The organism is Candidatus Pantoea deserta (genome assembly GCF_003813865.1).
Taxonomy (GTDB): Bacteria; Pseudomonadota; Gammaproteobacteria; order Enterobacterales; family Enterobacteriaceae; genus Pantoea; species Pantoea deserta.
Genome location: NZ_RMVG01000007.1, coordinates 171,551 through 221,699, shown reverse-complemented (window position 1 = coordinate 221,699; position 50,149 = coordinate 171,551). Strand labels below are relative to the sequence as shown.

The window sequence follows — 50,149 nt, the reverse complement described above, 5'->3', positions numbered from 1 at the left end:
AAGCCTGCTGCTGCGAGGTGGCGTATATTACGCTTTCCTCCTTCGGAGTCAACCTCTTTTTTCAGAAGTTTTCTCCGGCGACTCAGCTGCCTGAGTCTCCTGAACACTGCGCTCCGTAAGCCGTTGTGCCGTGTCAGTGGAGGCGCATTATAGGGAGTTCTTCTCAGGTGACAAGGGCTAATTTAAAAAAAATTATCGTTCGCCTCAAATTTCAGCAATTCGCTGTTAATCACGCCGATTTGACGGGTAATTGAGCAAATTCCTGCGCGAATCGCGCTACCTGCTGCCAGTCTGTGTACTCCACCTCTTTCGAACTATCGGTTTCGCCCCCGGTCATGCGCATAATCAGTTGAATCATTATCCGATCGAACCAGCGATAGCGCGGGTAGCGCAACGCGCCAGCAAACACAGCGCAGCAATCGGGCTGCCACGGCGACTGCTGTAGGAACTTGCGCGTATAGGCATTGGTCTGAGGGGAGCGCTTTTCCGGTTTGCGCGCCGTCAGGTTCACGCAAAAGAAAGCGCTGGCGCGCTGTTGCAGCGCAACCAGGTGCGTTTTCACGAACTTCGCCACCGCAGGATGAAAATTGCCATAGCGGATAGACGCGCCGATCAGCACGCGATCGTATTGCGCCCAGTCAACCGATCCGGCTTCCAGAATATCGATAACGTCACAGGCCTGCTGCGCCTGTATCTCACGGGCAATGTAAGAGGCGATGTCACGGGCTTGCCCGTCGCGGCTGGAAAAGAGAATCAACGCTTTCATCATTACGTCCTGTTTTACTTATTCACGCCAGAAGGTCGGCGTAAAAAGAACTAATAAGGTAAACACTTCAAGCCGCCCAAACAGCATGGTGGTGATCAATATCCATTTCGCCACATCGTTCATGGAAGTGAAGTTGTCGGCTACCACGCCCAACCCCGGCCCCAGGTTATTCAGCGTGGCGGCAACCGCGGCGAAAGCAGAGAAGTCATCAACGCCAGTGGCGATGATCGCCAGCATACTGACCAGAAACACCAGCGCATAGGCGGAAAAGAAGCCCCACACCGCCTCCAGAATACGTTCCGGCAATGCGCGATTGCCCAGCTTAATAGTGTAAACCGCATTGGGATGCACCAGGCGCTTTAGCTCACGCGATCCCTGCTTACACAGCAGCAGAATACGAATAACCTTTAGTCCCCCGCCGGTAGAACCGGCCATACCGCCGATAAAGGCGGAGCAGAGCAGCAGCACAGGTAAGAATAGCGGCCAGCGCGCGATACTGTCGGTGGTAAAGCCGGCGGTGGTCGCCATCGAAACCACCTGAAAAAACGCCTGATTAAGCGTTTGCCAGCCGCTGGAATAGACGTTGTGAAACCAGAGCACAAGCGTACAGATCACCACCAGCGTCAGCTGCACCCCGATAAAGGTGCGAAACTCCGGATCGCGCCAGTACACGCGCAGGTTGCGATTGCTGAGCAGCGAAAAGTGCAGGCCGTAGTTACAGCCAGAGATCAGCAGGAAGATAGCGATAATGGTATTGATGGTGCCGCTGTTGAAATAGCCAATGCTGGCGTCATGCGTGGAGAAACCGCCGATAGCGATGGTCGAGAAGCTGTGCCCTATCGCATCGAACAGCGGCATACCCGCCAGCCACAGCGCGACTGCGCAGGCGACCGTCAGCAATACATAGATCAGCCAGAGGGTTTTAGCCGTTTCGGCAATACGCGGCCGCATCTTGTTGTCCTTCAGCGGACCGGGCATTTCCGCACGGTAGAGCTGCATTCCCCCTACGCCCAGAATCGGCAGAATCGCCACCGCCAGCACAATGATCCCCATACCGCCCAGCCATTGCAGCATCTGACGATAAAACAGAATAGCTTTTGGCATGGTATCCAGCCCCACCAGCGTGGTGGCGCCGGTTGTCGTCAGACCGGAAAAGGACTCAAAGAAAGCGTCGGTCACCGAGAGATGCGGCTGTTCAGCAAAGACGAAAGGCATTGCCCCCACGCTGCCCAGTACGGTCCAGAACAGCACCACAATTAAAAAGCCTTCGCGCGGCTTCAGCTCGGAGCGCTGTTTACGATTGGGCCACCACAGCAGCGAGCCAATCGCCAGCGCCATTAAAAAGGTCTGACTAAACGCGCGTCCGGCGCCATCGCGATAGATCAGCGCCACCAGTCCAGGCAGGATCATCGTGACGGAGAACAGGATGACCAGCAGACCGACAATGCGAGTAATGGCACGAAAATGCATTCAGCCGTTCCTTAGAAAAGAGTGTCAGAGGGTTAACGGGTCGAGGCTCAGCGCGCCCCGGCTAAAATCAGACAGCGTCTGTTTAAACGCGTCAATATGCGCGTAGGGCAGCGCCAGCGTCAGCGCGATGCGATCGAGATAAACACTCTTCTCAATGCGACCGTCGAACCGGGCCAGCAGGCGCTCAATATCGCTGAGCTGAGCATAATCGCACTTCAGCGCGAACTGTTTCATCGGCACTTTCCGCGTGCGCGCCAGCTGCTTCAGCGCCTGCTGCACTCCCCCGCCGTAGGCTTTCACCAGCCCGCCGGTCCCCAGCATAATGCCGCCGTAATAGCGCACCACCACCGCCGTAATCTCGCCGATGCCGGCGCCCATTAGCTGCGCCAGCATCGGTTTCCCGGCGGTTCCGGAGGGTTCGCCGTCATCGGAAAAGCCCAGCTGCTGTGAATCCTGCGGCGCGCCCGCCACCCAGGCCCAGCAGTGATGGCGCGCATCGGGATGCTGCTCTTTGACCTGCTGCACAAAGGCGCGCGCCGCCTCCACGCCGTCAGTATGGGCCAGCAGCGTGATAAAGCGGCTTTTCTTAATGGTTTCCTCGCTGATGCTGACGGCATCAGCGGGTATATCGAACGCGTCCATCAGGCAAGTTGCAGATCGCGCGTCATATTCTCAATGCGGTTGGCATGAATCACCACATTGTCTTCGATACGAATACCGCCATAAGGCTTCAGCGCATCAATGGCCTGCCAGTTCAGATACTGACTGAACGGACCGTCGCGCAGCGGCGCCAGCAGCGATTCGATAATATAAAAGCCTGGCTCAATGGTCAGCACCATGCCGGGTTCCAGCACGCGCGTGCAGCGCAGATAAGGATACTGCGCCGGAGCCGCCAGATGCGTTCCGGCGTCATCCTGCATAAAGCCTGCGACATCATGCACCTGCAAACCGAGCGGATGGCCGAGGCCGTGCGGCATAAAGGGTCCGGTAATATTCTCCGCTACCAGCGCCTCTTCGCTCAGCCCTTTTACCAGATCGAACTTCAACAGCAGCTTCGCGATGCGCTGATGCATTTGCAGATGGTAGTCGGTGTAGCGCACGCCCGCTTTGAGCGTCGCAATCAGCGCCAGCTCTTCGCTGTTCATCGCGGACACCATACTGGCGTAGAGCGAATTTTTTTGCGCCGCATAGCTGCGCGTCAGATCGGCGGCATAGCCGAGATATTCCGCGCCGGCGTCAATCAGGAAGCTGTGGCGCTTCGGCGGCGGCTGGTGATCGAGGCGCGTATAGTGCAGCACGGCGGCGTGCTCATTCAGCGCGATAATATTGCCGTAAGGCACATCCGTATCCCGATGACCGGTCGCGGTCAGATAGGCCAGATTAATATCGAACTCGCTCAGACCAGAGAAAAATGCCTCTTTCGCGGCGCGATGCCCGGCCACGGCCAGCTTTTGCGCCTCGCGCATACAGGCCAGCTCATAATCGGTTTTGATGCTGCGATGATAGTGAAGGAAGTCGATAACGGCTTTTGGATTGGTATTATCGGCGCTGATGCCCAACTGCGCGGCGCGCGACGTCACCGGCCCGATATAGGCCACTTTTTCGCGCTGGGCGGGCAGCAGCTGACCAATTTCATCGGCGTTTTTCAGGCCGATGACCTCGACAGCCTCGGTCCAGAAACTGTTCGGCAGCGGCTCGACGTTATGCCAGTAATCTACCGGCGAGTAGAACCACAGCTTCGGCTTATTCACGCCGTCGATCCAGAGCCAGCAGTTCGGCACCTGAGTGACCGGCACCCAGGCTTTAAACTGGGGATTCACCTTAAAGGGATAGTCATGATCGTCGAGAAAAACCGTCAGTAGTTCGCCGGAATGAATCAACAGCGCATCCAGCTTATTGCGCGCCAGCACCTGCTGCGCCCGCTGTTGCAGCGTAGCGATATGCGTCTGATACAGCGTTTTCAGTGAATCCATTGCTCGCTCTCCCAAGTCGCGAAAATCGCCGCAGTGTAGCACAGCCGCGGCCTGAGCGCCGCGTTGCCGACGCTGTGATCCTGTTAGCAAATAAGCAAACATTGGTTTGCAAAAAATTAACATGGCTCGCACACTCCTGAACATCTGGTATGACCAGATCAACTTTCGCGATCAGGAGACGCACATGCTCTACCAAGGCGAGACCCTTTCCCTGCGCTGGCTTGAAGACGGCATCGCTGAGCTGCTGTTCGACGCGCCCGGCTCAGTCAATAAACTGGATACCAAAACCGTCGCCAGCCTCGGCGAAGCCATTGGCGTGCTGGAGCAACAAACAGCGCTGCGCGGCGTGCTGCTGGCTTCGGCGAAACCGGCCTTTATCGTCGGCGCCGATATAACCGAATTTCTTTCGCTGTTCGACGCGCCGACGGAAAAGCTCAGCCAGTGGCTGGCCTTCGCTAACAGCATCTTTAACCGACTGGAAGATCTGCCCGTGCCGACTATCGCCGCCATCGACGGCTATGCGCTGGGCGGCGGCTGCGAATGCGTGCTGGCGACCGACCTGCGCGTGGCCACGCCTGGCGCACGCATCGGTCTGCCGGAAACGCGCCTCGGCATTATGCCGGGCTTCGGCGGCAGCGTGCGCCTGCCTCGCCTGCTGGGAGCCGACAGCGCGCTGGAGATTATCGCTGCCGGTAAAGATATCGACGGCTTCAGCGCGCTGAAGCTTGGGCTGGTCGATGCGGTGGTCGACAGCGATAAACTGCATCAGGCCGCCGTGACCATGTTGAAAGCGGCTATTCAGCAGGGAGACTGGCCGGCCCGTCGCGCGCCGAAGCTCGCGCCGCTGCGCCTGAGTCCTGTTGAAGCGGCGATGAGCTTTACTATCGCCAAAAGCGTGGTGCTGCAAACCGCCGGCAAACATTATCCTGCGCCGCTGACCGCCGTAAACACCATTGAGGCGGCGGCCTCGCTGGGGCGCGACGATGCGCTGAAGCTGGAAAACGCCGCATTCGTTCCGCTGGCGCAGAGCGATGAGGCGCGCGCGCTGGTCGGCATCTTCCTTAACGATCAGTACGTCAAAGGGCTGGCGAAAAAGCACGCCAGCGCCAGCAGCACGCCTGAGCAAGCGGCGGTGCTGGGCGCAGGAATTATGGGCGGCGGCATCAGCTATCAGTCCGCGTGGAAAGGCGTGCCGGTGAAAATGAAAGATATTCAGCCGCAGGCCTTAGCGTTGGGGATGAGCGAAGCGAGCAAGCTGCTGAACAAACAGCTGGAGCGCGGCAAAATCGACGGCGGCAAACTGGCCAGCACCATTGCCATGATCCAGCCGACGCTGGACTATGCCGGTTTTGAGCGGGCCGATATTGTGGTCGAGGCGGTGGTAGAAAATCCGCAGGTTAAAGCGAAAGTGCTGGCCGAAACCGAGCAGCATTTACGCGAGGACGCCGTGCTCGCCTCCAATACCTCCACTATTCCCATCAGCCAGCTGGCGCAGGCGCTACAGCGCCCTGAGAATTTTTGCGGCATGCACTTCTTTAATCCGGTGCCGCGTATGCCGCTGGTAGAAGTGGTGCGCGGCGCGAAGAGCAGCGATGCCACCATTGGTAAAGTCGTGGCCTGGGCAAGCAAAATGGGTAAAACGCCGATCGTGGTGAATGACTGCCCTGGGTTCTTTGTTAATCGCGTGCTCTTCCCCTACTTTGCCGCGTTTAGCCTGCTGCTGCGCGACGGCGCGGATTTCCGCCAGATCGATAAAGTGATGGAAAAGCAGTTTGGCTGGCCGATGGGTCCGGCGTGGCTGCTGGACGTGGTAGGCATCGATACCGCTCACCATGCGCAGCGCGTGATGGCGGACGGCTTTCCGACGCGAATGAAGAAAGATTACCGCGACGCTATCGACGTCCTGTTTGAATCCGGACGCTACGGCCAGAAGAACGGCAAGGGATTCTACCTCTGGGAGCAGGATCGCAAAGGCAAAGCGAAGAAGGTGAATGACGTTGAAGTAGATACGCTGCTGAATCACGTCTGCGAAACAAAACGCGTCTTCAGCGACGAAGAGATCCTCAATCGTATGATGATCCCGATGCTGAATGAGGTTGTGCGCTGCCTCGAAGAAAAAATTGTGGCCTCTCCCGCTGAAGCCGATATGGCGCTGGTCTACGGTCTCGGCTTCCCGCCGTTCCGCGGCGGCGCGCTGCGCTACCTCGACACGCTGGGCAACGGCAACGTCGTCGACCAGGCGCGACGCTACACCCCTCTCGGCCCGCTGTACGAACTCCCTGCTCTGCTGCTGCACAAAGCGCACCGGCATGAAAGCTGGTATCCAGCGGCCCAACCTATTGACGAAGCTGCGCTGCAAAGCGCCTGAGGGAGAGAAAATGGAAAATGTCGTGATTGTCGATGCGATCCGTACCCCAATGGGTCGTTCAAAAGGCGGTGCCTTTCGCCATGTAAGGGCGGAAGATCTCTCCGCGCATCTGATGCGCGAGCTGTTAAGCCGCCATCCGGCGCTGGACGCAGCGAAGCTGGACGATGTGGTCTGGGGCTGCGTGCAGCAGACGCTGGAGCAGGGTTTTAATATTGCGCGCAACGCCGCCCTGCTGGCCGAGATACCGCATCGCGTACCGGCCACCACCGTGAATCGTCTGTGCGGCTCGTCGATGCAGGCGCTGCACGATGCGGCGCGCGCCATCATGGTCGGCGATGCCCATGCCTGTCTGGTCGGCGGCGTGGAACATATGGGCCATGTGCCGATGAACCACGGCGTGGATTTTCATCCAGGCCTGAGCCGTACCGTCGCCAAAGCGGCGGGTATGATGGGCCTGACCGCCGAGATGCTGGCCCGGATGCACCATATCAGCCGCGAGCAGCAGGACGCCTTTGCCCTGCGCTCGCACCAGCGCGCCTGGGCCGCGACGCAGCGCGGCGATTTCCGCCAGGAAATCGTACCGACCTACGGACACGACGCCGATGGCACCCTGAAACGCTATGACTATGACGAAGTAATTCGCGAAGAGACCAGTCTTGAAGGGCTGGCGGCGCTGAAGCCCGCTTTCGATCCGGTAAGCGGCACGGTGACGGCGGGCAGTTCATCGGCGCTCTCTGATGGCGCAGCCGCAATGCTGGTGATGAGCGAAAGCCGCGCGCGCGAACTGGGCCTGACCGCACGCGCGCGAATCAGAAGCATGGCGGTCATCGGCTGCGATCCGTCAATCATGGGCTACGGTCCGGTGCCGGCCAGCAGGCTGGCGCTGAAGCGCGCGGGCTTGAGTATTGAGGATATTGAGGTTGTCGAGCTGAATGAGGCGTTTGCCGCGCAGACGCTGCCGTGCATCAAAGATCTCGGCCTGCTGGATCGGCTGGACGACAAGGTGAACCTGAACGGCGGCGCGATAGCGCTTGGACATCCGCTCGGCTGCTCCGGCGCGCGTATCAGCACCACGCTGCTGAACCTTATGGAACGACGCGATGCCCGCTTTGGCCTTGCCAGCATGTGTATCGGCCTGGGCCAGGGCATCGCAACCGTATTCGAACGTCTGTAATACGTTGGATCACGTTGGAAGTTTTTTCCCGCCTGTCAGGGGCGGGTTTTTTCTGCCTGCTGCGCCTTAAATAAAGGCGAACGCGTCACCAAACATCTGCGTCTCTTTCGCCCCGCGCTCGGCGCAGAAGCGATCGCGCGCGATTTTCGCCATCTCAAAGCGTCCAGCGATATAGATGTCATGCTCCGCCAGCGTCGCGAAATCCTGCATCACAGCGGTGAGCACCGTGCCGGAACGTCCCTGCCAGCCCTCTTCCGGCTGCTCCACGACCGGGATCACCTTCAGATTCGGATGCTTTACCGCCAGCGCGTTCAGCTCATCCAGATCGTAGAGATGCTGTAATTCACGGCCGCCCCAGTAAATGGCGATGTCGCGATCCGGCTGCTGCGCCAGCGCGGTCAGCAGAATTGAGCGCGCATAGGAGAAGCCCGTGCCGCCCGCGATCAGCACGATGGGGCGCGTGCTCTCTTCGCGCAGCCAGGCGTCGCCGTGCGGCATATCCACCGTAATCTGGCGATCGTCGCGGATGCGATCCATCACCGCCATGGCGTAGAGATTAAGGTCGGACGCGCCGATATGCAGCTCGATAATCTCTTTTTCCATCGGGGTCGACGCCAGCGAGAACGGGCGCTTGTCGCGCTCGTCCATTACTACCATCAGATACTGCCCGGCGCGAAAGGTAAAATCCGCTTCGGGGATCAGGCGAACGCGATATACGGTATCCGTAATCGCTTCAACCGAGGTTACTTTACAGCTTAAGGTTGTCATGCGTTCCCTCTGTCGGGTCGTCATTAGGGTTATGCGCGCCGTCAGCGCTGCGGCGGCTGAGTAAATATGCCTAAGTCATCCCAAATCGCGTCGATGCGCGCCGTCACGGCGGGATCCTTAACGATCGGACGTCCCCATTCGCGCTGGGTTTCGCCCGGCCATTTATTGGTGGCGTCCAGTCCCATTTTGGAACCCAGTCCGGACACCGGCGATGCAAAGTCCAGGTAATCGATAGGCGTGTTCTCTACCAGTACCGTATCGCGCGCGGGGTCCATACGCGTAGTAATGGCCCAGATCACATCGTTCCAGTCGCGCGCGTTAACATCGTCGTCACACACAATAACAAATTTGGTGTACATGAACTGCCGCAGAAATGACCAGACGCCAAACATTACGCGTTTGGCATGGCCTGCGTACTGTTTTTTCATCGTCACCACCGCCAGCCGGTATGAGCAGCCTTCCGGCGGCAGATAGAAGTCCACGATTTCCGGAAACTGCTTAATCAAAATCGGCACCAGCACTTCATTCAGCGCCACGCCCAGCACCGCCGGTTCATCCGGCGGCCGGCCGGTATAGGTGGAGTGGTAAATGGCGTTCTTTCGCTGCGTTACGTGCGTCACGGTGAAAACCGGGAAGTTATCTATTTCATTGTAGTAGCCCGTATGATCGCCATAGGGACCTTCCGGCGCCATGTCGCCCGGCTCAATATAGCCTTCCAGCACAATTTCCGCGCTGGCGGGCACTTCCAGATCGTTGGAGAGGCACTTCACCACTTCGGTTTTATTGCCGCGCAGCAGACCGGCAAACGCATACTCCGACAGCGTGTCCGGCACCGGCGTGACCGCGCCGAGAATAGTGGCCGGATCGGCGCCGAGCGCCACCGAAACCGGGAAGCGCTCGCCGGGATGGGTCTGGCACCACTCCTGAAAATCGAGCGCCCCGCCGCGATGGGAGAGCCAGCGCATGATCAGACGGTTCTTGCCGATCACCTGCTGACGGTAGATGCCCAGATTCTGCCGCTCTTTGTGCGGACCGCGCGTGACGGTAAGGCCCCATGTGATCAGCGGCGCGGCATCGTCTGGCCAGCACTTCATCACCGGAATGCGCGACAGATCGACCTCGTCGCCGCTAAACACCACTTCCTGACAGGGCGCGTGGCGCAGCCGTTTCGTCGGCATGTTCAATACCTGCCTGAACTGCGGCATTTTGTCGAACAGATCGCGGAAGCCTTTCGGCGGCTCCGGCTCTTTTAAAAACGCCAGCAGCTTGCCCACTTCACGCAGGGCGCTGACCTCTTCCTGGCCCATGCCCATCGCCACGCGTTTCGGCGTGCCGAACAGGTTGCACAGCACCGGCATGTCATAGCCTTTCGGATTTTCAAACAGCAGCGCCGGTCCGCCAGCGCGCAGCGTGCGGTCGGCGATCTCGGTCATTTCCAGCTCAGGATCGATAGACTGGCTAATACGCTTCAACTCGCCGCGCTGTTCCAGCAGCGTGAGGAAGTCTCGTAAATCGTGATATTTCATGCGGCTTTCGCTTCCAGCCAAAGTGAATCGGCCATTATAGGGCCGATTGTTAAGGCGTGTTGGGTTTTATGCGGCAATCTTAATCGCAGCGAAAGGGAACCAGCGGCTGCAACGCCGCAGTATCGCGACAGGCCTGAATCGGCCGACCGTGGCGGAAGAGCTTAAAATCTTCGCCGCGCACGCTGAAATAACAGAGCTGATTTTCATGCACATGCAGGAAGCTGCCTTCGCGCAGCGCAATAACCGACTCATCAGGGTTAACGGCGCAAAACTCCGCCAGCCGTTCATCGCGCGTTTCGCCCATATGCCCGCTGGCGTGCGCGTCAAGATAGTGAGGATTGATCTGGACCGGAAACAGGCCCAGCGCAGGCAATACGACGCTGCTGCGCACCGGCATATCATTGGTGGTGCGAATTGACGGCGTTGCCACGTTGCAGCCTGCGCTCCAGCCGATATAGGGCACATTGCGCTCACGCACCGCGCGCTGAATCGCCACGATCAATCCGCTCTCATGCAGCATCTGATTAAGCAGCCAGGTATTGCCGCCGCTGACCAGAATCAGCTCGGCCTGTTCAATGGCCGCCACCGGCGTGGCAAAATCCTGCACGCAGCGAACCTCTATACCCAGCGACGTGCTCAGTTCATCGGCGCGCTGCTGGTGGTCGCCGCGAATGATCGCATAAGGCACCAGCACCGCCGACCGAATGCCGCGCTGGGCGATCATCGCATGCAGCTGCGGCTGCGCATACCCCAGCAGAGGCGCGTCGTCGGCCAGCTTACCGTTACTTAATAAAAACAGTTCCATCAGCAGATCCTTTTGGCAAAGGTTACGAGCAACGAGTCTGTACCAGTGTCTTACTGCTCGTCAATTCCGCTCGACATCATGAAGGAGACCGCTAAACCGCAGCTGTTTGCCTGCATCGGCATCTTTCCACGCTGCGATGCGCTATAACTCTGGCAGCAGGTTTGCTATTCTTAGCGTCCATTCGATGGGAGCGGTTATGGAATCCTGGTACTTACTCTATTGCAAACGTGGACAGCTGTTGCGCGCGAAAGAGCATCTTGAGCGGCAAGAGGTACACTGCCTCAGCCCGATGATCGCTCTGGAAAAAGTGGTGCGCGGCAAACGGACCACGGTGAGTGAGCCTCTGTTTCCTAATTACCTGTTTATCGAATTTGATCCGGAAGCGATTCACACCACTACCATCAGCAGCACCCGCGGCGTCAGCCACTTTGTGCGCTTTGGCACTCTGCCAGCGACCGTGCCTTCGGCGGTCATCGAAGCGCTGCAAACCGACGCGCCGCAAACGCTGATTGACCCCGAAACGCCGCAGATCGGCGATGAGGTCATCATCACCGAAGGGACGTTTGAAGGTCTGCGCGCCATTTTCGCGGAGCCTGACGGCGAAACCCGATCTATGCTGCTGCTCAACCTGCTAAACAAGCAGGTCATGCGCAGCGTCGATAACAAGCAGTTCCGTAAGCTTTAAGCCAGCCGGAACAGCGTGCGCGCGTTGCGGTCAACCTGTGCTGCCAGCGTATCCCGATCCTCTCCACGCCATAGCGCTACCTGCTGCACAATATGCGGCAAAAAGCAGGGTTCATTACGGCGTGACGTCGGGCGCGGGTGCATATCGCGCGGCAGCAGCCAGGGCGCGTCAGTCTCCAGCAGCAAACGCTCCGCCGGGATCAGCGGCAGCATTTCGCGCAGCGCTAAGCCGCGGCGCTCGTCGCACACCCAGCCGGTAATGCCTATCGACAGTCCCATCGCCAGACAGGACTCCAGCTCCTCACGGGTGCCGGTAAAGCAGTGCATCACGGCGCCCGGCAGCTTCGGCAGCCAGGGCGCCAGCACGGCCGCAAAGCGATCGTGCGCTTCGCGACAGTGAAGAAACACCGGCATATTCAGTTCAGCGGCCAGCGCCAGCTGCGCGTCAAAGGCATATTCCTGTTGATCGTGAGCAGAGAGGTTGCGGTTGAAATCGAGTCCGCACTCGCCAATCGCCACCACCTGCGGCCGTTCCGCCAGTCGACGCAGCGTGCTGGCCGTTTCATTCGACCACTCGCTGGCATGATGCGGATGCACGCCCGCGGTAGACCAGCAAAAATCGGGCTGGCGCTCTGCCAGCCGCTGCGCCTGCTGGCTTTCCAGCGCGTTGGTCCCGGTGATTAATAGGCCGGTGACGCCCGCTTCGCGCGCACGCTTTACCACCTTGTCGCGGTCGGCGGCGAATTGTGTGCTGGTCAGGTTTACACCGATATCAAACATAGTTTTTCCCATGGCTCATTAAACAAAAACCGCCCAGATGGGCGGTTCGGTGACTGTGTCTACCCGCCAGATGCGGGAAGTGTCGCGTTCGCGGTTCAGGAATCGGTATGGTGTTCCTCATCCTGCGCCCGACGCCCCTTCCCGACGTAGTAACGGGAAAAGAATACGCCGACTTCAAACAGGCAGTACATCGGAATAGCGAGCAAAGTTTGCGAGAAAACGTCAGGCGGTGTGAGCAGCATCCCAACAACGAACGCGCCGACCAGAATGTAGGGACGTTTCTTTTTCAGATCTTCCGGCGTGGTGATGCCGGTCCAGCACAGCAGAACAATCGCCACCGGCACCTCAAAGGCGACGCCGAACGCCATAAATAGCGTCATAACGAAGTCGAGGTAGTTGGTAATATCGGTGGCGATGGTGACGCCCTGCGGCGCGGTTTTGGCAAAAAAGCCGAACGCCAGCGGGAAGACCACAAAATAGGCAAAGGCCACGCCGACGTAAAACAGCAGCGTACTGGAGAACAGCAGCGGCATCACCAGCTTACGTTCGTGGCGGTAGAGCGCCGGGGCAACGAAGGCCCACACCTGATATAAAATCACCGGCACGGCAAGGAAAACCGAGACGATAATGGTGAGCTTAATCGGGGTAAAAAACGGCGAGGCGACGTCGGTGGCGATCATGCTCGCGCCAGCCGGCATCTGACTGATCAGCGGCGAAGCGACCATGTGATAGATGTCGTTGGCAAAATAGATCAGCGCCATGAAAATCGCAAACACGGCGCCGATGCAGTAGAGCAGGCGCTTACGCAGCTCAATCAGATGGCTGATGAGCGGTTGGGTATCTTCAACGGCCATGGTTATCGTTCATCACTTGCAGAAGAGGATGTTGCCGGACTGCGCGAAGCGGCCGGTTCAGACTTCACCACCGGCGCTTGCGGGTTCACATCGGATTTAGCGCGTTCAGCGTTATCGCCTTCAACACCCGCTGCGGGCGTCTGCGCAGGCGCGCTGGCCTGCGTATCGGCCATCGCCGGCGTCACGGGTTCTGGCGCCCGCGGCTGCGGCGCATGAATAGTGTTGGCTTCGTCTTCGGCTTTTTCAACGTCAATGCTCTGCTGAACCGAACGCTTCATGGAGTCGGCGGTTTTACGCAGCTCTTCCATTGACTCTTTCAGCTCTGGCGACATGGTGCCGCGACTCGCCTCTTCCACTTTTTTCAGACTGTCCTGCAACTCTTGCAGTTTCAGTTCCTGCGCCAGCTCATGCTGTACGTTGGCGGCCAGCGAGCGCATCGCTCGAATCCAGCCCACTACGGTTTTTACCGCAACCGGTAGTCGTTGCGGGCCGAGTACGATCAGCCCGATAACGAACACCAGTACCAGTTCACTAAAACCAATGTCGAACACGGTTTACACCTGCTTGTCGTTTTTGACGTCTTCTTTGTTAGCCGAAGTTTGCTGTTTGTCCGCCAGCGTTTTGGCATTGAAATCAGCGTCCTGCTGGTTTGGTTGATCCTTTTTCTCGTCTTCATCGCTCATGGCCTTTTTAAAGCCCTTGATAGAAGAACCGAGATCGGAACCCAGGTTTTTTAACTTATTGGTGCCAAACAGGAGTACAACGATGACGGCAATAATTAATAATTGCCAGATACTGATACCGCCCATGAGATAGTGCCTCTGATGTTGCGAGATATTGAGAAGAGTAATGTCAGCCAAAAGCCCTGGAAACGCCGGGCTTAAGGCTGCGACATTACCGCGATTCAGGCGTGGCTGACAATTAGTTTGTCTTACGCCAGCCGATTAGCCAGGTGACGAGACCCGCCGCCATCAGCACGGCCGGGAAGAAATCCCAGTCCGGTCGGCTCAGCAAGACGGCCGTCCCGCTTAGCAGCAGCGTCGCGCCGACGCCGAACAGGTAGCGCGCTTTATGATGCCGCGTGCGCTGGGCCTGCATATCGGTGGTCAGCTTATCGACACTGTGCTGTAAAAGTTTATGGTGCCGCATGCTTTCATAAAACAGCTCCGGCAGCTCCGGCAGTTTTTCCGCCCAGAACGGCGCTTTGTCTTTTACCGCGCGCAGTAGCGCAGGCAGACCAATCTGATCTTTGATCCACTCTTCCAGGAACGGCTTCGCGGTTTTCCACAGGTCGAGCTGCGGATAGAGCTGCCGACCAATCCCCTCAATATAGAGTAGCGTTTTTTGCAGCAAGACCAGCTGCGGTTGCACTTCCATATTAAACCGGCGCGCGGTGCTGAACAGGTTAAGCAGCACATGACCGAAGGAGATCTCCGCCAGCGGTTTTTCAAAGATAGGTTCGCAGACGGTACGGATAGCAAACTCGAAATCTTCGACGTTGGTATCCGGCGGCACCCAGCCCGAATCCACATGCAGCTCCGCAACCTTGCGGTAGTCGCGGTTAAAGAAGGCGATAAAGTTTTCCGCCAGATAGCGCTTATCTTCTTTGTTCAGCGAACCGACGATGCCGCAGTCGATGCCGATGTACTGCGGATCTTCCGGATGGTCATAGCTGACAAAAATATTGCCTGGATGCATATCGGCGTGGAAGAAGCTGTCGCGGAATACCTGAGTAAAGAACACCTGCACGCCGCGCTCGGCCAGCAGCTTCATGTTGACGCCATGCTGCTCCAGCGTCGCCACGTCCGAGATCGGAATGCCGTAGATGCGCTCCATCACCAGCATGGTCTCGCTACAGTAGTCTGAATAGACTTCCGGCACGTAGAGCATATGGCTGTCTTCGAAATTGCGCCGCAGCTGGATGGCGTTGGCCGCTTCGCGCAGCAGATTCAGCTCGTCAATCAGCGTTTTTTCATAGTCGCGCACCACTTCCATCGGGCGCAGACGGCGGCCGTCCGGCAGCAGACGCGGCACCCAGCGCGCCAGGCGATAGATCAGCTTCATGTCCGCTTTAATCACCGGCAGGATGTCCGGTCGGATAACCTTAATCACCACTTTTTTGCCGGTGGCTTTCAGCGTGGCGGTGTGCACCTGCGCGATCGACGCCGACGCCAGCGGCTTAATATCGAAATCCTCAAACCAGCTTTCGATCGGACCGCCGATAGACTTTTCGATCTGCGCTTTGGCTTTCACCCCGTCAAAAGGCGCGACGCGATCCTGCAAGATCGCCAGCTGATCGGCAATCAGCGGGGGAAACAGATCGCGGCGCGTGGAGAGCATCTGGCCAAATTTAATCCAGACCGGACCTAGCTGCTCCATCGCCAGACGCATACGTACGCCGATTTCTTCGTCTTTGTGGCGGTTAGGGATCCAGAAAATACCGCGACGCCAGAGGCGCAGTGGAAGGGTAAGGCGCATGCGGGGGATCAGTTCATCAAGGCCGTAGGTTAAAAACACCTTGATGATGAAATACAAACGGCGAATCTCTCCAAACGTCATTTCGCCTCCAGCTGCGCTAAACGCGCATCGAGCGCATTAAGCGAACGTTCCATCGCGTCGACCTCCTCAGAAAACCACGCAAGTTCCAGCGCGCCAGGCGCGACGCGCCACTCTTCGGTTAATGCCTGCCCCAGATAATCCTGCCGGCGCGTTACCTCGCTGCGAAACAGCCGCAGCGCGCGCTGCGCCGCCTGGCTGACGCCCTGCGCGGCGATGTCGCCAATCCAGGGCGCAAGGTATTCAGCCGGATCCAGTTCGGCCAGGTCGATCAGCGCCGAGAAGCGCTGCACCACCTGCAAATCGCCTTCTACCTGTAGCTCGCCGCTGCGTATCAGGGCGGTAAGCTGCTGGCGGTCACGCAGCTTCGGCAGGGTTTTTAGCTGCGTAATGACCGTACAGTCGCTGCTGTCCTGCCAGTCACTCAGCACATCCAGCTGCTGCTCGCTGAACACCAGCACCAGCGGATGCGAAAGCTCATCGAGGCGCAGCGTAAGAACCTGCCCTGCCAGACGCTGGCGCGCGGCTTTCAGGCTGCGATCGCGATAGAGCACGCGGTTTAGCGCGGTCTCAAGACCGGCAGTAATCAGGGGCGTTAAGCGCATTGCCATATCCGGTTAAAACTTAAATCCACGATGCAGCGCGACGATGCCGCCGGTCATGTTGTAGTAGGTGGTATTTTCGAAGCCGGCATCGTTCATCATCGCCTTCAGCGTCTCCTGATCGGGATGCATACGGATCGACTCCGCCAGGTAGCGATAGCTTTCGGCATCCTGGGCCACCAGCTGTCCCACGCGCGGCAGGATATGAAACGAATAGGCGTCATAAGCTTTGCTGAGCGGATCGAGCACGGGCTTAGAGAACTCCAGCACCAGCAGACGTCCGCCTGGCTTGAGCACGCGGAACATCGACGCCAGCGCCTTCTCTTTGTCGGTCACGTTACGCAGGCCGAAAGAGATAGTAATGCAGTCGAAATAGTTATCCGGGAAGGGCAGCGCTTCGGCGTTGGCCTGCACGTAGCTGACATTGCCGACTACGCCCAGATTACGCAGCTTATCGCGGCCCATCTTCAGCATGGAACTGTTGATGTCCGCCAGTACTACCTGGCCGTTCTCGCCCACCAGACGGGAAAATTTCGCCGTCAGATCGCCCGTGCCACCCGCCAGATCCAGCACGCGCTGTCCGCGACGCACGCCGCTGCTGTCGATGGTAAAACGCTTCCAGATGCGATGGATGCCAAATGACATCAGATCGTTCATCAGGTCATATTTCGCCGCTACGGAGTGAAACACGTCCGCAACTTTGTCAGCTTTTTCGCTTTTGGCGACCGTCTGAAAGCCAAAATGGGTCGTTTCCTGCTGTGATTCATCTGCCATCGGTTTTACCTGTTCCACAAACAATTCTTTCCGAAGTGTATCAGAGTCAGGGTAGTCAGGCACGCAACGACCCGTTTATTCATGGAGCCGTCTCACGCGCGCGTCCTGCGACCCGGAGAGATCGTCAGGCAGCGGCTCTTCGTCCCAGGCCTTTTCCGGCATCGCCTGCTCGACCAGCTGCGGATTAATTGAGCGTTTAACTTCGACGCCCAGGGATTTAAATGCCTCGCTCTGCGCAATCAGATTGCCGCGCCCTTCCGCCAGTTTCTTCATCGCCTCGCGATAGCTGTTATGGGCTTTGTCGAGACTATGACCGATGCCGCTCATATCATCGACGAACAGCCGCATCTTGTCGTACAGACGCGCCGCGCGCTCGGCAATATGCTGAGCGTTGCGGCTCTGATGCTCGTAACGCCAGAGATTATTAATGGTGCGCAGCGCCACCAGCAGCGTGGTGGGGCTAACCAGCATAATGTTTTGCTGTAGCGCCTCGCTGATCAGCTCTGGCTGGCGATCGATCGCCAGCAAGAACGCGGGTTCGACCGGGATAAACATCAATACGTAATCCAGCGAGCGCAAACCTGCCAGCTGTTGATAATCTTTACGCCCCAGCAGGCGAATATGGCTGCGCACCGCGGCGACATGCTCCTGAAGAGCCTGTTCGCGCGTCACCTCATCTTCCGCATTAAAGTATCGCTCATAGGCCACCAGCGTCATCTTGGCGTCGACCACGACATCTTTACCCTGCGGCAAACGAACGATCACATCGGGCTGCATCCTGCCCTGCTGCTCTGACTGTAGGCTGACCTGCGTCTGATACTCATAGCCTTCGCGCAGGCCAGAGGCTTCCAGCACGCGGCTCAGCACGACTTCGCCCCAGTTCCCCTGAATCTTATTGTCGCCTTTCAGCGCTTTGGTCAGGTTGATCGCCTCCTGCGCCATCTGGGCATTCAGCTGCTGTAGCTGGCGGATTTCATGCGCCAGCGTGTGCCGTTCACGCGCTTCCTGACCAAAGCTGTCGTGCACCTGGCGACGAAAGCCGTCCAGCTGCTCGCGCAGCGGGCCAATCAGGCTGTTCAGGCTCTGACGATTCTGCTCATCGACGCGGCGGCCGCTGTTTTCGAAGATGCGGTTGGCGAGATTTTCAAACTGCGCGCTGAGGCGCTGCTCGCTGTTGGTGAGCAGACGCTGCTTCTCTTCGGCGGCGAAGCGCGTCTCTTCAAGACGGATGGTTACTTCGCGCAGTTCCGCCTCCTGCGCGCTGTTAACTTCAAGCTGATTGCGCAGTTCGCGGTTGAGCTGCTCGCACTCGCCGCGCCAGTAGTCAAGCTGTTGCAGCCGCTCCTGCGCGCCGCTCAGCGCGCCATGCAGCTGGCGCAGCTCCTCTTCCCGCTGTTGCAGTCGCTGCTGGAGCTGGTCGAGTTGCTGTTGCTGACGCTGCTGCGCCTCCTGCTGTAAACGACGCTCGGTGGTAAAGCTGGCTGCCTGATGGCTGGCGCGAAGCTGCGCCAGCATCCAGCCGATGCCCAGCCCGGCGAGCGCCAGACAGGCGCTGATAATAATCTGCTGATCCATAATTCCCTCGCGACGCGCGTTGCTCGGGAAAAGGTAAAGTCGGCCTGTATGAATGTCCAGACTATTTTCGCCCGGAACGCGCTGTTACAGGGCTTTGACCGTCAGCTCGCCCGCTTTCCAGGCGTCGGTGAGAAAGAACGGCATCGGCATGATCCACTCCTCGCCTTTTACCTGCGCCGCATAGACAAAGGCGCGGCCGTTATACGTCAGCTCGACCGGCTGGGACGCTCCTTCGCTCACCGTGGCTTTGCCTGCCATGCTGGCGAAGCCGGCGTTGCTGCCGACGTGAAAGTTATCCATTTTCCAGCGCACCGGCGCATGTGGCGGCCAGGGCTGCGCCTGATGAAAATGAAATATCTCATCGTGGCTGAGCAGACTTTCCCGCACCGTCGGCCAGAGCGTCGCCTTGAGAAAATACTGGTCGGTAAAGCGCGAATTGCCGCGGTAGTGGGCAACAAAGTCGCGCATCGCCTGCGCCATATTACTGAATACGCCGTTACAGCCGCCCCACATCCCCGCCAGCAGCAGTTCGGTATGGGTAAAGTAGTCGCGCATATGGTGGAACCAGTAGGGCGAGGCCAGCCAGGCTTCAACCGCAGCCGCTTCGCGCTCCGACAGCAGCGAATCCGCATCGCGGATAATAAAGCGCTTAACCTGGGGATCGTCCATCACCAGAAAGCGCCACAGCGTCGGAAACAGCGTTTTTTCCTGCGACATGTCGATCAGCTGTACGTGCGGCTGCCTCAGCCGTTGCCAGACGTGCTGCGGCACGCTTTCGTCAAGATAGATGCGGCAGGTCCAGCCAGGATAGAGCGCCTGGGCAACCTCAACATTTTTAATCAGGGTTTCGCAGTAGCGCGGATGGCCGCCATACAGGCTAAACGCGATGATATTCTGCTCAGGCCTGCTGCGATCGATGGGGTCCGGCTGCGCCGCCGGGAAGGCGTAGCGCTCTCCCTGACGGAAGCGCGCGTCGGAGCCGTTCAGCGATTCGAGACCATATTTCGCCAGTTCATCCTGCTTGCCCATCCAGCCGCACAGCTCCGCCAGACCATCTAGCCAGGTTTCCGATGCCGTGGCCCGCAGCGCAGGCGGCGCCTGATAAATTTTCTGATAGACCTTATAGGACCTGGGGTACTGCCCCAGCCGCAGCAGACAGAGCGCGTAGTCGCTCAGCACCTGCATCTGATTAGGCATCGCGCGCAGCACCTCTTCGCAACATTTTGCGGCGGCGGCGTAATTCTGCTGCGCCATATGCTGGCGAAAACGGGCGGCGCTGTCGTTGAGACGCGCCTGCATGGCGGCGGGATTAGCGAATAAGGCAGGTTTCGGTGTCTGGCGCATCAGGCGATCCTCGCTTTTGCTGGAAGAGCAGAGGCAGCGCGTCCGCTGCCTGAAAAGCGTTATAACAAACGGCGCGCCGCTTCGACCACAATTTTTACCGCATCGCTCTCGGTCTGCTTCATGGTTGCCGCATCCGGGATCTCTTTCTGGGTGCGGTTAACGATTACGCCCGCCACCATCCCCGCGCGCAGTCCCTGGCTGGCGCACATCGTCAGCAGCGTGGCGGATTCCATCTCATAGTTCAGCACGCCCATCTGCTGCCACTCTTTCATCGACCCCTGGAAACGGCTGACGACGCGACCGGAAAAGGTATCGTAGCGCTCCTGGCCGGGATAGAAGGTATCTGACGAGGCGGTAACACCGATATGGGTGGTTGCGCCGCTCGCCTCTGCCGCCGCCACCAGCGCGGTGGTACAGGCGAAATCCGCGACGGCGGGAAACTCCAGCGGCGCGAAGTGCTGGCTGGCGCCGTCAAGACGCACCGCGCCAGTGGTGACCAGCACGTCGCCGACGTTAATGTGCGGCTGAATTGCGCCGGTGGTGCCGACGCGCAGAAAAGTGCGTACACCCAGCTGCGCCAGCTCTTCCACGGCGATAGAGGTGGAAGGGCCGCCGATGCCGGTCGAGCAGACCACCACGGGTTTGCCGTCCAGCTTCGCCAGCCATGACGTAAATTCACGATGCGAGGCCAGCGGCTGGGCATCAGCCATCAGTCCGGCAATTTTCTTTACGCGCTCTGGATCGCCGGGGACGATAGCCAGAGTGGCGCCCTGTAGATCGGCTTTGGTCAGGCCAAGGTGAAAAACGTCAGACATAGCAGACTCCTGAAAAGAGAGGTGAAGCGCGTCACTCTACGCGAGCGCGGCATAAATTTATGTGATAACAATCACTAACGAAAATGAATGTTACATTTAATCAGAAACGTAATGAGAATCAGATCACATAAACAACCCATTCAGAATGTCATTGCTACAAGCTGTGTGCGTCAACCTTTGCAGCAGTGTTAAAGAGAAGAGTGTTTTTGATCGTCCCCTACTCTGTTCCCGATCTCTGGTCCAGACCCGATCTGGCCAGGCTATAGTTACCTGATTGCGCTACTGCCAGCACGGAGAGAAAAATGAAAACCGAAGACAATATGGCACAAAAATCATCGACGGGCGGCTTTGCACCTGCCGTGCAGCCGACCGCCTCGACCACTATCCATACTGACAGCGCCTCTCTTCAGGCAGGCGAAACCTCAGTGCCCAGCCAGGGCGAGAACATGCCTGCTTACTATGCGAAGCCCAAAGAGAGCAGCGGCCCGCTGCCGGTTGTGCTGGTGGTGCAGGAGATCTTTGGCGTACACGAACATATCCGCGACATCTGCCGCCGACTGGCGCTGGAAGGCTATCTGGCCGTCGCGCCGGAACTCTATTTCCGCGAAGGCGATCCCAACGATTACCACGACATCCCTACCCTGTTTAAAGAGCTGGTCAGCAAAGTGCCGGACAGCCAGGTGCTCTCCGATCTTGACCATGCCGCTAACTGGGCCGCGCGCAACGGCGGTGATATTCGTCGTATGGGCATTACCGGCTTCTGCTGGGGCGGCCGGATTAGCTGGCTCTACGCGGCGCACAACCCGCAGCTGCGCGCCGCCGCCGCCTGGTATGGCCGTCTGATGGGCGAAAAAACCATGAAGCAGCAGAAGCATCCGATCGATGTCGCCGTGGATTTAGGCGCGCCGGTGCTGGGCCTGTACGGCGGCCAGGATGAGAGCATCCCGCTGGAAAGCGTAGAGCAGATGCGTCAGGCGCTGCACGCCGCGAATGCTAAAGCAGAGATTGTGGTCTATCCCGATGCGGGTCACGCTTTCAACGCCGACTATCGTCCGAGCTATCACGCCGAATCCGCGCAGGACGGCTGGGCGCGTATGCTGGCGTGGTTTAAGCAATTTGGGGTGGCGTAACGCGCTGTCATTTCAGGCCCACATCAGGTGACGGGCGCCGTGCGCCCGTCGTTTACCCGCCGCTTCGTGCCTCAGCACATTAATAAGCGCCGCGCAGCTTCCTTGCCGCCTCTACCATATTCGCCAGCGCCTGGCGGGTTTCCGTCCAGCCGCGCGTTTTCAGACCACAGTCCGGGTTAACCCATAAACGCTCTTGCGGAATGCTCTGCGCCGCTTTACGCAGCAGATCCTCTATCCACGCCACGCTCGGAACGTTCGGCGAGTGAATATCGTAAACGCCTGGGCCGATTTCATTTGGGTATTCAAACGCCTTAAAGGATTCCAGCAGCTCCATATCGGAGCGCGAAGTTTCAATGGTGATCACGTCCGCGTCCAGCGCGGCAATCGCGTGCATGATGTCGTTGAACTCGCAGTAACACATATGGGTGTGAATCTGGGTATCATCTTTCGCCACGGCGGCATTCAGGCGGAAGGCATCAACGGCCCAGTTGAGATAAGCAGCCCAGTCGGACTGGTGCAGCGGCAGACCTTCGCGCAGCGCCGGTTCGTCGATCTGAATAATGCCGATACCCGCCGCTTCCAGATCGGCGACCTCATCGCGCAGCGCCAGCGCGATCTGCTTCGCGATGGTTTCACGCGAGACGTCTTCGCGCGGGAAGGACCAGCAGAGGATGGTGACAGGACCGGTCAGCATTCCTTTTACCGGCTTGTCCGTCAGCGACTGGGCGTATTTCGCCCATTCGACAGTGATCGGCTGCGGACGGCTAACGTCACCGATAATGACTGGCGGCTTGACGCAGCGCGAGCCGTAGCTCTGTACCCAGCCGTTCTGGGTGAAGACGAAGCCATCAAGGTTCTCACCGAAGTACTCCACCATATCGTTACGCTCAGCTTCGCCGTGCACCAGCACGTCGAGGCCGAGACGCTCCTGCTCGACGATCGCCTGCTTAATATGTTCCGCGATGCCGGTGCGATAGTGCCCACCGTCAATGTTGCCTTTTTTGAAGTCGAGACGCAGGCTGCGAATCTCAGTGGTCTGCGGGAATGACCCAATGGTAGTGGTCGGCCAGGCAGGCAGATTAAAGCGGCTGCGCTGCGCCCTGGCGCGCTCGGGATAGGCGCTGGCACGCTGAGTATCCTGGGCGGAAATCGCCGCCAGGCGCTTGCCGACAGCGGCATTGTGTACGCGGCTGGAGTGCGCGCGGCTGCGAATCGGCGCGCTCCAGGCCTCCAGCGAGGCTGCGTCATTGTTATTCAGTGCCTCGCTCAGCAGCTTTAGCTCGCCGCATTTTTGCAGCGCAAAGGCGAACCAGCTTTTCACCTCGTCATCGAGCCGGGTTTCCACGCTCAGATCGATCGGGCTGTGCAGCAGCGAGCAAGAGGAGCCGACCCACAACAGCTTGCGCTGGCTTACCAGCGGCTGAATCCGCCTAAACCAGCGGCTCAGATCGGCGCGCCAGACGTTACGCCCGTTGATCACGCCAAGCGACAGCAGCCACTCGGCCGGCAGCTGCGCATCTAGCCGGGCGACATCATCCTGACCGTGCACCAGATCGACATGCAAACCCTGAACCGGCAGCTCGCGGATCGCGTCGATATTCTGGCTAATGCTGTCAAAGTAGGTGGTCAGCAGCAGCTTTACGCGGTCCTGTAGCGCGCGATACGCCGGTTTGAAGGCATCGCGCCATGCCTGCGGCAGCTCCAGCGCCAGCGCCGGTTCGTCAATCTGCACCCACTCAATATCGCGCTTGCTCAGCTCGTCCAGCACCTGCTGGTAGACCGGCAGAATGTCAGCCAGCAGCGACAGCCGGTCAAACGGCTCGCCCTTAACCTTACCCAGCCACAGATAAGTAACCGGCCCGAGCAGCACTGGCTTCACCTTATGGCCCAGCGCCAGCGCTTCGTCCACCTCATCCAGCAGCTGCGTCCAGGTCAGCCTGAACTGCTGACCGCGGGTAAATTCCGGCACGATGTAGTGGTAGTTGGTGTTAAACCATTTCGTCATCTCGGCTGCCGCCGCCGGTTCGCCGGTCGGCGCGCGGCCGCGAGCTATGCGGAACAGCGTGTCCAGATCGACCGAGCCATCTTTGTTCTGATGGCGCGCCGGAACATTGCCCAGCAGCAGGCTGGTGGTCAGGACATGATCGTACCAGGCGAAATCGCCGACCGGCAGCAGATCCACGCCCGCCGCCTTCTGCTGCTGCCAGTGCCGCGCGCGCAGTTCACGACCTGTAGCCAGTAGTTCTTCCTGCGTCGCTTTGCCCGCCCAGTAGTTCTCCTGCGCTTTTTTCAGTTCACGACGCAGGCCGACCCTGGGGAAGCCGAGGGTATGATTTAAAATGGTCATTAGCAGTTCTCCAGATTTTTTCTCAGGCCTCGTCTGGAAGACTGGGATGTTTAGCCGTCCAGATGTTTACACCGCTATAATCTGCGGGTACTGTATGTTCCTCAAGCGCAAATTGTTCAATCTCGACGTGAAGGACTCTCATGATCGAACTCAAGCACCTGCGGACCCTTCAGGCTCTGCGTAATACCGGCTCGCTGGCCGCCGCCGCCGCACAGCTGCATCAGACGCAATCGGCGTTGTCCCATCAGTTCAGCGATCTCGAACAGCGGCTGGGATTCCGCCTGTTCGTCCGGAAAAGTCAGCCGCTGCGATTCACGCCGCAGGGCGAAATATTGTTGCAGCTGGCCGAGCAGGTGCTGCCGCAGATCCAGCAGGCGTTGCAGTCGTGCCACGAGCCGCATCAGGCTACGCTACGCATCGCCATTGAGTGCCACAGCTGTATTCAGTGGCTAACGCCCGCGCTGGATAACTTTCGCCAGAGCTGGCCGCAGGTGGTGATGGATTTCAAATCGGGCGTAACCTTCGATCCGCAACCCGCTCTTCAGCAGGGCGAACTGGATGTGGTGCTGACCTCCGATATTCTGCCGCGCAGCGGCCTGCACTACACGCCGATGTTCGACTTCGAGGTGCGGCTGGTGATGGCGCCGGATCACCCGCTGGTGCAGGTTGAACACATTTCGCCTGAAGATCTGGCGGAAGAGGTGCTGATGATCTATCCGGTACAGCGACAGCGGCTGGACATCTGGCGCTATTTTTTGCAACCCGCAGGCGTCAGTCCGGCGTTAAAGAGCGTGGATAACACCCTGTTGCTGATCCAGATGGTGTCGGCGCGCATGGGGATCGCCGCTTTGCCGCACTGGGTCGTGGAAACCTTTGAAAAACAGGGCTTAGTGGTCACCAGAACGCTGGGCGACGGCTTGTGGAGTCGCCTGTACGCCGCCGTGCGCGACGGCGAGCAGCGCCAGCCGGTGCTGGAAGCCTTTACCCGCTTTGCGCGCCAGCACGCCTGTGAACATCTGCCGTTTGTTCGTGATGCCGCTCAGCCTGGCGCGATTTTGCAACGCTGAGACGCAAATTCCCCTATAATGCGCAGCCTGTTTATCGACCAAGAGACCTTCTCACCATGACTAATAATGATATTCTGCGCAGCGTGCGCTTTATGCTGGATTTAAGCGATGCCAAAGTGGTGGAGATTTTCGCGCTGGCCGATAGCGAAGTGCCGCTGAGCGATGTACAGACATGGCTAAAAAAAGAAGAGGATCCGGCGTTTAAACCGCTGCCTGATGTGCTGATGGGCTACTTCCTCAACGGCCTGATTTTCCTGCGCCGTGGCAAAAGCGAGGATGCCCCTGCGCCCTCTATCGAGCGCCGCATGAACAACAATATTTTTATGAAAAAACTGCGTATCGCGTTTGATCTTAAAACCAGCGATATTCCCGACGTGCTGGCAAAAGCAAACTTCAATGTTTCACAGGCTGAGATCGGCGCTATTTTTCGCAAACCGGATCACAAAAATTATCGCGAGTGCGGCGACCAGATCATGCGTAATTTTCTGAAAGGTTTGACGCTGACGTTGCGCCCGACGCCGTCGGTGAAAAGCAAATAATTATTTATTTTCCGGCAGGTTATTGTTTAACTTGTCGGATATCAAAGTTCTCGCGTTTATCGAAAAAACTATTATTTACTTTCTTCTGCGCCTGTATTAATTATTTCCGCTGCGGCAGGTTTAAGCATGCCGCATTCCTGTTAACGTTTACTCTAAGGAAAGAACTATGCGTCAGTTAAGCAATGAAGAAATTATGCACGTCAGTGGCGGCGCCTGGCTTGACGAAAATGGTCAGATCCAGACCTCCGAGCTGCTTGAAAAATACAATAATTTTGCTGAAGGCATTAATAATATCGTTAACTTCTTCAATACTATTTTCCATCTGAACATTCCTCAAGTTCCCCTAATGGTTGGGGCGACGGCTAAATAAGCCAGTTATTCAGTGTAACCGGAAGCAGCCGTCTATATCGCTAAATTCTACTGATAAGATGCTGCTGCTTCTGTGAATGGCTGAAAATAAAGCGCGGAGGCTTATATAAGAAAAAGATAACAGATACGGTCATATTATCGCGCCGAAAAAAATATTTCCTGTGACTTATCCCTGCATAAAAACACACTGAAAGCAGCCGCTACTTTAAAAACGAATTTATTAACCAGTAAGCTTTCTGAATATTCACGGCTATCGGTAAGCAAATGAAACAGGGCTGGAGCCTTTACCAAATATCGCTATGCAAAAAAATCCGTCAGAGAGTCTGCCCTGACGGAGTATATCGACATAACTCAGCTGTGGCGCACCACCCAGCGTTTATGCACATACAGCGAGGCGAAAATAACCAACGCGCCCATGATAAAGCTGGGCCAGTGGGGTTTCTGCTGCCAGATTGCCAGGTTCACCAGCAGCCCGGCCGGAACGTGCATATTATTCATAATGCCCAGCGTGCCCGCGTCCACCTGCGTCGCGCCATAGTTCCACATAAAATACCCCAGCCCTGACGCGGCAATCCCCAGCCACACCAGCACTCCCCATTGCAATGAGGTTGTCGGCAATTTGTCAGCATTGCCCCACAGGCACCAGGCAATAACTGCAATTAATACCGCACCGAGGTAAAACCACGAAAACGCGGTGTGCTGCGGCATAGGCCTTGTTTCCTGGAGACGCTTATAGCCCACCATGCCTACGGCGAAGCAGATATTAGCCAGCTGCACCAGCAGCAGGCCAAACCAGAAGTGGTCGCTTACCTGGTCATAGCGGATAATGGCTGCGCCCGCTACCGCCAGCAGCGCGCTAAAGGCGTAACCGATACGCAGCGGCCGCTTGCTTATCAGGTCATAAATCAGCGTGACATAGAGCGGCGTCATCACGGTAAACAGCAGAAACTCAGAGACGCTCAGGTAAAGATAGGCTTCGAAGCTAATCAAGTACATGATGCCGAGCTGTAGCATTCCTACCAGCATGTAAAGCAGCAGCGTTGAGGGACGATAACCGCGCCAGCGCAAGAAAGGCAAAAACACCAGCGCGGCCAGCGCCAGCCGCATTAATACCGAGAACCAGGTATCCACCTGCCCCGCCAGATATTCTCCGATAAGGCTAAAAGAAAAAGCCCAGAGAACGGTCGTTACGATCAATAACAGCACAGCTTCGATCCTGAAAAAAAGAGAGGGCGATAGTGTAATCAATGCGCGGTTATTGCGCGGCGGTTTCTGGTTTACGACTGTTCAAAAAAAGACCCATCAGTACAGCGTGATGTCATTGTCTCTGAGCAGTAATGCCTGCACGGAAAAATTCTCTGCTGTGATTGTCATAAAAGTGTAACAAATGTGTCAACTATCACAGCCCGCATGCGCGTAAATCGCCAACATAGACGCGGAAAGGAACACGGCGCTTCATTGCTGAGCGAAACCGATAATTCCACTTACGACAACGCGCCCTGGAGGGCCTTTATGCTGAGTATTTTTAAACCTGCGCCGCATCGACAGCAGGTCTCTGAGGATCGCGTCGATCCCCTCTATCGTCGTCTGCGCTGGCAGATCTTTCTGGGTATCTTTTTTGGTTATGCCGCCTACTATCTGGTGCGTAAAAATTTCGCTCTGACGATGCCCTATCTGGTCGAACAGGGCTTTTCGCGCGGCGATCTCGGCTTTGCGCTTTCAGGTATCTCGATTGCCTACGGCTTCTCTAAATTTATTATGGGTTCAGTCTCTGACCGCTCCAATCCGCGCGTATTTTTACCGGCCGGACTGATTCTGGCAGCTGCGGTAATGTTGATTATGGGCTTTGTTCCCTGGGCCACCTCCAGCATTATGATCATGTTTGCCCTGCTGTTTATTTGCGGCTGGTTTCAGGGGATGGGCTGGCCGCCGTGCGGGCGCACTATGGTGCACTGGTGGTCGCAAAAAGAGCGTGGCGGTATCGTCTCGGTGTGGAACTGCGCGCACAATGTGGGCGGCGGTATTCCTCCCCTGCTGTTTCTGCTCGGCATGGCCTGGTTTAATGACTGGAAAGCGGCGCTCTATATGCCTGCTTTCGCCGCTATCGCCGTCGCGCTGATCGCCTTCGCGTTAATGCGCGATACGCCGCAATCCTGCGGGCTGCCGCCGATCGAAGCCTGGAGAAACGACTATCCGCCGGATTACAACGCCTCTCACGAAGAGGAGCTGACGGCCAGGCAAATTTTCACTCAGTACGTTCTGCCTAATAAGCTGCTGTGGTATATCGCGCTGGCAAACGTCTTTGTCTACCTGCTGCGCTACGGCATTCTTGACTGGTCGCCAACCTATCTGAAAGAGGTAAAACACTTCACGCTGGATAAGTCATCCTGGGCTTACTTCTTTTATGAATACGCCGGCATTCCCGGCACGCTGCTGTGCGGCTGGATGTCGGATAAAGTACTTAAGGGAAATCGCGGCGCAACCGGCGTCTTTTTTATGACGCTGGTGACTATCGCCACGGTAGTTTACTGGTTAAACCCGCCGGGTAATCCAGGCGTCGATATGCTCTGTATGATTGTTATCGGCTTCTTGATTTACGGTCCGGTGATGCTGATTGGCCTGCATGCGCTGGAGCTGGCGCCGAAAAAAGCGGCGGGTACGGCGGCGGGCTTCACCGGCCTGTTCGGTTATCTGGGCGGCTCGGTCGCCGCCAGCGCGATAGTGGGCTATACCGTAGACTTCTTCGGCTGGGACGGCGGTTTTCTGGTGATGGTGGCAGGCTGCGTGCTGGCCGTGATCCTGCTGCTGCTCACCATGGTCAACGAACGCAAGCATAAACAGCAGCTCGCGTCACAGTGATAGTCAGGCCGGTATCGCACCGGCCTGTCATCTTATGCCAGAAACAGCGTGCGCAGCGTATGCGGCACCGCGTCGTCCGCGTTGCTGCCGATCACTTCCAGCGTCGGCAGCGTCTCTTTGAGGCGCTGATGCGCGTTGCGCATAATGCAGCCCTTGCCCGCCATGCTCAGCATCTCGACATCATTCATGCCGTCGCCAAAGGCGATACAGGCTTTCAGCGAGTGACCAAGCTGTTTTGCTACCGCCTCCAGCGCATGGCCTTTTGATACGCCGCCCGCCATCACCTCCAGACAGGTCGGCAGCGAGAAGCTGACGTTAACGCGGTCGCCCCAGCGCGCCTGCAACGCCATCTCAAGCGGGATCAGCGCCTCGGGATCGTCGCTGGTGAAAAAGACCTTACTGATATTATCGCCGGGCAGCAGGCCAGGCTCATAAACCTGATAGTTAAAGACTGACTCGCGAAAGTAGTCCTGCTCGGCTGGCCGCGCCTGGCTTATAAACCACTCATCGTCACGATAAACGTGAGTAAGAATGTCGGGACTGGTGTAGTGCAGGCCGAACAACTCCAGCGCAATATCTTCATCAAGGTTATGGCTGAATACCAGTTCCCCTTCGGCATTGTGCACACGCGCGCCGTTCGACGTGATCATATAGGCGGGAATACCCAGCTTGTCGCGCATCTGCCCTACGTCGATATAGTGGCGACCCGTGGCGAAGACAAAGTGAATATCGCGCGCTACCAGCTGTTGCAGTACCTCGTGCGCGTAGGGCGTCAGGCGATGGTCGGGAGAGAGCAGCGTGCCATCCAGGTCGGATGCGACGATTTGAAACATGAAAACCTCAGGTCGTGTTTTGGGCCGTAGCCGGTAAGGTAAGAAGTCGAATTAAGGGTGCGCCTCAAAAAAAGTAATCAGCGCATTCAGCGCCTGAGCGCGCATGGCGTCCTTTTCAAACAGGATCTCGTGGCGCGCGCCCTGAATGACCTGCGCTTCGCAGGGATGCCCCGCCTCGGTCATCATGGTGCAAAAGAGATCCTGCGAGCGGTTATCCACCACCCGATCGTCGCCGGCCTGCAATAACAGGATCGGCGTGGTGATGGTGCTCGCCAGGCTCAAAATATTACGTCCGGCGTGGATGCCTTCGCGCACCCAGTGATAGGTCGGGCCGCCGACGCGGATCGCCGGATCGTCAGCGTAAAAACGCAGGCTGCGGCGATAGCGCTCGGTGCTGTGCGTCAGGCGATTAATACCAAACGGATTGGCTCGCCAGCGTCCGGTGCCCAGCGCATAGCCCTCGCGCATCGCCGGACGCTTTTCCGCCCAGTCAAGAATGCGGTTCGCCAGAAAACCAGGCATCGGCAGCGCAATGCCAAACATCGGGGCCACCAGCGTTACGGCATGAAATGCCTGCGGCTGCCGCGCCAGAAACAGCGTCAGGATCGCGCCGCCCATAGAGTGCGCCAGCGCATAGCGCTGCTGATAATGGCCGCTGACAATCTCTTTCAGATAGAGCGTTTCCAGATCGTCCACATAGTGAGTGAACTCCACAACATGCCCGCGATGCGAATCCTGCAACAGGCGATCGGAACGCCCCTGACCGCGATGGTCGAGGATGACAACGTCAAAGCCGCAGTGGAACAGGTCATAGGCCAGCTCAGGGTATTTGACGTAGCTTTCAATGCGGCCCGGTACGACAAGGATAACGCGCTTATGTTGCGGCGCGGTGAAACGCACATAGCGCAGGGTGACGTTTTCTACGCCGACAAACTCCCGCTCTTCGCGGCTATGCCAGAAGTCGAGCAGCGGGCCGTGCGCGAAGGCAGCGAACGCTTTTTCCCGATTAAGCCAGCTCGCTTTATGTCGTTCCATCTTTCCTCCTACAGACGAGTGTCAGGCCGCCTGTCTGGCCCGTAGCGTCGCGCTTGTTTCTGGCGTATTGTGTCATATTTCCGCCCAGACAGGGAGCGCAACCCATGACCACTGAATGGTGGCTGACCTACCTTCTTACCACCACTATCCTTAGCCTTTCGCCTGGCTCCGGCGCTATCAATACCATGAGTACTGGCATCAGCCACGGCTATCGCGGCGCGGCGGCGTCAATTAGCGGGTTACAACTGGGTCTTGGCATCCATATCGTGCTGGTGGGTATTGGACTGGGCGCGCTGTTTTCGCAGTCGCTGCTGGCGTTCGAGATCCTTAAGTGGGCGGGCGCGGCCTATCTGGTGTGGCTCGGCATTCAGCAGTGGCGCTCGGCGGGCGCGATCGATCTGAATGCGGTTTCCAAAGCGATGCCGCGTCGTCGCCTGTTTCAGCGCGCGCTGCTGGTGAACCTCACCAACCCCAAAAGCATTGTATTTCTCGCCGCTCTGTTTCCGCAGTTTATCCTGCCGCATCAGCCGCAGGCCATTCAGTACCTGGTGCTTGGCGCGACCACCATTGTCGTCGATATTATCGTGATGATTGGCTACGCCACATTAGCGACGCGTATCGCGGCGTGGATTAAGGGACCGAAGCAGATGAAACTGCTGAACCGTATTTTTGGCGGGTTGTTTATGGCGGTCGGCGCGCTGCTGGCAAGCGCCAGGAGGATTGCCTGAAGATAGCGCTAATGGACAGCGCCGTCGGCGGCGCAGTCAGATGGCGGGCGGACAGCGCGCAGTCGCCGCAGCGTACTTAGCGTACGTGAGGACGACGAGCACTGCCCAACCGCAAGCTGGCAAGTAAGCCAGCCGCTAAGGGTCAGAGCCGTCGGCGGCGCAGTCAGATAGCGGGCGGACAGCGCGCAGTCGCCGCAGCGTACTTAGCGTACGTGAGGACGACGAGCACTGCCCAACCGCAAGCTGGCAAGTAAGCCAGGCTCTAGCGCGAAATGATCAGGTGAATGCCGAAACCGGCAAACAACACCCCCGCCACGCCATCCACCCATTTGGCCGCGCGCTGATACTTATCACGCATCCATGGCAGGGCAAAAATCGCAGCCACCAGCGTAAACCACACAAAGGTTTCGCCAATAATTAGCAGGAACAGACCCCAGCGCGCCAGCGCGCCGACATCGTTGCCGACAAACAGCGAAAAGACGCTGCCGAAGTAGATGATGGCTTTCGGATTGGACAGATTAGTGAGGAAGCCTTTCAGGAAGCTCATGCCTTTTTTCGGCAGCGCTACGACGGGCGCATCCTGTATCGGCTGCTTATGACGCTGACGCGCGGAACAGAGCAGCTGCCAGCCCATCCACAACAGATAGACGCCGCCGCCAACCATAATGATCTCATGCAGCCAGGCCATCTTCTCCAGAATCAGATGCAGCCCCATCAGCGCCACGCCGGCCCAGATCACAATGCCGAGCGTAATGCCCAGCACGCCCATCATCGCCTCTTTGCGCGAGCGGCTGGCGGCCGTTTGCGAAACAAAAAAGAAGTCCGGTCCGGGACTCATCAGCGCGACCAGATGCACCAGCGCGACCGTAGCGAATAACATCAGCATGGGTAGTATCCTTTACTCTTCATCATCAAGATGCTCTTTGATCATCACCAGGAAGGGTTTGCCAAAGCGCTCTAGTTTGCGGTGACCCACGCCGTTGACGCTCAGCATCTCCGACGCCGTCATCGGCATCTGCTCCGCCATCTCAATCAGCGTGGCGTCGTTAAACACCACATAGGGCGGAATATTCTCTTCATCAGCAATGGCTTTACGCAGCTTGCGCAGTTTGGCGAACAGCTTGCGATCGTAGTTGCCGCCGTAAATTTTCGGCGAGCCGCTGCTTTTGGGCTTCGCCGCGTTCAGGCGCGGCACCGCCAGCATCAGCGGCAATTCGCCGCGCAGTACCGGGCGCGCCGCTTCCGTCAGCTGCAATGCGGAGTGCATGGCGATGTTTTGCGTCACCAGCCCCAGGTGGATTAGCTGGCGCAGCACGCTGACCCAGTGTTCATGGCTCTGATCGCGGCCAATGCCGTAAACCGGCAGCTTGTCATGACCCTGATCGCGGATGCGCTGATTATTGGCCCCGCGCAGCACTTCAACCACATAGCCCATGCCGAAACGCTGTCCAACGCGATAGATGCAGGAAAGCGCCTTTTGCGCCTCGACCAGACCGTCGTAGCGCTTTGGCGGGTCCAGACAGATATCGCAGTTGTCGCACGGCTGCTGGCGACCTTCGCCAAAATAGTTAAGCAGCACCAGACGACGGCAGGTTTGCGCTTCGGCAAACGCGCCCATGGCGTTGAGTTTATGTCGCTCAATGTCCTGTAACGGGCCTGGCGCCTTCTCTTCCAGGCATTTGCGCAGCCACGCCATATCCGCCGGATCGTAAAGCATCATGGCTTCGGCTGGCAGCCCGTCGCGTCCGGCGCGACCGGTTTCCTGATAGTAGGATTCGATATTGCGCGGAATATCGAAGTGCACCACGAAGCGTACGTTGGGCTTGTTAATTCCCATGCCAAACGCCACCGTCGCCACCACGATTTGCAAATCGTCGCGCTGGAAGGCTTCCTGCACGCGGGCGCGCTGCGCGCTGTCGATACCGGCGTGATAGGCGCCCACGCTTAGCCCGCGGCTTTGCAGGCGCGCGGCGGTGTCTTCGACTTTAGCGCGGCTGTTGCAGTAAATGATGCCGCTTTTGCCACGCTGATCCTGAACATAGCGCAGCAGCTGATCGGTCGGCTTAAATTTTTCTACCAGCGTGTAGCGAATATTGGGGCGATCGAAGCTGCTGATCTGGATCAGCGGGTCCTGCATATGCAGCAGGTGGACAATGTCGTTGCGCGTGGTTTCATCGGCGGTCGCAGTCAACGCCATCACCGGCAGCTGCGGGAAACGCTGACGCAGCTGGCCCAGCGCGCCATATTCAGGACGGAAGTCGTGTCCCCACTGCGAAATACAGTGCGCCTCGTCAACCGCCAGCATTGCCGGCTGCCAGTGCGCCAGGCTCTCGAGGAAGTTATCCATCATCAGACGCTCAGGCGCGATGTAGAGCAGCTTCACCCGCCCGGTTCGGCAGTCCGCCATCACCTGCTGCTGCTGCTCACGCGTCATCGTGGAGTTGAGGCACGCCGCCGCCACGCCGTTGGCCAGCAGCTGATCGACCTGATCTTTCATCAGGGAAATCAGCGGCGAGACCACCAGCGTCAGTCCCTCTTGCACCAGCGCCGGGATCTGATAGCAGAGCGATTTGCCGCCGCCGGTGGGCATCACCACCAGACAATCCCGTCCGCTCAGCGCCGCATCAATAATGGTTTGCTGGCCGGGACGAAAATGCTGATAGCCAAAGGTATCCTGCAATACCTGCTGCGCCAGCGATTCCTGATTATGTACTGCCGAGATTGCCACTGTATTCCTGTTGTTTTCTGGAGAGTCAGAACAGATCGTTTAGCATGACGCCGACGCCGACACGCGTCTGACGGTGGTTATAGTCGATAAGCGACTCGCCATAACCGCTAAACACCTGGGTATAGAAGCGAACGTGTTCGCTGATGGGATAGCTCCAGCCCAGCGTCGCGCCGCCGAAGCCGGTGTTCCAGTTGTAGTTGCCTTCCACGCTGAAAATATTGTCGCCCGCCACATAGCCCAGCTTCAGGCGGTAGTAGCCCATATATTTGGTGATGTCCGGGTTATCGTCTTCACTATCCGGAATGCGGTACCAGGGTTTGACTTCAGCGAGGAAGTTGCCGTTTTGCGCCATCAGCCGCGCATAGACGCGGTTCCAGCTGCGCGAGGTCGGATCGCTGCGGCCGTTGGAATCGTGGTTAAAGCCGACCTCCACATCGCGCAGCGTCCAGCCCGCAAAGTCATAATCCGTGGCCCAGCCGAGGAAAATCTGCGGCTCATAGTTGGTCTCACGGAAAGGTGAAGACTCGCCGCGGTTCGACAGCTGCCACCATGAACGCTGGGTATAGGAGGCTGCCAGCACCGAGTTATCCCCCAGAATACCGCGCCACAGCGGAAATGCCAGACTGAGCTGAAATTTCACTTCATCTTTGCGTGCGTTATCTGCCCAGTTATAGGACGCGATCGCCTCTTTATTAATATCGCTGGTATAGGTATAGAGCAGATAGTTACTTTCATACGGATAGAGTACGAACGGGTTGTCGTGCTTCTCCAGCAGGTTGGCGATAATGCTGCCGCGCACCTGAGGCGTATCGTGAACATCTTTAACAGTGGCTTCCTCTGCCTGCGCCAGTGCAGGAAGTAACAATGCGGCTGCTAACAAGGCGCGATACTTGCGCATAACTTTCTCCGATGAAGGCTGCGTGTTGGTTGTAAGGGGAGTCTTAAAAAGGAGGCCATTCTACACGCAAAAGGCGGGGAAGATGAGCGATGATTTGCGAAACTGGAAAGCCTCTCGCGCACGGCTTAGAATACACAATTCTTTAACATTTGACGCCCTGAATGGCGTTTATGCAGGATTGCCACTATGTCTTCAGTGCTGCTGTCTCAGCAGGAAGCTCGCCGCATGGTGGGCGACATTTTTGTTTACCATATGCCTTTTAATCAGGCGCTCGGTCTGGAGCTGGATCGGCTGGAGAGCGACTACGCCGAAATTAGCTTCGCCAACAAAACCATGCTGGTCGGCAACGCGGCGCAGCAGATCCTGCATGGCGGCGTTATCGCCTCGGTGCTGGACGTCGCCGCCGGAATGGTTTGCGTCAGTAATGCTCTGACGCGCGCCGAAAGCATTAGCGAGGAGGAGCTGCGCCAGCGTCTGTCGCGCATGGGCACTATTGATATGCGCGTCGATTACCTGCGCCCCGGTCGCGGCGAACGTTTTACCGCAACCAGCAGTTTACTGCGCGCCGGGAATAAGGTGGCGGTGGCGCGCGTGGAGCTGCATAACCAGCAGGGCGACTATATCGCTACGGCGACCGCGACCTATTTGATTGGTTAATTGTCAGCGACGTGCGAAAATCGCCTTTTTACCGGACGCTCTCTATATGGACACGCAACAAACTCGCCAGGGCATTGGCTTCGCGCTCGGCGCTTACTTTATCTGGGGCATTGCCCCGGCCTACTTCAAGCTGGTTAAAACCGTTCCGCCAACAGAGATCATGACGCACCGCGTTATCTGGTCGGCGCTGTTTATGCTGGTGCTGATCAGCCTGAGCCGCAGCTGGAAACAGGTGCGCAGCGTGCTGGCGCAGCCGAAAAAGGTGCTGCTGCTGGCCCTTACCGCTGTCACCATCGGCGGCAACTGGCTGCTGTTTATCTGGGCGGTAAATAATCAGCATATGCTGGAAGCCAGTCTCGGTTACTTTATTAACCCGCTGATTAACGTCGTGTTTGGCATGCTGTTTTTGCGCGAGCGCTTCCGACGGCTACAGTGGCTGGCGGTGCTGCTGGCGACGCTTGGCGTGCTGGTGCAGCTGTGGCAGTTTGGGTCCATTCCGGTTATTGCGCTGGGGCTGGCGCTGAGCTTTGCCTTTTATGGGCTGATGCGTAAGAAGATTCAGGTCGATGCGCAGAGCGGCATGTTGATTGAGACCCTGTGGCTGTTTCCGCTGGCGGCGATCTATCTGTTTGGCGTCGCCGATTCGGCAACCAGTCATCTGAGCGCTAACCCACTGAGCCTCAACCTCAAACTGGTGGCGGCGGGCATCGTGACCACTATTCCGCTGATGCTGTTTGCCGCGGCCTGCACGCGGCTGCGCCTCTCCACCGTCGGCTTTTTCCAGTACCTCGGCCCGACGCTGATGTTCCTGCTGGCGGTGCTGTTTTACGGCGAGACCATCACCCCTGACAAAATGGTGACCTTTGCCTTTATCTGGCTGGCGCTGGCGGTGTTTATTTTTGATGCGGTGGTGGCGACGATACGCAGTCGCCGAATGGCAAGCCGGACTGTTTAGGGTGACAAAGCGTCTGTCAGTCAGACGTCTGAGCGAAGAGCCTGTCCCACTCGCAAAGTTGCTTTACGCTTCCCTGCTCGCTCGGCCCGCGCGAAAACGCACCTCATCTCTGAGGTGCGTCCGGGCCAGCGCTTTACGTTGTTGAAACATGCTCCAGGCATTTTTGGCCTTGCCGCGGACCGCTTCCCTTCGGACCAGACCACTTGCTGGTTAATGTTTCTGCGGCCTGTAAGTTCAGGCCGCGCGGTTTGAGACGTTACAGCCAGTTCTTGCGCTTAAAGTAGAGGTAAGGCGCCAGGCCCGCGAGGATCATCAGGCCAATCGCCGCCGGATAGCCAAAGCTCCATTTCAGCTCTGGCATAAACTCAAAGTTCATACCGTAGCTGGACGCCACCAGCGTGGGCGGCAGAAACACCACCGACACCACCGAGAAGATCTTGATAATACGGTTCTGCTCGATGTTGATAAAACCCATCGCTGCCTGCATCAAAAAGTTCACCTTCTGAAACAGGGATTCGTTATGCGGTAGCAGCGATTCAATGTCGCGCAGGATTTCACGCGCCTGCTCCAGCTGATTGTTCGGCAGACGCGCCTTGCGCACCAGGAAGTTGAGCGCGCGCTGGGTATCCATCAGACACAGCCGCACCTTCCAGCCAATATCCTCCAGCTCGGCGAGACGCGACAGCGCCTGGTCATACTCTTCACCCTGCTGGCCTTCCATAATCACGCGGCTGAGCTTCTCCAGCGCGCTGTAGATGTTCTCAATTTCATCCGCCAGCTGCTCGATTTTGGTCTCAAACAGATCCAGCAGCAGCTCAAAGGCATTGCCGTCGGTCAGCGTCTGATTGCGGGCGCGCATACGGTAAAGGCGAAACGCCGGCAGCTCGCGCTCGCGCAGCGTATAGAGGCGGCCTTCGCGAATGGTAAAGGCGACGGTGGAGTTGCCCGCGTGGTCCTCGGCATCTTCATAAAAGAAGAAGGAGTGAATGTGCAGGCCGTCTTCATCTTCAAAAAAACGCGCCGAGGCTTCGATGTCTTCCAGTTCAGGCCGGGTGGCAAGGCTCTGCCCCAGCTCGCTCTGCACGCGCTCGCGCTCGTCCTCTTCCGGCTCGATCAGATCGACCCAGACGGACGTGGTCAGTTTGTCGGTTTGCTCTTCCAGTTCCAGACGCGTCAGGCGGCTGCGATCCAGTTTAAATGCGCTCAGCATAGCAATACTCCCCATTGCAGACTAAATGGGACAAGGCCGTTGGCCGATCGAACAGATGCCGATCGGGCACGGCAAACGCCTGAATACGGAAACGCTCGTTCAGAAGGTGAATCAGTGCTGACTCATGCGACGGGATAAAAAGGGAGGTCGCTGATAACCGCTAAGGCTACCAGCTTAAAGAGGTAGCCTTAGATGTTATTCCTGGTAACCAGGTGACTGAGCCAGCATCGACTGGGCGTATCCAAGGCATTGTCCTCTCTTGATAATAGTGCGCGCATGTTACGCTGAGACGAAAAAGTCGTCAACCGGTGACTAAGCAGTTTCCAGCTTCGCATAAGCGGCCACCAGCCACTTGATGCCCTGCCCCTGAAACGCCACCTGAACGCGGCTGTGTTCACCGCTGCCTTCCAGGTTAATGATGGTGCCTTCGCCGAATTTGGCGTGCTTCACGCGCTGGCCGAGGGTAAAGCCGCTGTCGCTTTTCGTGACCGGCGTGCCCATACGCTGATGGCTGACAGGACGAGTGACGCTGGCGCGCAGACGCACCTCTTCAATGCACTCTTCCGGCAGCTCGCCGATAAAGCGCGACGGCCGGTGATAGACTTCTTTGCCGTAGAGCCGACGTGATTCCGCATAGGTCAGCGTCAGCTTCAGCATGGCGCGCGTCACGCCGACATAGGCCAGACGACGCTCCTCTTCCAGACGCCCGCCTTCATCGATCGACATCTGGCTTGGGAACATGCCCTCTTCCATGCCGACGATAAAGACCTGGCTGAACTCAAGGCCTTTGGCGGAGTGTAGCGTCATCAGCTGCACCGCATCCTGCCATTTATCGGCCTGACCTTCGCCCGCTTCCAGCGCGGCGTGCGACAAAAACGCCTGAAGCGGCATCAGGTCTTCATCTTCATCCTGATAGCTGAACTGGCGCGTGGCCGTTACCAGCTCCTCAAGGTTTTCGATACGCGCCTGGCCTTTTTCGCCCTTCTCTTGCTCATACATGACCCACAGACCCGAGTCTTTAATCACGCGGTCAGTCTGCACATGCAGCGGCATCTCGGCGGTTTCGCTCGCCAGGGAATCGACCAGCTCGCAGAAGCGCTGAAGCGCCGACGCCGCGCGCCCCGCCAGCGCTTTGGTTTGCAGCAGCTCGCGCGTCGCCTGCCACAGCGTCATCTGACGTTCGCGCGCGGTCTGGCGCACCACGTCCAGCGTGCGGTCACCCACGCCGCGCGTCGGCGTATTCACCACGCGCTCAAAGGCGGCATCGTCGTTGCGGTTGGCAATCAGACGTAAATAGGCAAGCGCGTCTTTAATTTCCTGACGCTCGAAGAAGCGCATACCGCCATAAATGCGGTACGGCATGCTGCTTTGCAGCAGCGCCTCTTCCAGCACGCGCGACTGGGCGTTGCTGCGGTAAAGAATGGCGCAGTCCTGCAAGGCGTTGCCGTTCTCATGCCAGCTTTTAATACGGTTCACGACGAAGCGCGCTTCATCCAGTTCGTTAAACGCGCAGTAGATCGAGATAGGATCGCCGTCGGTGCCGTCGGTCCACAGCTCTTTACCGAGACGGCCATTGTTATTGGCGATCAGGGCGTTGGCCGACTTCAAAATGTTATTGGTAGAGCGATAGTTCTGCTCAAGGCGAATGGTTTCCGCCGCCGGGAAATCCTGTAAAAAGCGCTGAATATTCTCGACCTGCGCGCCGCGCCAGCCGTAGATCGACTGATCGTCATCGCCGACGATAATGACGCGCCCGCTGTCTCCCGCCAGCATGCGGATCCAGGCGTACTGAATATTGTTGGTATCCTGGAACTCATCCACCAGGATATTGCTGAAGCGCTCGCGATAGTGATTGAGAATATGCGGCTTATGCAGCCACAGCTCATGGGCGCGCAGCAGCAGCTCGGCGAAATCCACCAGTCCCGCGCGATCGCAGGCCTCCTGATAGGCCTGATAGATGCGCAGCCAGGTCTGTTCGACGGGATTGCCGTAGCTTTCGATATGTTTCGGGCGCAGCCCTTCATCTTTTTTGCCGTTGATGTACCACATGCCCTGACGCGCCGGCCACTGCTTCTCATCAAGATTCATCGCCTTGATCAGACGCTTCAGCAGGCGCAGCTGATCTTCGCTGTCGAGGATCTGGAAATCCTGCGGCAGGCCCGCATCCAGGTGGTGCGCACGCAGCAGACGATGCGCGAGGCCGTGGAAGGTGCCGATCCACATGCCGCCCTGGCTGGTGCCGATCAGCTGCTCTATACGATGGCGCATCTCCGCCGCCGCTTTGTTGGTAAAGGTCACCGCCATAATCGAATAGGGCGAGCAGTTCTCTACCGACAGCAGCCAGGCGATACGGTGCACCAGCACGCGTGTTTTTCCGCTGCCCGCGCCTGCCAGCACCAGCAGGTTGCTGCGCGGAGCCGCTACGGCCTCGCGCTGTTTGTCATTCAAACCGTCGAGCAGATCAGAAACGTCCATAAGCACCGTTCACTAAAGAAAAACAAAAAGCGAACCCTGAATCATTCGGCTTGCAGTGAGGCGCATGATTCAGGGCACGACTGGATAAATCCACAGCCATTATAACAGTGAGGTCAGGGATGCCAATCGCGAAATTTCAACGTGGGGCAGCAGACGCGCATCGGCTATCTGCATCAGGTTACCGTGGCGCAGGTTGATCCAGCAGGCCTGCATGCCGCAGCGCAGCGCCCCGGCCACGTCGGTGGTCAGATCATCGCCAACGTGCAGGATATGCTCAGGCGCAATACCGAGCCGCTCGGCGGCGAGATGATACATATCCTGATAAGGCTTGGCGCGGCCGTCCGGCCCGGCACGCAGCGCGAACTGAAAATAGTCGGCGATGCCGAGCTGCTCCGGCCGCGCATTGCCGTTAGTGATCGCCACCAGCGGAATCTTTTCTCCCAGCGCCTTCAGCGTCTGATGCGTCTCTTCCGGCATCTCCACCTGGCTGCGCCAGTGATGAAACACATTCATGATCTGCTCTGCGCCTGCGCTGGCCTCTTCGATCGACAGCCCGGCGTTAAGCAACGCCAGCTCTACGGAGCGGCGACGCCACTCCGACACGTCGTGATAAATATCCGGCTCGCGCGCCAGCAGCTCGTCGCGCAACGCCTGATAGTCGAGCGGCGTAAACTCGCGCAGCGACGGATGATAGGCCTGCAAGGCCGCATGCGACTCGGCGGTGGTTTTGCGGATCACCGGATAGTTGTCGTAGAGCGTATCGTCGAGGTCGAAGGTCATCGCCTTGATGGCGCGTAACGGACGGTAAAACTTCATTCGTTCTTTCCTCGTTTGGCGCGGGGATGCGCAGCATCATACACCGTCGCCAGGTGCTGGAAATCGAGATGGGTATAGATTTGCGTGGTAGAGAGGTTGGCGTGCCCCAGCAGCTCCTGCACCGCGCGCAGATCGCCGCTCGACTCCAGCAGATGCGTAGCAAAGGAGTGACGCAGCTTGTGCGGATGAATATGGCTGGCGACGCCCTGTTTTACGCCCCATTCGGCAAAGCGCTTTTGCACGTTGCGCGCCGAAATGCGGCGTCCGCGGCTGGAGAGAAACAGCGCGTCATCCTCGCCGCCAAACCCGGCGCGCAGCGGCAGCCACTGTTCCAGCCAGGTGACGGCGGTACGGCCAATCGGCACGCGGCGCTCTTTGCTGCCTTTCCCCACCACCCAGACTTCGCCCGCCTCAAGATCGACATGGCGACAGTCCATATTAACCAGCTCTGACAGGCGCAGCCCGCCGCCGTACATCACCTCCAGCATGGCGCGGTCACGCACCGCCAGCGGATCGTTCAGGTCGATCTCCAGCAGCTGATTGACTTCATCGACGTCGATGTTTTTCGGCAGATGACGCGCGTTGCGCGGCGTGGTGATCCCTTTTGCAGGGTTGGCGGACAATTTCCCCTGGCTGACCTGCCAGTCGAGAAAACTACGCAGCGCCGAAAGCCGCAGCGCGAGACTGCTGGCGCCTAATCCGGCGCGGCGGCTGCGCGACGCCATGCTGCGCACCTGCGCAGGCTCCAGCGTCGCCCAGCTGTTTAGCTTCATCTCTTCCGCCATGCTGGTCAGCGCGGCAAGCTGGCGCGCATAGTTCTCCTGCGTCAGCGGACTGAGCTGGCGCTCGACCTTGAGGTAGCGCAGGAAGGCATCGACGGCGTCCTGAAGCGCGCTCATGCACGTTCTACCCAGCGTGACAGCAGCTGAGGCATCATCTGCGCCAGGTGCTGCAACAGCAGTGTGCCCATGCCCGCCTGATAGTGTTGACTGTCGCGGCTGCTGAAGATGAGCACGCCCAGTTCGCCGCGCTCGCCCATCAGCGACATCGCCACCGAGCCAATCGCCTTCGCCTGCGGCAGCAGCAGCAGCAGCTCCGGACCGTTCAGACTGCCAAGAAAATGGTGTTGCTGACCAAAACGCTGAATGCGTAGCGGCTCGAACGCCTGACGCGACAGCCCAAGCTGGACAAACTCCGACGGCGCGCCCAGTCGCCATTGATCGGCGAACAGGCGCAGGTTCGCGCCCGCTAGTCCCAGATCGCGCGCCCAGCGGTGCAGACGATTAAGCATATCCTGAAGCGAACCGGCCGCCGCCAGGTGTCCCTGAAGCGCCAGCAGGCGATCGAACAGCTCATGGTTGGCGCTGGCCTGCTCCATCAGCAGCGTAATCTCTTCTTCAAGCCGCTGAATATGATTGCGCTGGCGCGCCATATGCCACTCGACCAGCGATACGCTGCCGCGTACCGGGTGGGGCACGCTCATCTGCTCAACCTGACGGGCGTTACGAATAAAAAAGTCAGGATTTTGTCGCAGATAATCGGTAACAGCCTGATCGTCCAGCAGGAGCGTATTGTCAGCCTGCTCTTCGATATTTTTCATAGATGAATAAACCCATCGTAGACATGTGTCGCGGGACCGGTCATAAACAGCGGCTGTCCCGCGCCTTTCCAGGCGATATGCAAGGTTCCGCCCGGCAGATCGACGCGCACTTTCGGCGACAAAATGCCCTGCTGAACGCCGCAGGCAACCGCCGCGCAGGCTCCGCTGCCGCACGCCTGGGTTTCTCCCGCGCCGCGCTCGTAGACGCGCAGGCGGATATGCTCTGGCGACACCACTTCCATGAAGCCCACGTTAACGCGCTCAGGAAAACGCTCGTGACTTTCCAGCACCGGACCCAGAGTCTCGACCGCCGCGGTTTGAACGCTATCGACCTGGATCACGCAGTGCGGGTTGCCCATGGATACCGCGCCGAACATGACCGTTTGCTCAGCAACGCGCAGCAAATAGAGATTTTCCGCTTTGTTCGCGCGGAACGGCACCTGCTGCGGTTCGAAATCAGGTTCGCCCATATTGACGCGCACCAGCTCGTCCGGCGTCACGCTCAGCACCATGCGGCCTGTTTGCGTACTAACGCGAATTTCGCTCTTGTTCGTCAGGCCTTTCAGCCGGACAAAGCGGGCGAAACAGCGCGCGCCGTTGCCGCACTGGGCGACCTCACTGCCGTCGGCATTGAAGATGCGGTAGTGAAAGTCGAGATCGGGATCGTAAGGCGGCTCAACGATCAACAGCTGATCGAAACCGATCCCCAGATGGCGATCCGCCAGCCGGCGAATCAGCTCCGGCGAGAAAAAGACGTTTTGCGTTACGGCGTCCACAACCATGAAATCGTTGCCGAGGCCGTGCATTTTGGAGAACTGCATTTTTTGCTCCGCCGGGTGCGCCATTACAATTAGTCTGCTGACATGCTGGCGTTGCCGCCGCTCACCAGTCCACTCGTGTCTGCCTGCGCGGCACGCTGTTGCTGCTGCTGTTTCTGCTGCTCCGCTTGCTGAGGATTTTGTGTTTTTGGCTGGTCGACGGGCGGGAAGTAAAGCGGTCCTTTCAGTCCACAGCCTGCCAGGCTTGTCAGCGCCAGCGCCATTGCCAACAGGCTTATTACTCTCTTCATCTGTTCTGCTCTTCTGTCCTTAACCTGGTTGCTTATCATCGCAGGTGAAGTTGGAAAAGCAACAGGAAATCCCCGCAATTCACGTGCGCGCGGTGACGTTCTGAGTAAAGGGCCGCGCGGCAAGCGCGGCGTCAGTGAACCTGATAGCGCGGCTGATAGTTGCCGTGGTCATTGTCGGACTGGGTCGCGCAGAGCTGGGTCAGCGTCTGGCTGCGGAACGGAATCACCTGGAAGCGATCGCCCGTATTCACGATCTGGTAAAACTGCGGCAGATTGAAGTTGATAAAGCTAGAGCCGTAGGTAAAACGATCGTGCGAAGAGGAGTAAAAACGGCTGACGTCGCGCACCAGCTCCTCTTTGCTGCCTTCGCAGTGGTGATAGACCTCGACGCGATTGGTTTCATCCAGAATATAGATATTGAAACCCTGCTCATCGGTAGTGTCTTCAAAGAAGAACTGAATAATCCCTTCGCTGGCGTAGCCGTTTACCACCGGCGGCAGCGGCGTCTGGTTCGACTCGACTTTAATCGACAGGCCGTGCAGTTTGTTGTTGGAAATCGCGCCGTAAAACTCAACGGCGTTTTCCAGCTTCTGCACCGATACGCTCATGCGTTCAAAGAACAGGCCCCACGTCTGCCCCGCCATGCGCAGCGCCTTAAAGCGACCCGGCTCCTGACGCGTGCTGGAGAGACGCAGCTCAATGCACTCGGAAACCAGCTGCTGTACGCGGGTGCGAATCAGCCCGCGCAGATGATGGCTATAGCAGAACACTTCGACCGTATCCGGCGGCGCGGCGTCCTGATGCATTTTGCCCAGAATCGTTTTCAGCGCTTCAATCATCGCCTGCTCGCCGTTGAAGTGCAGCGTACGCACCTCATTCCACGAGTTGCGGTAGAGCAGATCGATGCTGCCAATCAGGCACTGCTGCTGCTGACCGAAGCTAAAGACGTCGAGCTTGCGGAAATCGAAATGCACCACCTGATTGCGGAACGCTGAGGTAGGATCGTGCTCAAGATTGACGATGATCGCCAGATGGCGGATTTCGCACGGGCTATAGAGCGCCTTTGGCGTAGGCGCCGGCAGACGCAGCGGAAAATGCGATGAAACGTCATTGACCAGCTCCTGCAACCGCGCCAGATCGCAAATCTCATTACCTTTGATATGCAGGCGCGTTTTGCTGGTCAGCAGGCCGTTGAACCATGCCCAGGCCACCAGCTTGTTCAGGTAGCGGTTATACTCCAGCGGCTGATGACTGATAATGGAGCTCATGTCAGGCGACTGGTTGTAAAGATACCAGCCCGCGCGATTGGCGCGTCCCGCCGGGACGTGAATAAAAGTCAGGTTCTCTTCAGAGAGATCGGGCGAGATCTGCGGATTGACCAGGGTTACTTTGCCCGGCAGCGCTTCAAAAGCGGCGTACAGTTTACGCGTCAGCACGCCGATGTCCTGCGGACTCGCGCTGACGCTTAAATTGTTGCGGCGGGCAAAGCGGATCAGGTTGCGATAACTCTGCATCATCGCATCCAGCAGCTCGTTGTGCGCTTCGCGCACGCGCTCGATTTTCCAGTTGCTGCGGTTATCGAGGATAGCCAGTTTTTCAGCATCCCAGCCCCACTCTCTGACCAGCTGCGACAGGATCTCGCGCCGCCAGCCCGAACGGCTGCCGTTGTCGTCGGCGCTCAGCTTCTCGCACACCTTCAGATAGAAACAGCGACGCACCAGATCGAGACGCGCCTGATCGTCCACGCTGGTCAGGTAATGCGTTACGCGTTCCAGCATCATGCAATAGGGATCGAGGCCGAAGCTGACGATTTCGCCATCGTGCAGGCGCTGTTTGATATCCATCGCCAGCAGCTGCGTATTGGGGTATTCCCAGCTGTACGCTTCCAGAAGCAGGGTTTTCAGCACCGCTTTATAGGGCGAATCAATACTTTTATAGAGCTGCCACAGGCTTGCGCCGAAGTACTCTTCGGCCGACAAGGTGCCCAGGCCGCCGAGATCGAGCCACTCATTCGGCGTCAGCACGCCCTGCGCGTAAAGCGACATCACATAGTCGTCATAGTGATGCTCTTCCTCGCACGGCACCATATTCCACAGAATACGTTTACCGGCCATGCGCACGGCGGTGCGGTAAAACTCATCCAGCAGCAGAATATGCTGTGTTGAGCCGCAGTCTTCCGCGCCGAGGCTGCCGCTTTCGTTGTGACGGAAGCGGTTCTCATCAATCAGGAAAAAGCTGACTTCGACGCCCATCGACAGGCACCACTTCTGCAACAGGGTGCACTTGCGCTGCAAATTGAGGCGTTCTTCATTGTCCAGCCACGACTGATGGCAGACCCAGATATCCAGATCGGAGACGCTGTTCTGTCCAACCGAAGAGGTGCTGCCCATGGAATAAATGCCCGTAATCGGCATCTCGCCGGTGCGCGACACGTCCAGCGTCAGCTCATGGCTGCCCGCAAGCTCGCGCATCAGCGCCAGTTGATTTTCTTCAGGCGTGAAGAAGCTGATGCCACGAGGAACGTTACCGTCGAAGTAACCTGGCATCAGCGGGTGATGATAATGTAGTAAGGTTGGCAGCAGACTGTATACGTGCTGGAAAGCAGTGCCCATCGCAGCCAGCGCGCGATCGACGCGCAGCTGATTAATGGCATCCAGTCTCTGTTTCAATGTCTCAATGTAGAGGTACAAGACGTTTCGCCTGATTGTCCCAGTGTTTAAGCAACCTGTTTCCCTAATCTGCCGCTTAATAATAAAAGAAGTTGGGCAAATTATTGCTGGAAACGTGATCAATCTAACACCTGGCAGATTGACCGTAAAGAAAGTTGCGCTACTTAACAGTTTAGCACGTTCCTGTTCGCTTCCTGCGCTTTCGGACACCGGCGTCCGCTTTATCCTCTTATGACCTGCAAATCTTTCTGCCTGTCCGGTCAAATCATCCGTTGAAACTGTCAGCCTTCAGCCGACAATGATAGGATATTCGGTGAACGATCAAAATGGTTAACAGCATGTTAGACAAAATTTTCAGAATTGCTACAAGACAAAGCCCTCTTGCGCTCTGGCAGGCACATTATGTCCAGCAGCGCCTGATGGCCGCCCATCCAGGACTGCGCGTAGAGCTGGTCCCGATGGTCACAAAGGGCGATATTATCCTTGATACGCCGCTGGCGAAAGTAGGCGGCAAGGGCTTGTTCGTCAAAGAGCTTGAGCTGGCGATGCTGGAAAATCGCGCCGATCTGGCGGTCCATTCGATGAAAGATGTGCCGGTCGCGTTTCCGGAAGGACTGGGACTGGTCACAATTTGCGAGCGCGAAGATCCGCGCGACGCCTTTGTCTCAAATCACTATCACTCCCTCGATGAACTGCCGCAGGGCGCGATCGTCGGCACCTCCAGCCTGCGTCGTCAGAGCCAGATTAGCGAACGCCGTCCCGATCTGGTGATCCGCTCGCTGCGCGGTAACGTCGGCACCCGCCTGTCGAAGCTCGACGCGGGCGAATACGACGCCATTATTCTGGCCACTGCGGGCCTGAAGCGTCTGGATCTTGAAGCGCGCATTCGTCAGCCGCTGCCGGCAGACATCTCGCTGCCCGCCGTGGGTCAGGGCGCCGTCGGCATTGAATGCCGGCTTAACGACAGCGAGCTGATTGGCCTGTTGCAGGCGCTCAATCATGACGATACCGCCGTGTGCGTCAAAGCTGAACGCGCCATGAACACGCGCCTGGAAGGCGGCTGTCAGGTGCCTATCGGCAGCTTCGCCGTGCTGGAAGGCGACGACATCTGGCTGCGCGGTCTGGTCGGCGCGCCCGACGGCAGCCTGATGGTGCGTGGCGAACGACGCGGCCCGCGCGCCGACGCGGAAGCAATGGGCATTTCGCTCGCGGAAGAGCTGCTCAGCAACGGCGCGCGTGAGATCCTGCGCGACGTTTACCAGGGACAGCCGCCCGTATGACCATCCTGGTCACTCGCCCTGAGCCAGCCGCCAGCGCGCTGGTCACTCGCCTGCGCGCGCTTGGCCGCCAGGCGTGGAGCCTGCCGCTGATTGAGTTTGCGCCGGGCGACGACCTTGAGCGCCTGCCGCAGCAGCTTGCGGCGCTGCGCGACGGCGACCTGGTTTTCCTGCTTTCCCAACAGGTGATCGCCTATGCGCCGCCTGCGCTGGCGCGTCATAACGCAGCGTGGCCCGCAGACGTAGACTATTATGCAATTGGTCGCAGCACCGCGCTGGCATTTCACACCGTCAGCGGCCGCCACGTCGACTATCCGCACGCGCAGGAAACCAGCGAGGCGTTGATCAATCTGGCGAAGCTCCAGCGGGTATCGGGTAAGAAGGCGCTGATTTTGCGTGGCCCCCCTGGGCGCGAACTGCTGGCTGAAACGCTGCGCGATCGCGGCGTGGACGTCGCTTTCAGTCAGTGTTACCAGCGTTGCCAGAAGCACTATGACGGAGCCATTGAAGGTAGACGATGGCGCAACAGGGGCGTCACAACGCTGGTGGTGACCAGCGGTGAAATGTTACAACAGCTGTTTTCTCTGTTCCCCGCAGTCGATCGCGAGGAATGGTTATTGCGCTGTCGACTGATTGTCGTCAGTGAACGTTTGGCTACCCTGGCCAGTGAACTGGGCTGGCAGACTATTCAGGTAGCCGATGGTGCCGATAACGATGCGCTGCTGCGCGCGTTACGCTGAACTTAATCATGGGATGTGCCACAGATGACGGAACAAAAAGCGACCTCCGCCACGGTTGAAGAGACCACGCCAGCGGTAGACCATTCGCCCGCTTCTCCCCAGAAACCACCGCGCGACAAAAAAAGTGGTGGGCTGGTATTAGGCGCAGTGGCGATTGTTATTGCCCTGGCGACCGGCGCAGGCTTATACCTTAACGGGAAACATCAGGCTGAACTTCAGGCGCAGGCAAATCAGAGCCTGAGCGACAAGCTGGCCGCTTTGCAGCAGCAAGCGGGCAACGATAAGCAGCAGCTGGCGCAACAGCTCAGCAGCGCGCAAAGCGCGCTGGATGATGCGCGTACCCAGCAGGCCGCCACGGCAAAAGAGCTGGAGAGCCTGCGTGAAAAAGTCGCTTCGCTTTCCGGTAATGACGTGCGCACCTGGCTGGTATCACAGGCCGACTATCTGGTGAAACTGGCTGGCCGCAAGCTGTGGAGCGATCAGGATGTCACCACCGCCGCGGCGCTGCTGAAAAGCGCCGACGCCAGCCTGGCTGATATGAACGATCCAAGCGTCACCAACGTGCGCCGCGCGCTGACGCAGGACATCAGCACCCTCTCCGCCATTGATCAGATCGACTACGACGGCATTATTCTGAAGCTAAACCAGCTGTCTAACGGCGTGGATAACCTGCGTCTGGCGGACAATGACAACGACGACGCGCCGATGGACAGCGATAGCGGCGAACTCACCTCCTCGGTGCGCGAATGGCGTCAAAACCTGGTAAAAAGCTGGCATAACTTTATGGATGACTTCATCACCATCCGCCGCCGCGATAACACGGCGCAGCCGCTGCTGGCTCCCAATCAGGACGTTTACCTGCGTGAGAACATTCGCTCGCGTCTGCTGATTGCCGCGCAGGCCGTACCGCGTCATCAGGACGAAATCTATAAACAGTCTATCGATACGGTTTCAAGCTGGGTTCGCGCCTGGTACGACACCAACGACGCCGCCACCAAAGCTTTCCTGGCCCAGCTGGACGAACTGAGTCAGCAAAACATTAATATGAACCTGCCGGACAGCCTGGAAAGTCAGCCGCTGCTCGATAAGCTGATGCAGACGCGCGTACGCAACCTGATCGCGCAGCCTTCCGTCGCCGCCGATCAGCAAGGAGGCTAAACCTATGCTTAAGGTATTTATCCTGTTTGTGCTGCTGATCGCCGGTGTCGTGGTAGGTCCGATGATTGCCGGCCATCAGGGCTACGTGCTGATTCAGACCGACAACTGGAACGTAGAAACCAGCGTGACTGGCCTGGTGATTATCCTGATCATCAG

The 50,149-nt window shown here is 58.0% G+C and carries 47 protein-coding genes (1 of these 47 only partly in view); 15 read left to right on the top strand and 32 right to left on the bottom strand.

Annotated features, from left to right (window positions below; translation table 11 throughout):
* Positions 1–229: 229 nt before the first annotated feature.
* Genes hemG through pepQ form a run of 4 tightly spaced genes read right to left on the bottom strand, consistent with a single transcriptional unit; the run spans position 230 to position 4,209 of the window.
* Positions 230–766, bottom strand: a complete 537-nt coding sequence (gene hemG / locus BBB56_RS11790; protein ID WP_123801149.1) for a menaquinone-dependent protoporphyrinogen IX dehydrogenase — start codon at positions 764–766, stop codon at positions 230–232.
* A gap of 18 nt (positions 767–784) precedes the next feature.
* Positions 785–2,236 (bottom strand): Trk system potassium transporter TrkH, encoded by a 1,452-nt coding sequence (gene trkH, locus BBB56_RS11785; protein WP_123801142.1) that lies wholly within the window; start codon positions 2,234–2,236, stop codon positions 785–787.
* 24 nt (positions 2,237–2,260) lie between these two features.
* Positions 2,261–2,878: an IMPACT family protein gene (locus tag BBB56_RS11780; RefSeq protein ID WP_123801141.1), complete on the bottom strand. Its 618-nt coding sequence runs from the start codon at positions 2,876–2,878 to the stop codon at positions 2,261–2,263.
* Positions 2,878–4,209 carry a Xaa-Pro dipeptidase gene (gene pepQ, locus BBB56_RS11775; RefSeq protein WP_123801140.1) on the bottom strand — a complete coding sequence of 444 codons (1,332 nt, stop codon included), beginning with the start codon at positions 4,207–4,209 and terminating at the stop codon, positions 2,878–2,880. Before pepQ ends, BBB56_RS11780 begins: the two co-directional genes overlap by 1 nt.
* 184 nt (positions 4,210–4,393) lie before the next feature.
* On the opposite strand from pepQ, the gene fadB reads away from it, so the two are divergent.
* Positions 4,394–6,577: a fatty acid oxidation complex subunit alpha FadB gene (gene fadB, locus BBB56_RS11770; RefSeq protein ID WP_123801148.1), complete on the top strand. Its 2,184-nt coding sequence runs from the start codon at positions 4,394–4,396 to the stop codon at positions 6,575–6,577.
* A 10-nt stretch (positions 6,578–6,587) separates the two neighbouring features.
* Positions 6,588–7,751: an acetyl-CoA C-acyltransferase FadA gene (gene fadA, locus BBB56_RS11765; RefSeq protein ID WP_123801139.1), complete on the top strand. Its 1,164-nt coding sequence runs from the start codon at positions 6,588–6,590 to the stop codon at positions 7,749–7,751.
* 66 nt (positions 7,752–7,817) lie between these two features.
* On the opposite strand, the gene fre is transcribed toward fadA, so the two are convergent.
* From fre to pepE, 3 genes are all read right to left on the bottom strand, one after another.
* Positions 7,818–8,519, bottom strand: a complete 702-nt coding sequence (gene fre / locus BBB56_RS11760; protein WP_123801138.1) for an NAD(P)H-flavin reductase — start codon at positions 8,517–8,519, stop codon at positions 7,818–7,820.
* Positions 8,520–8,560: 41 nt separating this feature from the next.
* The gene (gene ubiD / locus BBB56_RS11755; protein WP_123801137.1) at positions 8,561–10,045 is read right to left on the bottom strand and encodes a 4-hydroxy-3-polyprenylbenzoate decarboxylase; all 1,485 of its coding nucleotides are present in this window, start codon (positions 10,043–10,045) and stop codon (positions 8,561–8,563) included.
* Positions 10,046–10,124: 79 nt separating this feature from the next.
* Entirely contained in the window at positions 10,125–10,850 is a 726-nt protein-coding gene (gene pepE, locus BBB56_RS11750; RefSeq protein ID WP_123801136.1) for a dipeptidase PepE, read from the bottom strand.
* A gap of 196 nt (positions 10,851–11,046) precedes the next feature.
* Between pepE and rfaH the strand changes: the two genes are divergently transcribed.
* Positions 11,047–11,535 carry a transcription/translation regulatory transformer protein RfaH gene (gene rfaH, locus BBB56_RS11745; RefSeq protein ID WP_123801135.1) on the top strand — a complete coding sequence of 163 codons (489 nt, stop codon included), beginning with the start codon at positions 11,047–11,049 and terminating at the stop codon, positions 11,533–11,535.
* Here rfaH and tatD read toward each other — a convergent pair.
* From tatD to udp, 10 genes are all read right to left on the bottom strand, one after another.
* On the bottom strand, positions 11,532–12,314 hold the full coding sequence (gene tatD / locus BBB56_RS11740; RefSeq protein WP_123801134.1) for a 3'-5' ssDNA/RNA exonuclease TatD: 783 nt from the start codon (positions 12,312–12,314) through the stop codon (positions 11,532–11,534). The two genes, rfaH and tatD, sit on opposite strands and share 4 nt — an antisense overlap.
* A gap of 95 nt (positions 12,315–12,409) precedes the next feature.
* A complete protein-coding gene (tatC, locus tag BBB56_RS11735; RefSeq protein WP_123801133.1) occupies positions 12,410–13,168 on the bottom strand; it encodes a Sec-independent protein translocase subunit TatC in 759 nt (252 codons plus the stop codon).
* Between the two features lie 2 nt (positions 13,169–13,170).
* Complete coding sequence (gene tatB, locus BBB56_RS11730; protein ID WP_123801132.1) at positions 13,171–13,719, bottom strand: Sec-independent protein translocase protein TatB; 549 nt, start codon at positions 13,717–13,719, stop codon at positions 13,171–13,173.
* A 3-nt stretch (positions 13,720–13,722) separates the two neighbouring features.
* Complete coding sequence (tatA, locus tag BBB56_RS11725; RefSeq protein ID WP_123801131.1) at positions 13,723–13,977, bottom strand: Sec-independent protein translocase subunit TatA; 255 nt, start codon at positions 13,975–13,977, stop codon at positions 13,723–13,725.
* 112 nt (positions 13,978–14,089) lie between these two features.
* Positions 14,090–15,727 carry a ubiquinone biosynthesis regulatory protein kinase UbiB gene (gene ubiB / locus BBB56_RS11720; protein ID WP_123801130.1) on the bottom strand — a complete coding sequence of 546 codons (1,638 nt, stop codon included), beginning with the start codon at positions 15,725–15,727 and terminating at the stop codon, positions 14,090–14,092.
* A complete protein-coding gene (gene ubiJ / locus BBB56_RS11715; RefSeq protein ID WP_123801129.1) occupies positions 15,724–16,329 on the bottom strand; it encodes a ubiquinone biosynthesis protein UbiJ in 606 nt (201 codons plus the stop codon). Before ubiJ ends, ubiB begins: the two co-directional genes overlap by 4 nt.
* Positions 16,330–16,341: 12 nt before the next feature.
* Positions 16,342–17,100 carry a bifunctional demethylmenaquinone methyltransferase/2-methoxy-6-polyprenyl-1,4-benzoquinol methylase UbiE gene (ubiE, locus tag BBB56_RS11710; RefSeq protein WP_123801128.1) on the bottom strand — a complete coding sequence of 253 codons (759 nt, stop codon included), beginning with the start codon at positions 17,098–17,100 and terminating at the stop codon, positions 16,342–16,344.
* Between the two features lie 75 nt (positions 17,101–17,175).
* Complete coding sequence (gene rmuC / locus BBB56_RS11705) at positions 17,176–18,675, bottom strand: DNA recombination protein RmuC (RefSeq protein ID WP_123801127.1); 1,500 nt, start codon at positions 18,673–18,675, stop codon at positions 17,176–17,178.
* An 84-nt stretch (positions 18,676–18,759) separates the two neighbouring features.
* Positions 18,760–20,019: a tetratricopeptide repeat protein gene (locus BBB56_RS11700; RefSeq protein ID WP_123801126.1), complete on the bottom strand. Its 1,260-nt coding sequence runs from the start codon at positions 20,017–20,019 to the stop codon at positions 18,760–18,762.
* Positions 20,020–20,078: 59 nt separating this feature from the next.
* On the bottom strand, positions 20,079–20,834 hold the full coding sequence (gene udp, locus BBB56_RS11695) for a uridine phosphorylase (protein ID WP_081137960.1): 756 nt from the start codon (positions 20,832–20,834) through the stop codon (positions 20,079–20,081).
* Between the two features lie 302 nt (positions 20,835–21,136).
* Here udp and BBB56_RS11690 point away from each other — a divergent pair, with 302 nt between their 5' ends.
* Positions 21,137–21,964: a dienelactone hydrolase family protein gene (locus BBB56_RS11690; RefSeq protein WP_123801125.1), complete on the top strand. Its 828-nt coding sequence runs from the start codon at positions 21,137–21,139 to the stop codon at positions 21,962–21,964.
* 79 nt (positions 21,965–22,043) lie between these two features.
* Here BBB56_RS11690 and metE read toward each other — a convergent pair whose 3' ends face one another.
* Positions 22,044–24,311: a 5-methyltetrahydropteroyltriglutamate--homocysteine S-methyltransferase gene (metE, locus tag BBB56_RS11685; RefSeq protein ID WP_123801124.1), complete on the bottom strand. Its 2,268-nt coding sequence runs from the start codon at positions 24,309–24,311 to the stop codon at positions 22,044–22,046.
* 140 nt (positions 24,312–24,451) lie between these two features.
* Here metE and metR point away from each other — a divergent pair, with 140 nt between their 5' ends.
* The 3 genes from metR (at position 24,452) to BBB56_RS11670 (ending at position 26,287) form a co-directional block, all read left to right on the top strand.
* A complete protein-coding gene (gene metR, locus BBB56_RS11680) occupies positions 24,452–25,378 on the top strand; it encodes an HTH-type transcriptional regulator MetR (RefSeq protein WP_123801123.1) in 927 nt (308 codons plus the stop codon).
* A 56-nt stretch (positions 25,379–25,434) separates the two neighbouring features.
* Entirely contained in the window at positions 25,435–25,917 is a 483-nt protein-coding gene (locus BBB56_RS11675) for a YehS family protein (protein ID WP_123801122.1), read from the top strand.
* A gap of 166 nt (positions 25,918–26,083) precedes the next feature.
* Complete coding sequence (locus BBB56_RS11670) at positions 26,084–26,287, top strand: hypothetical protein (RefSeq protein WP_123801121.1); 204 nt, start codon at positions 26,084–26,086, stop codon at positions 26,285–26,287.
* A 350-nt stretch (positions 26,288–26,637) separates the two neighbouring features.
* On the opposite strand, the gene BBB56_RS11665 is transcribed toward BBB56_RS11670, so the two are convergent.
* The gene (locus tag BBB56_RS11665; protein ID WP_123801120.1) at positions 26,638–27,492 is read right to left on the bottom strand and encodes a carboxylate/amino acid/amine transporter; all 855 of its coding nucleotides are present in this window, start codon (positions 27,490–27,492) and stop codon (positions 26,638–26,640) included.
* A gap of 306 nt (positions 27,493–27,798) precedes the next feature.
* Between BBB56_RS11665 and glpT the strand changes: the two genes are divergently transcribed.
* Positions 27,799–29,145, top strand: a complete 1,347-nt coding sequence (glpT, locus tag BBB56_RS11660) for a glycerol-3-phosphate transporter (protein ID WP_123801119.1) — start codon at positions 27,799–27,801, stop codon at positions 29,143–29,145.
* 32 nt (positions 29,146–29,177) lie between these two features.
* Here glpT and yigL read toward each other — a convergent pair whose 3' ends face one another.
* Positions 29,178–29,978 (bottom strand): sugar/pyridoxal phosphate phosphatase YigL, encoded by an 801-nt coding sequence (gene yigL, locus BBB56_RS11655; protein ID WP_123801118.1) that lies wholly within the window; start codon positions 29,976–29,978, stop codon positions 29,178–29,180.
* A 51-nt stretch (positions 29,979–30,029) separates the two neighbouring features.
* Positions 30,030–31,013, bottom strand: coding sequence for a lysophospholipase L2 (gene pldB / locus BBB56_RS11650; protein WP_123801117.1), 984 nt, complete (start codon positions 31,011–31,013; stop codon positions 30,030–30,032).
* Positions 31,014–31,117: 104 nt separating this feature from the next.
* On the opposite strand from pldB, the gene rhtB reads away from it, so the two are divergent.
* Positions 31,118–31,741: a homoserine/homoserine lactone efflux protein gene (gene rhtB, locus BBB56_RS11645; RefSeq protein WP_123801116.1), complete on the top strand. Its 624-nt coding sequence runs from the start codon at positions 31,118–31,120 to the stop codon at positions 31,739–31,741.
* 262 nt (positions 31,742–32,003) lie between these two features.
* On the opposite strand, the gene rhtC is transcribed toward rhtB, so the two are convergent.
* From rhtC to pldA, 3 genes are read right to left on the bottom strand one after another with little or no spacing between them, the layout of a single operon-like run.
* Positions 32,004–32,627, bottom strand: coding sequence for a threonine export protein RhtC (rhtC, locus tag BBB56_RS11640; protein WP_123801115.1), 624 nt, complete (start codon positions 32,625–32,627; stop codon positions 32,004–32,006).
* Positions 32,628–32,639: 12 nt separating this feature from the next.
* Positions 32,640–34,469, bottom strand: coding sequence for an ATP-dependent DNA helicase RecQ (gene recQ, locus BBB56_RS11635; RefSeq protein ID WP_123801114.1), 1,830 nt, complete (start codon positions 34,467–34,469; stop codon positions 32,640–32,642).
* A 25-nt stretch (positions 34,470–34,494) separates the two neighbouring features.
* Complete coding sequence (gene pldA / locus BBB56_RS11630) at positions 34,495–35,367, bottom strand: phospholipase A (RefSeq protein WP_123801113.1); 873 nt, start codon at positions 35,365–35,367, stop codon at positions 34,495–34,497.
* Positions 35,368–35,553: 186 nt separating this feature from the next.
* Here pldA and BBB56_RS11625 point away from each other — a divergent pair, with 186 nt between their 5' ends.
* Complete coding sequence (locus BBB56_RS11625) at positions 35,554–36,024, top strand: thioesterase family protein (protein ID WP_123801112.1); 471 nt, start codon at positions 35,554–35,556, stop codon at positions 36,022–36,024.
* A gap of 46 nt (positions 36,025–36,070) precedes the next feature.
* Positions 36,071–36,979: an EamA family transporter RarD gene (gene rarD / locus BBB56_RS11620; protein WP_123801111.1), complete on the top strand. Its 909-nt coding sequence runs from the start codon at positions 36,071–36,073 to the stop codon at positions 36,977–36,979.
* Positions 36,980–37,235: 256 nt separating this feature from the next.
* On the opposite strand, the gene corA is transcribed toward rarD, so the two are convergent.
* From corA to BBB56_RS11575, 8 genes are all read right to left on the bottom strand, one after another.
* Positions 37,236–38,189, bottom strand: coding sequence for a magnesium/cobalt transporter CorA (gene corA, locus BBB56_RS11610; RefSeq protein WP_123801109.1), 954 nt, complete (start codon positions 38,187–38,189; stop codon positions 37,236–37,238).
* 312 nt (positions 38,190–38,501) lie between these two features.
* Positions 38,502–40,664: a DNA helicase II gene (gene uvrD, locus BBB56_RS11605; RefSeq protein WP_123801108.1), complete on the bottom strand. Its 2,163-nt coding sequence runs from the start codon at positions 40,662–40,664 to the stop codon at positions 38,502–38,504.
* Positions 40,665–40,763: 99 nt separating this feature from the next.
* Positions 40,764–41,480 carry a 5-amino-6-(5-phospho-D-ribitylamino)uracil phosphatase YigB gene (yigB, locus tag BBB56_RS11600; protein ID WP_123801107.1) on the bottom strand — a complete coding sequence of 239 codons (717 nt, stop codon included), beginning with the start codon at positions 41,478–41,480 and terminating at the stop codon, positions 40,764–40,766.
* Positions 41,477–42,379, bottom strand: a complete 903-nt coding sequence (gene xerC / locus BBB56_RS11595; protein ID WP_123801106.1) for a tyrosine recombinase XerC — start codon at positions 42,377–42,379, stop codon at positions 41,477–41,479. Before xerC ends, yigB begins: the two co-directional genes overlap by 4 nt.
* Positions 42,376–43,080 carry a DUF484 domain-containing protein gene (locus BBB56_RS11590; protein ID WP_123801105.1) on the bottom strand — a complete coding sequence of 235 codons (705 nt, stop codon included), beginning with the start codon at positions 43,078–43,080 and terminating at the stop codon, positions 42,376–42,378. The genes xerC and BBB56_RS11590 overlap by 4 nt, the downstream gene beginning before the upstream one ends.
* Complete coding sequence (gene dapF / locus BBB56_RS11585) at positions 43,077–43,901, bottom strand: diaminopimelate epimerase (RefSeq protein ID WP_123801104.1); 825 nt, start codon at positions 43,899–43,901, stop codon at positions 43,077–43,079. The genes BBB56_RS11590 and dapF overlap by 4 nt, the downstream gene beginning before the upstream one ends.
* Before the next feature lie 29 nt (positions 43,902–43,930).
* The gene (lptM, locus tag BBB56_RS11580) at positions 43,931–44,149 is read right to left on the bottom strand and encodes an LPS translocon maturation chaperone LptM (protein WP_123801103.1); all 219 of its coding nucleotides are present in this window, start codon (positions 44,147–44,149) and stop codon (positions 43,931–43,933) included.
* Between the two features lie 131 nt (positions 44,150–44,280).
* Positions 44,281–46,839: a class I adenylate cyclase gene (locus BBB56_RS11575; protein ID WP_123801102.1), complete on the bottom strand. Its 2,559-nt coding sequence runs from the start codon at positions 46,837–46,839 to the stop codon at positions 44,281–44,283.
* A 317-nt stretch (positions 46,840–47,156) separates the two neighbouring features.
* On the opposite strand from BBB56_RS11575, the gene hemC reads away from it, so the two are divergent.
* The 4 genes in view from hemC to hemY are tightly spaced (at most 24 nt apart) and all read left to right on the top strand, a layout consistent with a single transcriptional unit that may run on beyond the window.
* On the top strand, positions 47,157–48,098 hold the full coding sequence (gene hemC, locus BBB56_RS11570) for a hydroxymethylbilane synthase (protein ID WP_123801101.1): 942 nt from the start codon (positions 47,157–47,159) through the stop codon (positions 48,096–48,098).
* Positions 48,095–48,835, top strand: coding sequence for a uroporphyrinogen-III synthase (gene hemD, locus BBB56_RS11565; RefSeq protein ID WP_123801100.1), 741 nt, complete (start codon positions 48,095–48,097; stop codon positions 48,833–48,835). Before hemC ends, hemD begins: the two co-directional genes overlap by 4 nt.
* Before the next feature lie 24 nt (positions 48,836–48,859).
* The gene (gene hemX, locus BBB56_RS11560; protein WP_123801099.1) at positions 48,860–49,993 is read left to right on the top strand and encodes a uroporphyrinogen-III C-methyltransferase; all 1,134 of its coding nucleotides are present in this window, start codon (positions 48,860–48,862) and stop codon (positions 49,991–49,993) included.
* A gap of 4 nt (positions 49,994–49,997) precedes the next feature.
* On the top strand, positions 49,998–50,149 hold the start of the coding sequence (gene hemY, locus BBB56_RS11555) for a protoheme IX biogenesis protein HemY (protein WP_123801098.1). The gene runs 1,045 nt beyond the window's last position; only the first 152 of its 1,197 coding nucleotides appear in the window; its start codon is at positions 49,998–50,000; its stop codon lies off the right edge, out of view.

Coding starts and splice junctions, on each gene's coding strand:
- lptM (WP_123801103.1), bottom strand. CDS start 44,149: ATGAAGAGAGTAATAAGCCTGTTGGCAATGGCGCTGGCGCTGACAAGC.
- BBB56_RS11670 (WP_123801121.1), top strand. CDS start 26,084: ATGCGTCAGTTAAGCAATGAAGAAATTATGCACGTCAGTGGCGGCGCC.
- yigB (WP_123801107.1), bottom strand. CDS start 41,480: ATGAAGTTTTACCGTCCGTTACGCGCCATCAAGGCGATGACCTTCGAC.
- metR (WP_123801123.1), top strand. CDS start 24,452: ATGATCGAACTCAAGCACCTGCGGACCCTTCAGGCTCTGCGTAATACC.
- dapF (WP_123801104.1), bottom strand. CDS start 43,901: ATGCAGTTCTCCAAAATGCACGGCCTCGGCAACGATTTCATGGTTGTG.
- tatA (WP_123801131.1), bottom strand. CDS start 13,977: ATGGGCGGTATCAGTATCTGGCAATTATTAATTATTGCCGTCATCGTT.
- fre (WP_123801138.1), bottom strand. CDS start 8,519: ATGACAACCTTAAGCTGTAAAGTAACCTCGGTTGAAGCGATTACGGAT.
- rhtB (WP_123801116.1), top strand. CDS start 31,118: ATGACCACTGAATGGTGGCTGACCTACCTTCTTACCACCACTATCCTT.
- pldA (WP_123801113.1), bottom strand. CDS start 35,367: ATGCGCAAGTATCGCGCCTTGTTAGCAGCCGCATTGTTACTTCCTGCA.
- BBB56_RS11780 (WP_123801141.1), bottom strand. CDS start 2,878: ATGGACGCGTTCGATATACCCGCTGATGCCGTCAGCATCAGCGAGGAA.
- BBB56_RS11690 (WP_123801125.1), top strand. CDS start 21,137: ATGAAAACCGAAGACAATATGGCACAAAAATCATCGACGGGCGGCTTT.
- ubiB (WP_123801130.1), bottom strand. CDS start 15,727: ATGACGTTTGGAGAGATTCGCCGTTTGTATTTCATCATCAAGGTGTTT.
- ubiE (WP_123801128.1), bottom strand. CDS start 17,100: ATGGCAGATGAATCACAGCAGGAAACGACCCATTTTGGCTTTCAGACG.
- metE (WP_123801124.1), bottom strand. CDS start 24,311: ATGACCATTTTAAATCATACCCTCGGCTTCCCCAGGGTCGGCCTGCGT.
- rhtC (WP_123801115.1), bottom strand. CDS start 32,627: ATGCTGATGTTATTCGCTACGGTCGCGCTGGTGCATCTGGTCGCGCTG.
- rarD (WP_123801111.1), top strand. CDS start 36,071: ATGGACACGCAACAAACTCGCCAGGGCATTGGCTTCGCGCTCGGCGCT.
- ubiJ (WP_123801129.1), bottom strand. CDS start 16,329: ATGCGCTTAACGCCCCTGATTACTGCCGGTCTTGAGACCGCGCTAAAC.
- corA (WP_123801109.1), bottom strand. CDS start 38,189: ATGCTGAGCGCATTTAAACTGGATCGCAGCCGCCTGACGCGTCTGGAA.
- tatD (WP_123801134.1), bottom strand. CDS start 12,314: ATGTTTGATATCGGTGTAAACCTGACCAGCACACAATTCGCCGCCGAC.
- yigL (WP_123801118.1), bottom strand. CDS start 29,978: ATGTTTCAAATCGTCGCATCCGACCTGGATGGCACGCTGCTCTCTCCC.
- hemC (WP_123801101.1), top strand. CDS start 47,157: ATGTTAGACAAAATTTTCAGAATTGCTACAAGACAAAGCCCTCTTGCG.
- hemX (WP_123801099.1), top strand. CDS start 48,860: ATGACGGAACAAAAAGCGACCTCCGCCACGGTTGAAGAGACCACGCCA.
- uvrD (WP_123801108.1), bottom strand. CDS start 40,664: ATGGACGTTTCTGATCTGCTCGACGGTTTGAATGACAAACAGCGCGAG.
- hemD (WP_123801100.1), top strand. CDS start 48,095: ATGACCATCCTGGTCACTCGCCCTGAGCCAGCCGCCAGCGCGCTGGTC.
- BBB56_RS11700 (WP_123801126.1), bottom strand. CDS start 20,019: ATGCGCCAGACACCGAAACCTGCCTTATTCGCTAATCCCGCCGCCATG.
- rmuC (WP_123801127.1), bottom strand. CDS start 18,675: ATGGATCAGCAGATTATTATCAGCGCCTGTCTGGCGCTCGCCGGGCTG.
- pldB (WP_123801117.1), bottom strand. CDS start 31,013: ATGGAACGACATAAAGCGAGCTGGCTTAATCGGGAAAAAGCGTTCGCT.
- fadA (WP_123801139.1), top strand. CDS start 6,588: ATGGAAAATGTCGTGATTGTCGATGCGATCCGTACCCCAATGGGTCGT.
- pepE (WP_123801136.1), bottom strand. CDS start 10,850: ATGGAACTGTTTTTATTAAGTAACGGTAAGCTGGCCGACGACGCGCCT.
- tatC (WP_123801133.1), bottom strand. CDS start 13,168: ATGGCCGTTGAAGATACCCAACCGCTCATCAGCCATCTGATTGAGCTG.
- udp (WP_081137960.1), bottom strand. CDS start 20,834: ATGTCTGACGTTTTTCACCTTGGCCTGACCAAAGCCGATCTACAGGGC.
- ubiD (WP_123801137.1), bottom strand. CDS start 10,045: ATGAAATATCACGATTTACGAGACTTCCTCACGCTGCTGGAACAGCGC.
- glpT (WP_123801119.1), top strand. CDS start 27,799: ATGCTGAGTATTTTTAAACCTGCGCCGCATCGACAGCAGGTCTCTGAG.
- BBB56_RS11590 (WP_123801105.1), bottom strand. CDS start 43,080: ATGAAAAATATCGAAGAGCAGGCTGACAATACGCTCCTGCTGGACGAT.
- pepQ (WP_123801140.1), bottom strand. CDS start 4,209: ATGGATTCACTGAAAACGCTGTATCAGACGCATATCGCTACGCTGCAA.
- BBB56_RS11675 (WP_123801122.1), top strand. CDS start 25,435: ATGACTAATAATGATATTCTGCGCAGCGTGCGCTTTATGCTGGATTTA.
- rfaH (WP_123801135.1), top strand. CDS start 11,047: ATGGAATCCTGGTACTTACTCTATTGCAAACGTGGACAGCTGTTGCGC.
- hemG (WP_123801149.1), bottom strand. CDS start 766: ATGAAAGCGTTGATTCTCTTTTCCAGCCGCGACGGGCAAGCCCGTGAC.
- BBB56_RS11625 (WP_123801112.1), top strand. CDS start 35,554: ATGTCTTCAGTGCTGCTGTCTCAGCAGGAAGCTCGCCGCATGGTGGGC.
- trkH (WP_123801142.1), bottom strand. CDS start 2,236: ATGCATTTTCGTGCCATTACTCGCATTGTCGGTCTGCTGGTCATCCTG.
- xerC (WP_123801106.1), bottom strand. CDS start 42,379: ATGAGCGCGCTTCAGGACGCCGTCGATGCCTTCCTGCGCTACCTCAAG.
- fadB (WP_123801148.1), top strand. CDS start 4,394: ATGCTCTACCAAGGCGAGACCCTTTCCCTGCGCTGGCTTGAAGACGGC.